Raw genomic sequence first — 47,678 nt, forward strand, 5'->3', positions numbered from 1 at the left:
CCGCAGCCCGGCGGTCTCCGCCACGGAGCCCGGGGGCACGCCCACCAGCGGCGGCTTGGCCAGCGGCAGCACGCCGATGAGGCCCCGCTCCACCGTGTCGATGGGCGACGTCTCCGTGTTCTTGATGGGCTTCACCGTCAACGTCACCGGCTGGCCATCGCGCTCCACGACGATGGGAATCGGCCGCTCGAAGCGCCCGACGAAGGTGTCCCGCATGTCGTCGAAGGTGCGCACCGACTCGCCCTCCACGGACAGCACCCGGTCTCCAGGGCGCATGCCGGCGGCGGCGGCGGGCATTCCGGGCTCCACGTAGCCCACCAGGGTGGACGTCGCCTGGTGCGGGCCGAGGAACACGAAGAAATAGACGATGACGGGAAAGATGAGGTTGAAGGCGGGCCCGGCCAGGACGATGAGGCCGCGCTTCCAGGGGGGCTGCGCCAGGAAGCCGCGCTTGGCTTCATCCGGGCTGAGCTCCTCGTGGGGCAGGTCCCCCGCCATCTTCACGAAGCCGCCCAGGGGCAGGATGGCGATTTGATACTCCGTCTCGCCCTTCACGAAGCCGATGAGCTTGGGCCCGAAGCCGATGGAGAACTTGAGGACCTTCACCCCGCAGGCTTTCGCCACGAGGAAATGGCCGAGCTCGTGCACTGTCACGAGCACGCCAAGCAGGAGGATGAAGAACCCCAGGTTCTGAAGTGAGGGCATGGCGGCAACAGTAATCGTGAGCCCCCGGACGGACAACGCACATCCGGGCCCGCCAGCCAGGCTGGCGAGCGAAATCTCACGATTCTATGGCAAGTAGCCGCGCACGAACTGCACGTAGACGAACACCAGGGGGGCGTTGAAGAGCAGCGCGTCGATGCGGTCCAACACCCCGCCGTGCCCGGGGATGAGGAATCCCGAGTCCTTCACGCCGTAGGCGCGCTTGAGCATGGACTCGCACAGGTCGCCCACCGGACCGAGCAGGCCGCCGGCGATTCCCAGGAGCACGCAGTCCCACACGGTGAAGACGGGGAAGAAGCCGCCCCGGGCGATGAACATGCCGCCCACCGAGCCGAGCATGCCGCCGAAGAAGCCCTCCCACGTCTTGTTCGGGCTCACCTCGGGGTACAGCTTGTGGCGCCCCAGGAAGCGGCCGAAGAAGTAGGCGGCGGTGTCGTTGGCCCACGTAATCACCAGCGCGCAGATGACCCACGCCAGGCCGTGGTCCGGGAGCAGCCGCAGCGCGGACAGGGCGGTGAGGCCCACGGCGCCGTACAGGAAGCCGTTGACCAGGTGGGCCGTGCGCGTGGGGGCCTCGGCGAGCGGGCCCTTGAACAGGTGGAAGATCCACGCGAAGAACGAGAAGACGACGGTGAGCCAGAAGGCCGTCTCTCCCGTGCGCGCGGCGTCCTTGAGCGGCAGGAACGGCATCACCGCGGCGAAGGCCATGCCCACCCAGGCGGCGGCGTTCAGCCGCTTCTGGACGATGAGGTAGTACTCCCCCACGCACGCGGCGGCGGCGAGGCCCAACAGGCCCGCGCTCCACACACCACCGAGGAAGAGCAGCAGCACCACGAGCGGCAGCAGCGTCAGCGCCGTCACGATGCGCACGACGAGGTTCTTGTTCTTGTCGTTCACGCCTTGGCCCGCTGGGGGGTGTCCTCCCGCTTGACTTGGGCGGAAGTGAGACCGAAGCGCCGCTCTCGCTGCTGGTACTGAGACACGCAGCGGAGAAACTCGTCGGTGCGGAAGTCCGGCCAGAGGGCGTCGGTGAAGCACAGTTCCGCGTACGCCATCTGCCAGAGCAGGAAGTTGGACACGCGCTGCTCGCCGCTGGTGCGCACCACCAGGTCCAGCGGGGGCAGCCCGTTCGTCCACAAGAAGGCTTCGAAGTCGGCCTGTTCCACCCGGTCCGCCAACAGCTCGCCCCGGGAGATGGCCTCCGCCATCCGGCTGGCGGCGTGGAGGATCTCCTCCCGGCCGCCGTAGGACAGCGCCAGCGACAGCACCATGCCGGTGTTGTGCGCCGAGTCGGTGATGAGCCTGTCCAGCGGATCGCGAACGAACCGGGGCAGGCGCCCCACGTCACCCACCGCGTTGAGGCGGATGCCGTTGTCGAGGATTTCGGCCCGCTCGCGCTCCAGGTAGTCGCGCAGGAGGTCCATCAGCCCGGCGACCTCCTCCGCGGGGCGGGCCCAGTTCTGTGAGGAAAAGGCGTAGAGAGTCAGAGCCTGGATGCCCACGCGGCGGGCGGTGCGGGTCACCTCGCGCACACTGGAGCTGCCCTCGCGGTGACCTTCCAGCCGGTCCAGACCCCGCGACTCCGCCCACCGACCGTTGCCATCCATGATGATGCCCACGTGGCGCGGCACGGGCCGGGCCTTGACCTGATTTTCGAGGGCGGAAACCACTAGGGGGCGTTCCATTCGAGCCGCGCACCCTACCGGCGGCGCCGCGCCGCGTCCACGAGCGCGTGGCCCAACCGTCGCCCGAGCCCCCTGGTCGGTCGCCTGCCCGGGGCGAGCGGCCCGGGACACCCAGGCCATGTAGGCCCGGGTAGGTTTTCCCCTGGGTGCGGGGCGAGGTGGCTCAGTCGAGGGGCCAGTTGGGGCGGACGATGTCGATGGGGCTGTGGTGCCACGAGGCGTAGGCGGCGGCGTCGGCGACGCGGTAGGGCGTGCGGTAGGTGCGCTCGAAGTGGTCGGCCCAGTGGGGCTGGGAGCCGTCCAGGTCGGTGAAGCCGTACTCGCGGGCCAGGGCCCAGGAGCTGTGGACGGCGCCGGCCTTGGCGGCGACGTTCGGGTCGGCGGCGAGCGCGGCGATGGCGCGGCCGACATATGCCGGGGATTCGGAGGCGATGAAGTCCGGCTCGACTTTGGCGCCGTCGCGCCAGTTCACCTCGGTGACGCCGAAGCTCTCCAGCATCTCCTCGGAGCGCAGGAAGCCGGGCGTCACGGCGAGCGCGGTGACGCGGGTGCGGCGCAGGTCCCGCGACATGGCGAAGGCCAGCCGGATGACGCTCATCTTCACGACGTCGTAGGTGAGGCTGCCCCGGTAGCCGAAGTGGTCGCCGTCGGTGATTTCGACGACGAGGCCTCGCTCCTGCTGGAGCATGAGGGGCACGGCGTGGCGGCTGGTGATGATGTGGGTGAGCACGGCGCGCTCCAGCATGGTGCGCGCGTGGTCGGGGGACTGCTTCCAGAAGGGCACGCCGAACTCGGAGATGCCGTCGCAGCCCCAGATGTCGTTCACCAGGATGTCGAGCCTCCCCTGCTCCTTCTGGATGCGCTCGCACAGGGCGGCGACCTCCTCCGTGACAGTGTGGTCGCACCGGATGGCGATGCCCTGCCCGCCCAGCGCGGTGACCTGCTCGGCGGTTTCTTCCAGGGTCTCCGGCCGCTGGGGACCGGAGGCGGGACGGCCGCGCACGCTGCGGCCCGTGCAGTACACGGTGGCGCCGGCCTCGCCGAGCCTCGTCGCGATGCCCCTCCCCGCGCCGCGCGTGGCCCCGGCGACCAGGGCGATGCGTCCTTCGAGTGGCTTCTTCATGGTGTCTCTCCTCGGACCGGCGGAGGTGGGGTGGTTGCTTGCCGGTGATGGGAACACCCTACGGAGGCAATCATGACATCTGTTGTCATGATGGCCCGCGTACAGTGCGCGGTGGGGTTTTCGACATGCGCGCCGACCGACTCGTCAGCCTGATGATGTTGTTGCAGACCCGTCCGAAGCGGACGGCGGGCGAGCTCGCCCGCGAGCTCCAGGTCTCCGAGCGGACCATCCACCGGGACCTCGACGCGCTGTCCGCCTCGGGCGTGCCGGTGTACGCGACGCGAGGCTCGGCGGGAGGCGTCGCGCTCCTCGACGGGTGGAAGACGCAGCTCACGGGACTGACGCGCGCGGAGCTGCAGGCGCTGGCCGCGATGAGCGCGACGCCCGGAAGACTGAGCGACCTGGGGCTGTCCGCGCCGCTGAGCAGCGGGCTGGTGAAGCTGGCGGCGGCGCTGCCCGTGTTGCAGCAGCCCGCGCTGGAGTACGCGCGGCAGCGGCTGCACGTGGATGCGTCCGGCTGGTTCACGGAGCGGGAGGCGGTGCCCTATCTGGAGGTGCTGCGTGAGGCGGCGTGGCTGAACCGGAAGGTGTCGTTGACGTATCGGGACTTCGACGGGAAGCGCGGCCGGCGCGAAGTGGACCCGTATGCGCTCGTGCTCAAGGCGGACCGCTGGTACCTGGTCGCGGGAACGGAGAAGGGAGAGCGCGTGTACCGGGGCTCGCGAATCGAAGGCGCGAGGCAACGCGCGGAGACCTTCGAGCGGCCCGCGCGCTTCGACCTCCCCGCGTTCTGGCGCGAGTGGTGCGCGCGCTTCGCGGAGAAGCGGGCCATGTATGAAGTGACGCTGCGAATCACGGTGGACGCGGAGGCTGCCTTGCGACGGATTCGCCCTCCCACGGACGCGCCACGGTTCGACGCGGGGCCAGTGGAGGACGGGCGAAAGACTGTCGTCGTGGACTTCGAGCGGGAGTCCATCGCGCTGGGTCAGCTGTGTGAGGTGGGAAGTGGCTTCGAGGTGGTGGAGCCCGTGCCGCTGCGAACCCGCATGGTGAGCCTGGCAACGACGATTCTCGCGGCGCATCCGCGAACGTAGACAGACGCGCCTGCAATCTTCCGCCGACGGTCCTCGCAAGGCCTTCCGTCGACACAGTCATCTCGAAGGAAGACATGCTAGCGTGGTCAAGCATGAACAAGCCCGTATTCCCGAGGCTCATCGGTGTCCTGACACTGATGAGTCTCACACTTGTCCTCGTCGGAGGAGAGGCCACAGCGCAGCCCGTCGGCGCGCGGGCGACGCGGATTGCCACCGCGTCCGATGCCTTTCAGGGGCGACTGCGCGACGCGGCCCGGCTCTACGAGGAGCTGGAATACGAACAGGCATTGCTCGCGCTCGCGGATGCCAAGGTCCTGGCGAGGACCGAGGACGAACGCGCCGACGCGTTGATCTACGAAGGCCTGGTGCTGGCGGACCTGGGCCAGCGCCCCAAGGCCCTCGTGGCCTTCCGTCAGGGATTGACGCTGCGCCCCCTGGCCTCGCTTCCCGTGAAGGTGTCCCCCAAGGTGCAACGCGACTTCGAGAACGTGCGCCGGGAGGTGGCGCGGGCCCGTGCGCGAACCACGCCCGGGAGCGAGAGCGGCACTGCTTCCGTCGCGACGCCGGAGACGGAGACGGAGGCTCCTCTCTCGGACCGCCCGGCGCGTCCCACCCAGGAAGTCCCCGAGCTGACCCTGGTGCCAGTCCATGCAACTGATGAAGCAGCGGGGTTGCGCGCGGAGCCTACGAGCGGACGGCGGTCTCGGCTCCGCCCCATCTCGATGGTCCTCGCGGGGGCGGGACTCGCGGCGGGCGGACTCGGGAGCTACTTCGGACTTCGCTCCCAGGGAAACATCCAGGATGCCCGCAAGGCCTCCGTGGTCGACGCACAGCGCGAGCATCTGGACTCGGCTCGGGGCCAGGCCCTCGTCGCCAATGTCCTGTTCGGCGTCGCGGTCACCTCGGTCGCGGGCGCGGTCATCACCTATTTCACCGGCTCCACGCCCGAGAACGAGGAAGTGCATCCATGATGCGCCCTGCCCTCTTGTGTCTGTTGTTCACCACGGCCTGCACCGTACCGAGCCTCGATGAGCTGTACGCCTGCGATGAGCGGCCCAACCTCAACGCGGTGTTCGAGGGACGGCCCGCTGATGCCGTGCTCGGCGACAACTTCGCCTGTCGACACGTCAACCTCACCCTGTCCTTCGAAGGCTTCACCCCCGGCTGTGTTCGCGTCAGTGCGCGGAATGGCTCGAGCGATGAGGCCCTCTCGATGGAGTTCTCGCGGGAAGCCCTCCCAGCAAGCAGTGGCGCCACCCTTCGGGTGGCCGTGTTTCCCTCCAAGGGCTGGGGGCCTGACCTTCAAGTGGAGTCCCGTGCCTTCGCGGGGAGCTGCACGGGGAACCTCCTCGGCGTCATCATCGAGAATGTCACCGTGACCTACGAGGAGGTGGTCCCCGTCACGCTCCGCATGCAGGGCGTGGATGCGGACCAGGATGGGTACATCGCCGTGAGCGCGGGTGGCACGGATTGTCGCGATGACCTGCCCGCTATCAACCCCGGCGCGGCGGAGCTGTGCAACGAGGTGGACGACAACTGTGACGGCATTGGTGACACGGCCCACTTCCAGTTGGGACAGGACTGCTCGACGTCGACGGGCTGCACGGGCGTCTTTCGCTGTAACCTGGCGGACCGCATCCAGTACTGCGACACCCCCTCCAGCAGGAACGTGTATCGGGATGACGACCGGGACGGCCACGGGAAGTCGGGCTCTACTCCCCTCGCCGTCTGCGGCATCACCCCCGACGGCTACACCAACGGCGCTCCGGATGACTGCGACGACACGAACTCCAACATCCGCCCAGGGAACCCCGACCTCTGCGATGGCGTGGACAACAACTGCGACGGGGTGATGGACGAGAGCTTCCCCACGCTCAACACGGCGTGCACGGATGCGTTCCAGTGCCAGGGAACGATCCAGTGCGACGGCTCCAGGACAGCGGTGAAGTGCATGGCGTCATCGGTGGCCGCCCTCTGGTATCCAGACGGGGATGGTGACGGCTTCGGTCGCGAGAATAGCGTCGTCCAGTCCTGCGTGAAACCCGAGGGCGCGTACGTCGCCAACAGCTCGGATTGCAACGATGGGAACCCCTTCACCCATCCTGGCGCGCCGGAGCTGTGTGACGACCTCGACAACAACTGCGACGGACAGAAGGAGCCCCAGAGCGTCTGCCCTGGAGGCGTTGCTCCCTCATGGGCTGGAAACACGGTGGGCACCAGTTCCCAGCGGTGGCTCTCCGCCTCTTCCTGGGCTCGGGGTGGCGTCTGGGTTGGCGGCAGCGACAACACCCTGGCGCGTCTAAACCCCGGGCTGGGGACGTTCGCGGTCTTCTCGAGCGTCGTGTGTGGCGCGGCGGAGTCCTTGTGGACCAGCGTCTGGGCAGACCCGAACTCGGGTCGTGCGTGGCTCGGCTCCATCGATGGGAGGAAAGCCCGGCAAGACGCCGCGGCGACGACCTGTGTCCTGCAATATCACGACGGTCTGTGGGTCCACGGCATGGTGGGAGTGCGGCACAACAGCAGCCTCTCGCTCTATGGCGCGACCGACAGCATGTCCTCGAATGAAGGCGCGGCGTTCGCGTGGAACGAAGTCGGAGCTCCGACGTACAACCCCGTCGATAACAACATCCACTATGTCTACGACGTGCATGGAGCGACGGTGGACACCCTCTTCCTCGCTGGAGGCCCAGCGACGGGCGCGCGCATCTATCGCCGCGACCCGGGCAGCGGCTGGTGGCTGACCGAAGCCGTGGAGGACGTCGCCCCCGACCTCGACACACTCCGAGGAATCTGGGTGGCGAACAGCCAGGTGGCCTTCGCCGTGGGGGATTCCGGCACCGTCTTGCAATGGTCCCTGGGGAGTTGGTTCAAGTTGCAGTTCCCCAACGCGCACGACCTGACCTCGGTCATCGCCTTTGGCGCGGCGTCCGCCTATGCGACCTGCGCGAGCGGACACATCTATCGTTACACGGGCGCCTCCTGGCAGCAGATCCACTCCACGGGCGGAACACGCCTCAACGACATCACAGGCACGGGCCCCGATGACCTCTGGGTCGTGGGCAACAGTGGGCGCATCCTCCACTGGCCCTCCTGGCCCCAGTGAACCCCGAGGCGCCCACTACGCCAAGACCAACCATCCCGGCACGCCTCGTGGCACGCACAAAGAGAGAGTCGCTATACCAGTGCAGTGGAGTGGGCCTTATTGCCTCACCAGCAGAACGTCCATCGCGCGCCGATGCCGGCCATGCGCTCGCGGGCGCTGGCCTCGGCGACCCCGAAGAGGCTCAGGCACAGCCCGCCCTTCGGGTCCACCGGGAGCCGGAGCGGCTCACGGCCACAGACGAGCAGCGCCCCCTGCGTCACTCCGAATCCTGGCTCGCGTGCAGCCCGTACTTCTTGAGCAGCTTGCGCACATAGAGCCGCGCGAGGCCCGCTTCACGTGAGGCCCGTGAGATGTTGCCCCCGCAGCGCTCCAGCAGGTTCTTGAGGTAGTCGCGCTCGAAGCCATCGATGAGGCGCTCCTTGGCCTCCTTGAAGGGCATCTCCAGCTCGGCGCTGGTGAAGCGCGCCCCCTCCGAGGCAGACATCTCCGGCAGCGCCTGCTCTCCCAGGTTCACCACGCGCTGGACCACGTTGCGCAGCTCGCGCACGTTGCCGGGCCACGGGTACTGCTCCAGCAAGGCCCGCGTCTGCTCGGACAGCGCGCTGGGCGGCCGGCCCAGCCGCTCCAGCATCGTGTCCACCAGCAGCGGGATGTCCTCGGGGCGCTCGCGCAGCGGCGGCAGCGTCACCCGCAGCACCGCGAGCCGGTGGAACAGATCCTCGCGGAACCGGCCCTCCTTGACGTCCGCCTCCAGATCCCTGTGCGTCGCCGCCACCACCCGCACGTTCACGGTGCGGTACTCGTTGGCGCCCACCCGCTTCACCTGGCGCCCCTCCAGCACTCGCAGCAGGCGCGGCTGGATCTCCAGCGGCAGCTCCCCCACCTCGTCCAGGAAGACAGTGCCTCCATCCGCCTGCTCGAAGGCCCCAGGCCGCTCCGAGTGGGCTCCGGTGAACGCGCCCTTCACGTGGCCGAAGAGCTCGGACTCCACCAGCGACGGGGTGATGCCCGCGACATCCACGATGCTGAACGGCCCCCGGCTGCGCGGGCTGGCCGCGTGGATGCCCGCCGCGCACAGCTCCTTGCCCGTCCCCGTCTCTCCTTGGATGAGGACGTCCGCGTCCCCCGCCGCCAGCCGCTGCAGCAGCGTGAAGACCTCGCGCATCCTCCGGCTGCCCCCCACCAGCCCCCCGAACCGGGTGTCCGACGAGAGCGGGATGATGTGCTCGCGCACCTCCTTGGGGACGACCTTCAGCTCGGTGGCGCCCAGCCTGACGATGGCGCCCATGCGCAGCTCCAGCTCCCGGAAGCGCATGCGCTCGCAGAACGAGCCGTTGCGAGACCCCAGGTCCCGCGCCAGCACCCGATCCTCTCTCACCTCCAGAGACAAGTGCTGCCGGGAGACGGTCCGGTCGTTCAGGACGATGTCACACGCCGGATCCGTCCCCAGCCGGTAGCTCCGGACCTGGAGCGGGAAGCTGCGGCCGGCGTCGCTCCCCGACAGGATGACGAGCTTCCTTCGAAGCATGGGCAGCAGGACCTCCGGATCGGGGGTCGTGCTCATCATCGACGACGGGCTCTTGTCATCCGGGGCCGGCACCACTGGTAGTGGGGGACGCTACCACCCGGAGCCGACCCAAGAAAACATCCTCCAAGCTGAAATCCCAGTTTTGCGAGGGTCGTCTCCTGGCTCGCTCGACGGCGCGGCGAGCCAGGAGCCCCTCCGTCGGAGCCTCAGGGACTGACCAGGCCGACGCCACCTCCCCCGGGGAAGGTGATGCTCCCATCACCTGGGAGGTTCGTCACGAGCACCGGCGTCGGGCGCTGGGTGGTCGTCCCGTCGCCGAGCTGGCCGGTGGCGTTGTAGCCGCAGGCCCGGACGAAGGCGTCCTTGCGCAGCCCCATCATGTGGCTGCCGCCCGAGGAGAGGTCCACGACAGAGCTCAGGAGCGTCGCGGTGGGTGAGCTGCGCGAGGTCGTCGTCCCATCTCCGAGCTGGCCGTTGTAGTTGTAGCCAAAGGCCCACACCGTGCCGTCCCGCTTCAACACCGCCGTGGAGTAACCACCCGCGGCGAGCGCGATGACATTGTTGAGGCCGGGGACCTGCACCGGCGAGTTGCGCTGGGTGGTCGTCGCATCGCCGATCTGGCCGGAGGAGTTGTAACCCCAGGTCCACACCTGGCCGCTCGCCAGCAGCGCCACCGTGTGGTAGCCGCCCGCGGCGATGGCGAGGACATGACCGAGTCCGGAGACCTGCACCGGCACGGAGCGGTTGGTGGTCGTCCCGAGGCCCAACTGCCCTAGGGGGCCGTAGCCCCAGACCCACAGGGTGCCATCCGCCTTCACCGCCACCGTGTGGAAGTGGCCCGCGGCGATGGAGACGACATTCTCGAGGAACGGCACCTGCACCGGCGAGGAGCGATGGGTGAAGGTCCCGTCTCCGAGCTGGCCGTAGAGGTTGGAGCCCCAGGCCCACACGGTGCCGTCCGCCTTCAGCGCCACCGTGTGCGTGGAGCCCGCGGCGATGGCGGTGACGCCGTCCAGCTCCGGCACGGACTGCGGTGTGAGCTGGTTGGCGTTCGTCCCGTTGCCGATTTGGCCATAGGAATTGGAGCCCCAGGCGGCCACGGTGCCTTCCGAGCTCAGCGCCACCGTGTGGTTGACCCCCGCCGCCACATCGATGACCCCGCTCAGGACCGGGAGCTGCGTGGGCGTGACGACGGAGGTGGTCGTCCCGTTGCCCAACTGGCCATAGCCATTGGAGCCCCAGGTCCATACCGCTCCACCGCGCCCCAGGGCCACCGAGTGAGCATTGCCGCCAGCGGTCTTCACGATCCCGCTGACCACGACGGCCGTGGGGGAGGAGCGCTGGGTGGTGGTCCCATCACCGAGCTCGCCATTGGCGTTGTAGCCCCACGCAAACAGGGTGTGCACCTGGGTGATGATCACCTTCTTCCGCTCGGCCACGGAGGAGTAATAGCCCGCACCGAACGTGCGCACCCCCGCGAGCGGGACCTGCACCGGCACGGAGCTGCTGGTGGTGTTCCCGGTGCCCAGCGCGCCGTAGAAGTTGTCGCCCCAGGCAAACAAGGTGCCATCCTGCCGCTTGGCCAGGTTGTGATAACCGCCCGCGTCAATCTCGACGGCTTGGGTGAGCACTGCCACCTGCACCGGGAGGGAGCTGTTGGTGGTCGTCCCGTTGCCCAACTGACCGGCGCTGTTGTAGCCCCAGCTCCACGCCGTGCCGTCCCACTTCAGGGCGACCGTGTGGACGACGCCTCCGGAGAGCGCGCGGACGCCGCTGAGGCTCGCCACCAGCACGGGCCTCAACCTGTTGAGGGCGGTCCCGTCCCCGAGCTGTCCGTAGGCGTTGTTCCCCCAGCTCCAGGCGCTTCCGTCCTTCTTCACCGCCAACGTGTGCCACAAGCCCGCGGCGATGCTGGTGACACCGCTGAGGTTGGGCACCTGGATGGGAGACAAGCTGTTGGTGGTGGTCCCATTCCCGAGCTCTCCCGAGGAGTTGATCCCCCAGGTCCACACGGTCCCATCCGCCTTCAGCGCCACCGTCCGCGAGCCGGCGGCTGCCACCGCGACGACGTCGCTCAGCTCCGGCACCTGCACAGGCACCGCGCGCATCGTGGTGGTGCCGTCTCCGAGCTGGCCGTAATAGTTGGAGCCCCACGTCCACACGCTCCCGTCCTCTGTCACCGCCACCGAGTGTTCCGCTCCGGCCGAAGCGGAGACGACATGGCTCAAGCCCCTCACCCGCGTCGGCGCGTTACGCTGGGTCCGCTGCCCATTGCCCAGTTGGCCAGAGTAGTTGTAGCCCCAGGCCCACACGTTGCCGTCCGACTTCACCTCCAGCGTGTGGGAGACGCCCGGGCTCACGCTCTGGCAGAACTGGACGAAGTTGCGGAGCACCTCCCGGGAGATGCCGCATTTGGAGCGGTTGCCATTGCTGTCGATGACCATGGGGGAGGCCTTCACCACGAAGGAATGCACCCCACAGCCGAGTCCGGCCGCGGCCTCGCTGAAGAACCACTCCCCCTGCTCTCCCACGCGCTCATCGAAGCCGTGGTCCGCGCCGTCCACGGTGTACTCCAGGTACACCGCGTTGGCGCCGTTGCCCACCACCCAGGAGCCTGCTCCCGCCAGCTCTCCCCCGAAGGAACTCATCCCCTCCACCTCGAGCGAGTCGAAGCTCACCCCCACGCACAGCGCCGACTCCTGGGTGGCCAGCGTCACGTCCGACACGCTCACGTCCTCGCCGGCGGGAACACCACACGCCACCACGAGTGCAAGGGTCGACATCCACAACACGTTCCAGCTCTTCATCGCTTGGGTCCTCATCAGTACTGGCCCTTCAAGGTGGTGGTGTAGGTGGAGAAGGCTCCCAGTTGGATGAGCCAGGTGCCCCCCGCGGGGTTGTTCACCACGCAGGTCTCGTTGTTGCCCTTGCGCAGCGGACGGCACTGGTAGGCGTGCAGCTCCGGGAACTGGCCGTGGCGGATGTAGAGGTCCGCGTCCCCGGTGCCCCCGGAGATGGAGAACGTCACCGAGGGCCGGCCCGCGGGGACGTCCAGCTTGAAGTTCCGCCGGCCGCCCGTGACGTCGGACACGCTCACGCCCGCGCCGTTGACAAGGGGCGTGGCGTGAGGGCGCTTGTACAACAACCGGTTGGGTGAGCTCGTGTCACCGAAGTCCAGCTCCACCTGCCCCACGCTCGCGTCGTTGATCAGTCGCGCGGGGATGTCGGCGGGAGCGACGCCGTTGGCCAGCAGGACGGCCGCCACGCCGCTCACGTGTGGCGCGGCGAAGGAGGTCCCCTCGAGCGGGAAGAAGGTCGAGTCCGTGTCACTGGTCGAGCTCACGGAGCGGAGGTTCGCGCCCGGAGCCCAGAGGTCCAGACACCCTCCCTTGTTGGACGCGTTGGTGACGCCCACCCAGCGCGCCTGGCTCTCGTCGATCGCGCCCACCGTGATGATGCGCGTCCGGAAGGGGTGGACCGCATCCGGCTCGAGGCGGGCCGGCGAACAGCCGCAGGCGTCGATGTTCGCGTTGCCCGCCGCGATCACCACGACGAGCCCGGGGTTCATCGCGACGACATCCACGGCGGCATCGATCGCCGGGATCTCGCTCGCGGCGGTGAAGCTCAGGTTGACGATGGCCGGCGTGACGGCGTTGTTCGCCACCCACTCCAGCGCCGTCACCAGGCGATCCACGGTCGTCCCGAACTCGTTGAACGCTTTCACCGCGCGAAGGTTGACCTTCTTGGCGACGCCATGCGTCTTGCCACCGATGATCCCCGCGACGGCGGTGCCATGCCCGGTGACGTCATCCCCGGTCTGGTTGGGGACGGCGTTGAACACGACCTGGGCGCGCCCCTCGAACTCCAGGTGTGACGCCCGGATGCCCGAGTCGATGACGTAGACGTTGACGCCCGTCGCGTCCTCGGCCAGGTAGCTGTTGTCCAGCGGGCGGGCCTCCTGGTCTATCCGATCCAGGTTCCAGTCCGCGGGGCTCTGGACGCCCGAGGGCTGGACGATGCCATTCTCCAGGACGTAGTCCACCCGAGGATCCTCGGTGAGCGCCTGGGCCTGCTCCTCGCTGGCGGAGACGAGGAAGCCACGGAAGGCGGTCTCGTGGGTGGTGAGGACGCGCGCACCGTACTGCCTGGCCAGCGCGCCCGCCTTCGCCGCCATGCTCGACAGACCGCGCCCGGGCTTCTCCTTCAGCACCACCAGGTACTCGCCCGTCACGGGGTTGTCGGCCCGCATCAACCGGCCCGGCCCTGACTTCTGAGGCGGCGCGGCGAGCACCCCCACCGAGGCCAGGACGAGGCCCAGGGTGATAAACCTGCTCAAGCTCTTCACGCTTCGCATCTGCTCTCCCTTTCAACCGATGAGTTGGCGGCGCGGCCCATCAGGGCGTCACGCCACGGCGCGCCTGTGCTTGAACGCTCAGCTCCCGCTCCTTCACGAGTCGACGCTGGTTGCGCGCGGCGAAGTGCCGCACCAGCTTCTCGAGCGGCGTCCCCTTCGCGGCCGCGACCAGGGCACCCGCTCTCTCGGGCTCTTGAGCCGCGAAGATTTCGAAGAGCTCCATCCGGGTCGCGGCCATCGAGCGACTGGCGCCCGGCGACAGCTCCGCGGTGAACGAGTCCTCCAGGATGATGCGCTCGACCGTGGACACCAGCTGCGCGCGCGCCGGGTTCTGCCTCCAGGCCAGCGCCTCGCGCAGGTAGTCGATCCGCATCAGGCGCTTGAAGCTGGACTCCAGCGTCTCCTCGGCCTCCGTCGAGGCGCTCAGCGCCCGGCGCAACTGCTCATACATCCGCGTGTCGGCGAGCAGCGCCTCGTAGTCCTCGCGGCCGTTGGAGTCGAGGAGGACATGCTCGCGGAAGGAGTCGAACCGAGCCAGCTCCGGCTCCGTCTTGAAGATCTCCGCCTTGACCCGGTCGGTGGTGGTGGTGAACTCGCCGGGCTCCCCGTCGTCTCCCGGAGCTGCCGCCGGTGCCGCGGACAGGGGGGACGGGCGAGGCGCGGGGGTGGGCTCCGGCGCCGTGTCACGAGCCAGCGGGGTTGGCGCGGGAGAGACCTGCGCCAAAGCCGCCGTCACGGGGGCAGCGTCCTCCGCGCCGTCGAGCGCCGAGGCGATGATGAGCACCAGCCCCGCGAGCCCTGCGATGACGAACGGGTAGAGCGGGCGCTTCATGGGCTCTCCACCTGGGGGAGCACGTCGGCGGGAATGCTCCGGTAGAGGATGATGCGGTTGAGGTAGCCCACCTCGTCGTTCTGGAACCGCACGGAGCCCACCAGGTAGCCCTGGGCCACGAGGATGTTGGACACCCGATCTGTCGTCACCGGCGCGAGGTTGTAGACCTTGCCGAAGAAGGTGGCCTTCTGGATGTCCACGATGGGATCCAGGGTGCCGTCGGCCTTCACCAGCGCGTCGCCCACCTTGAGGGTCTGCGCCTGCACGATGCGGCCCTCGCCGGTGATGACCGGGTGCTCGAGGGTGAGGCGGAGCTGACCGCCAGACCGGGCGGTGATGACGGAGAGCGTGTGCTCCGCGTCCCGGAGCTCTCGCGTGTAGCTGTAGGTGAGGTTCGGCTGGAGCTGGAGAGCATCGAACGTGGAGTCCGGCGTCAGCGTGATCAGATCCTCACGCAGCGCCTCCATCGCCTCACGGATGGGGAGGTCGCCGTCGGCGAAGAGGATCTTCTGCTCGGCGGTGTAGCAGGCCGACTCGCAGTAGCCGTTCACATGGAAGGCGGTGAAGGCCGGCTGGGTGCTCTCCTTGTCGAAGTAGAGCCTGCAGTTCGCCAGCTCCTTGTGAGGGAAGAGCTGGAGGTTGTCCCCATCGGCGATGTCGGGCGTCGTGCCGAAGGTGGGGTAGAGCGGGCGTCCCTTCCTCCGCCACGAGTCGCGTGACCACTGCAGGTAGCCGTCGGTGTCCAGCGCCTGGTAGGTGGGGCCCGCGTTATAGAGAGCGAACATGGCCGCGTTGTTCACCTGGAAGTTCGAGCCCGCGAACGAGCCCTCCCCCGCCGGGTTCCGATTCAGGTCCGAGTCCAGATAGTCCTTCAGCGTCCCACCGCTCGCGGAGCTCAGGCCCGTGTTGAACGCGGCCGCCGGGTGCCCGACGTTCTGGTTCAGCGCGCACTTGCGAGCCCACTCGACTCGCAGCTTCGCCGCGTCACTCGTCGACACGTTGTCGACGGTGCATCGGCCCAGCAGGAGCGGCTGCGCCTGCACCTGTGCTGGCAACACCATCGCCACCACCACCAGGGCCATGGCCCCCCAGATCTTTCGCGACATCGGGATGTCCTTGCTTGTTCATGCCGCGCCATGCGGCGCGGGAAGCCGGTGAGTGTTCGTTACGGCGAGGCGAGCGGAGTGGAGTTGCTCGTCGTGGGCGTGTTGACGAAGACCGCGGCCGCCCGCCGGAGGTCCGGGTTCGCGTCGTGCTGGCTGGCCCAGGCCAACAAGGGCAGGGCCTCGGGCACCAGGGCCCGCTGATCTCCCAGCAGGTGGATCACCTCGTTCCTCACCCCGTCCGCGGGGTCCATGCGCAGCGCCTGCGCCAGGGCGGGCAGCAGGGGCGCCAGGGGCCGGAAGTTGCTGGCGAAGACGGCGGCCTGGCGGACCTCCGGGGCCGGATCCTTGAGCAGGTGCCTGGCGAGGAGCTGGTCAGCGCGAGGATCCTGGATGATGCGCAGCGCATTGAGCGCGGCCTGGCGCACCCGGGGATCCTGCGACCCGAGCGCGTCCTCCAGCGTGGCGAGCGCGCTCGGCGAGCGGGTGTTGCCCAGGCTGTTGAGCGCCCCCGCCCGCGCCTCCGCGGTGGAGGCGGAGCGGTAGTCGCGGGTGAGCTCGCCGACCAGGTCCTCCGCGCCCTTGGGGTCGGTGTCGGTCAGCTGGGCCGCGGCGTTGCCGAGCGCCAGCCTGGCCGTGTCGCGCAGCATCCCGTCCTCTTCGCCCGCCACGCCGCGAAGGGCCTCGAGGCCCTCCGCCGTGGGATCCTTCGCCACGCCCAGCGCGGCCACCGAGTCCATGCGGATGTCATGGGGGATGGAGCGATCCCCCGTGACCTCCGCCAGGGCCTGAATGGCCTCGCGGGTGCTGGCCGCGGAGAGCGCGCCGAGCATGGGGCTGGCCGCGAGCGGATCCATGCCCGCGCGGATGATGTCGGGGACCTTCGCGGCCTCGGAGGGGTGGAGCATGAAGAGCGCGCGCAGCCGCTCCAGGGCAATGGAGCGCGCCTCGTCACGAGCCGTGGGCTCCCCCGGGAGCGCGCGCAGCTCCTTGACCAGCGTGTCGAAGTCCTTGCCGCCCAGCACCTGGCGGTACTGATCCATCGGGTCCTGCTCCATGCCCTGGAAGGCGGACATGGCGGCGGAGCTCAGCCAGGCCCGGCGCGCCACGAATGCGCCAATCAACGTCGGGTCCACGCGGCGCTCCAGCAGGCTCAGGCTCAGAGAGGACTCATAGGTGGTGGGGGGCATGGTCTGGCCCGCCTCCACCTCCACCCGCTCCTGGGCATCGAGCGAGCTCGTCCAGAGATCCTGCGCCAGCGCGAAGGTGCTTCGGGCGCTCACGTCGATGCGGACCTGCCCGCCCAGCGGCTCGATCCCCTGAGGGAAAGCCACGTGGGAGTAGGACAGCTTGCGCTTCTCGAAGCGGCTCGGCTCCAGGCGCTGGTACCCGGCGCTGTACCGCCCCGTGGTGTCAAACTCCTCCGCCTTCCAGGTGGCGCCCGGCGCTCCGACCACGACGAACTGGGAGCTCGCCACGATGGACCGGAGGATGCCTCGCACGAGCGGGTCGGCCACCTGCTCGAAGTGCGTGAGCGTCACCCGACCGCTCTTGTCGTGCGTGAGGAAGAAGGGGACCTGCAACGCCGTGGCAAGGTTTTGCTGGACGTCGGGGGCGACAGGGCCATTGTCGCCGACCTCCACCGTCAGCGAGGAGAGCTGCAGGCTCACCCGCGCGTCGACGCGCTCGGCCTCCGCGGAGACGATCCCCACGGTCCACTCGCCCCGGAGGATGAACCTCATGCCGGGCAGCACCTGCGCGCCAGGCTGGGCGGGGCGGAAGGAGATCTTCTGCTCGGCGTTCAGGGCGTAGCGGTAGAGCACCCCGGGGATCCACGCCCGCGTCCCCGCTGGGTGCCCGGGAGACACGCCCTGGGACTGCGTCGACAAGCCCGCCACCGCGGGAGCGGCCTGGGGGGACCGAGACGTCTCCGAGGGGGCCACCGCTGCGGACCGGGAAGCCCCCGCCCAGAGCCCCAGCAGGCTCACGAGGAGGAGGGGGAGCCCCACCCCGAGGACCTTGCTGAAGGGCTTGCCGCCCACGTTCACCGACTTCCCCGACTTCCGCATGGGAAACTCCCGAGTCAGCGGCCCTGGCCGCTTCAGTTCTGGTTGGAAGGGCGGGCACGGTCTCCTCGGCCGATTTCTCAGCCGAGGAGCCAGCGCCCGGTCACCCCGCCCCGCGCGCGGCCAGCGCCTCCGGGGCGCGGCGGCGCGGTGGCGGGGTCAGCCCGGCTAGCAGCCCGAGGCCGAGATGGAGCCGGAGGCGTTGTACAGGACGACGCTCCTCACGATGCCGGACCAGTTCGCGATGGTGACGTTCCAGGTCTTCTTGAAGAACAGGAGCTTGATCTTCACGAACCCCGTCAGCGTGCCCGAGAGCGCGTTCAGGTTGAGGGTCGCCTTGAGCTTCCAGGAAGCCATGCAGAAGTTCCAGTCGAGGCTGGCCAGGGCTTCCACCGTGGCGTTGATCAGCCGCAGGGTGCCGGTCACGCCAAAGCTGGCGATGGCGACGTTCACCGCGGCGGAGGCCACCACGTTGGCGAAGCCGCCCGCGGCGCCGGTGAGCGCGGCGACCAGGGGGTTCACCTGGCCATTCACGCGCATCGTCACGCCGCCCGTCAGCGAGGCCTTCACGGTGAGCGGGACGGGGCCGACCATGAACGTCTTGGACACGGAGAAGAAGGACCGGCTCCAGTTGATCGGGGTCGGCGCGAAGTTGCCGGCGAGGCTGGTGCTCCAGATCATCGCGCTCATGGCGTACAGCGCCGCGTTGCCGCTGTTGCAGCCGCCCTGCTGCCCGCAAACGGTGGCGCGACCGCGCACCAGCTCCTTCTGGATGTTGAAGGCGGTGCCGTGGACCCGGCCCTCGGTGAGCGCCTCCTGCTTCTTCGCCGCGGTGCCGGTGGCGGGCGTCGCGGTGATGGCCGCGCTGACGTTGTAGCCAGCGCCGAAGATGTTGTTACCGAACTGCTCGGTGCGCTGGTAGCTCTTGGTGACGGGCCCGGTGAGCGCCGCCCCCTGCTCCGCGGAGCGCAGCCCGGACAGCTCCTGCGGCGGCACCGTCTCCGTCGGCGGCGGCACGTTCTGCGTGGCGGCCTCCGGAATGGTGGCCTGGCCGTACTGCAGGTGCCTCATGCCGTCATTCATGTCGAGATAGACGGGCGCGTTGAGCAGCACCGACTCGCCCTGGACGACGGCGTCCTGCTCCGGCGGCGTATAGGTGCTGCTCGGGTTGAACGGGAGGACCGGCGTCTCCCACGGAGTCTTGTCGTCCAGCTGGGTGTTGGACGGATAGAGCGTGTACGGGTACTTCGCCGAGTCGACGACATACGGCGTGGTGTCCTGGTAATCCTGCGCGGACGCGAAGGTGGACGCAGTGAGCGCCAGGATTGCCAGGGCCTTGGATGCTGCCTTCATCATGGTGAGCCTCTCCAGCGAATGGTTACGGCGCGCGGCCCTTGTGCACGCAGCGCGCCACCCTCGCTGGGATGGCTCTATTTCCGCAGAGCCCTTTGATTTCCTGGGGTTGGCTTCTTCCAGAGCCCTGGTAACGATTGTTATCACTGATAACGCGTGTGCCCAGGGAGGGCCCTCGGCGTGATCACACCCGTTTCCAGCGCCTCGACACACCAGCGGCCCTGAACGCGGCGGACGCGTGGATGAGCCCCCGTGGAGCGCGCTCCAGGCACGGGTCTCTCGCGTGTCAAAGCCGCGCCCTGGTAACACCGGTTACCACCCGTCATCGGTCCCTGCGCCTGGATCCAGTAGTATCCGCGCCACGCCGCCGACCGGGCTGGAGGGGGCAGCATGTACGGGGAGAGGCGGCAATGAGGAGCGAGCATTGGGAGAAGGAGAAGGCCTCTGACGGCGGGCATGCCGAGGAGGTCCCTTCCCGCGACGGGGAGCCGCTGCCCAGGCTCGAGGACGGGGGGCCCACCACCTGGCCTTATGAAGGGGAGCCCACGAAGGCTCCACCCCTCGAGCCCGGCTACACGCTGCTGGGTCGCTATACGGTGCTGGGCACGCTGGGCCAGGGCAGCATGGGAGTCGTCCTGAGCGTGTATGACGCGCGGCTGGATCGGCGCGTGGCGCTCAAGCTGCTGCGACCCTGGAGCGGAGGAGAGAGCCGCCGCGACGAAGAGCAGGCCCGGTTCGTGCGCGAGGCGCAGGCGATGGCCCGCCTGAGCCACCCCCAGGTGGTGGCGGTGTACGACGCGGGGACCCTGGAGGACGGCGCGCTCTTCATCGCCATGGAATACGTGGAGGGGCAGACGCTGCGCCGCTGGCAGCAGGGGCGCTCGTGGGCCGAGGTGCTGGCGCAGTACCTGGCAGCAGGACAGGGGCTGGCCGCCGCCCACGAAGCGGGCCTCATCCACCATGACTTCAAGCCGGACAATGTGCTGGTGGGCCAGGACGGGCGGGCACGGGTGACGGACTTCGGCCTGGCCTGGCTCGAGTCCGCCTCGGTGGACGAGCCGCGCGAAGTCCCCGCGCAACTCCTCCCCGCGCAGCCGGCCGTGGCGCTGACCACGCGCTCGAGCCAGTGGATGGGGACGCCGAGCTACATGGCGGACGAGCAGTTCCGAGGCCAACGGGGAGACGCGCGCAGCGACCTGTATGCCTTCTGCGTGTCCCTCTATGAGGGGCTGTACGGCCAGCTCCCCTTCCAGGGCAACACCGTGGCGGAACTGCGCGCGGCTCAGCGCGCGGACAGGGTGGAGCCGCCGGAGGACTCCCAGGTCCCCGCGTGGGTGACGCGCACGCTCCTCCAGGGGCTGAGCACCGATTCGGCGAAGCGTCCCTCCTCCATGAAGGCGCTGCTGCACGCGCTGGCGGACGACCCGGAGAAGAAGCGGCGGGCGAGGCCCTCGCGCTGGGCCCTGGTCGGCGCGGTGGGGGCGGCGGCGGGGCTGGCCTTGTGGGTGTGGGCTCGCCCGCAGGAGCAGGTGTGCGGTCGCATGGAGCTGCGGCTGAGCGGAGTCTGGGATGCGGCGGTCAGGGCCCGGCTGGAGCAGGGGCTGGTCGCCACGGGGGCACCCTACGCTCGGGCCACCGCCGAGCGGGTGGTGCAGGGGCTGGAGGCCTATGCGGGAGCCTGGGTGAGGCAGCGCACCGCGCTGTGCCTGAGCGCGAGCCAGGAGGGGCGCCCGAAGAACTCGGGGCTGCTGATGCTGGAGGAGGCCTGCCTGGAGCGCAGGCGCGGCCAGCTGCGCGCGCTCACCGAGCTGTTGTCCCAGAGTCCAGACACACCCCTGGTGAGCAAGGCGGTGGAGGCGGTGCAGGCCCTGCCGCCGCTGGAGTACTGCGAGGACGCCAAGGCGCTCACCGCCGCGGTGCCGCCGCCGGAGGACCCGGTGGTGCGCGGGAAGGTGGAGGCGCTCCAGCAGCAGGTCGACTCCTTGCGGGTGCTGCTGGATACCCACCGCGTCCAGGAGGGGCTCGCGCTGGCGGACTCCCTGCTCCCTCAGGTGAAGGCGGCAGGCCACGCTTCGCTGGAGGCTCAGATCCTCTACCTCGTGGCCTGGATGAGAGAAGGGACAGGCGACTACCGAGCCACCGTGGAAGGCCTGCGCGAGTCCATGGAGGTGGCGGCCCGTGGCAGGGACGCCTATACGCTGGCCCAGGCCTCGAACTCCCTGGTCTGGGTGACGGGCAACCGCCTGAGGCGGCCGCACGACGCGCTGCAGATGGTGCCCATGGCGCAGAGCATGGTGGAGCTGGCGGACGATGACCGCATCCGCGCCTTTGCCTCCAACAGCGAGGGCACCATCCTCATGGCCGTTGGCAAGCACGAGCAGGCACGGCAGGCGTTCGAGCACGCCCTGGCGCTGAGGAAGAAGGTGTGGGGCCCCGAGCACTGGGAGGTGGCCTCCACGCTCCACAACCTGGGCCTGCTGTTCCAGAGCATGGGCCGGGTGGACGAGGCGCTCGAGGCCCATACCCTCTCGCTGGAGCTGCGGAAGAAGGTATTGGGCCCGGAGCACCCACGGGTGGCCGAGTCCCTCAGAGACCTTGGCACCACGCTCCAGGAGATGGGCCGGTTCGAGGAGGCGCTCGAGGCCCAGGCGCGCGCCCTGGCGCTGAAGCAGAAGGTGCTGGGCTCCGAGCATCCGTCCGTGGCCGACTCGATCGGCGCGCGAGGCCACGTGCTCCGCGACATGGGGAGAGCCGAGGAGGCGCTCGAGGCCTACACGCGCGTGCTGGAGCTGAACCTGAAGCTGCTGGGCCCCGAGAGCCCGCTCGTCGCCTGGGCGCTCACTGACCAAGGCGAGGCGCTGGTGGAGCTGGGTCGCCACGCGGAGGCACGGGAGAAGTTCACGCGCGCCATGGCCTTTCAGGACAAGGTCCTGGCGCCGGACGATCTGGGGCGCCTGTGGCCCCTCTTGGGGATGGGCCGGCTCTGTCTGGCCGAGGGCAAGCCCGCAGAGGCCGTGCCTTTCCTCGAGGACGCCCTGAAGCTGACCTTGATCAATGAGAGGGCGCGGGTTCAATTCCCGCTGGCACGCGCGCTCTGGGACTCCCACGGAGACAGGGCGCGCGCCATCGAGCTGGCCACCCAGGCCCGCGACTACTGGAGCCGCGTGGACCGAAAGGCGGACGCGGAGCGGGCCTCCCAGTGGCTGAAGCAGCACGCCACGTTCAAGCCCTGAGCGACGGTCGCGGACCTCTGCGATGGCGTGGACACCCTTGCTCCCTGCTGGGACATGAGTCGGCAACCGGATGACCGTGGCACCGGCCTCGGTCAAGGTGCTGCGCGACCGCCGATCTCCGGGAAGCGCTCATAGGCCCGAAGGAGTGCAGCCAGGTGGTCGGTGTCCCTGCTCAAAGCCGCTCTCCGAGTCGGTGCCTGCTCCAGCCCCCGGCACGGCCGCTCTCCGTCACGTGCCCCTGAAACTGTCTACCGCAGAACATCTACCGCATCCCAGACACCATGGGACCACTCAATGACGTGTCATACGAACCCGTGCAATCTCGCACAGCTCATCCGAGGTCGTGAATGACAGCAAAAGCCTTCATTGGTGGCGCGCTCATGATGGTTGGGACGCTTTGTCTGGGATGTGGTGTCGGTCCTGAAGAGGAAGCAGAAAGTCTCCATCAGACCGAGCAGTCGATAGCGTCCTGCCCGGCCGGCTACTCATCGAGCTACATCTGGTACTGTGAGCCCGGATGCTCCTGGACGGTCAACGTTCAGTATCTGACCTGCCAGAGAACCTCGCCCCCGTATGACAGCTACAAGGCTGAAGAGCTCGCACGACAGTGTGGCGAGTGCTTTTGAGTGAATCGCTACCACGTGGAGCAGGAGGACTGCTCGGTCAGTTCGGCCGCGCTCCGAGGAGCACTTCTCCTCGGAGTTCCGCACGACCCCATTCCCGGCCACTTCTCGTGGATGACTGGCTCCAGCCCTGAGCAGCGAGCAGGAGCGCCTCGGCTCACTCCGCGTGGAAGTTGAACTTGAAGGTGTTGTTCTGCCCGGCCTTCACTTCGAACGTGCGCGTCTCTTCCCTGCCCAGCTCGGGGTTGATGAGCTTGAGGGTGTGCTTGCCTTCAGGCACCTCGACGGCGGCCATCGGCGTCTGGCCGATCTCCTTCCCGTCCAGCAGGACCTTCGCATAGGGGCGGATGCGGAACTCCAACATGCCCGTGGCCACCACCTTCGCGGGTGCACGCGGACGCGGAGCAGCCACGGCCTTCGCGACAGGCTTCACCTCCCGAGGCACAGCAGGCGCGGCCTGAGCATCGGCGGCCGGCGGAGCCTTCTCCACGAACTTCTCGGCCACGACCTGCGGCGTCGGCACGGGCGCGGTAGCCGAAGGATCCGCCTTCTTCACCTCCACCACCGGGGGCACCCGTGCCACCGCCGGTGCCTCCCCGCCCGCGACCCGCTCTGGCGAAGGGGCAGGCTTCGACGGCTCGACCCGCTCCATCGTCGGCGGGCGCTTCGCGTCGGCCTTCTTCGCCAGGGGAAGCGAAGGCGGCACCACGACAATGGGCTGCTCGCCCCGGAGGGACACGAGCGCCACGCCGCCCAGCGCCAGCACCACACCTCCCACCAGCACCGCGACAAGCCTCCCCGAGCCCTTGCGCCCCTTCGGCGCATGCACCTGCGCTCCCGTGGCGATGGCGTCCTCGTCGGACCCACCCCCATTCGTCGGGACACGCTCCTCCGCATCCCGCTCGGACTCCCGTGACGGCACCGTGGGCGCCTGCACCTCGGCGATGCGCGACGGGTTCCAGCCCGTGCCTCGCGCCTCGGCCGCCACTCCAGCTTGCGCGGGCAACATCGGACGCGGTGCCGGCTTGCGCCTCGCTCCCGCCGCCTTCGCCGCACGCTCCGGTGCCTCCGCGCCCTTGCTTCCTTCATTCGCCGGAGCCCGGGGACCCGCCGCCCCCATCACCCCTCGCACCGAGATCGGCATCGGCGTCGTGGGCGAAGTCGAGTCCACGGGAGGAGGCGGAGGCCCCTTCACCTCACGGGGCGCCGCCATGGACTTCGGCGTGCCCCCAGGCTTCACGGGCGTCGCCCCCGCCACCGGCGCCGGCGAAGGCACCACCGGCCCCGACACGCCCTCCGCCCCCAGCTTCGCCACGAACTGCGAGAGCTGGTACGCCCCCACGGACTCGCCGGACGTCAGCAGGAAGCGCTCCAGGTCCGATTGCAGCGCGCGGCAGTCCGGGTAGCGCCTGTCGCGCTCCTTCGCCAGCGCCAGGTCCAGAATCTTCTGGAGCGCCACCGGCACGTCCGGCCTGCGCTCCACCACCGGGACGAACGGCTCGAACAGGATGGCCTGCATCGTGCTCGCCTCGGTCGTCGCGTCGAAGGGACGCTTCCCCGTCAGCAGCTCGTACAGCACCACCCCCAGCGCGTACACATCCACCCGCTTGTCCACCGACAGCGCCCGGAGCTGCTCCGGAGGCATGTACGCGACCTTCCCCTTCACCATGCCCGTCTGCGTGCGGTGCCCCTGCCCCGCGACCTTCGCCACCCCGAAGTCCACCACCTTCACCGCGCCCTGCCGCGACACCAGGATGTTGTCCGGACTCACGTCGCGGTGGATGAGCCCCAGGGGCACCCCCGTCGTCGCGTCAGAGAAGTCGTGGGCGAACGCCAGGCCCTCCGCCGCGAGCGACACCAGCTTCGCGCACATCATCGGCGGCAACGGCTGCTCCACCGCGTACTTCACCAGCCGCCGCAGCGTGGGCCCGTCGATGAACTCCATCGCCAGGAAGTAGCTGCCGTCCGCCTCGCCGAAGTCGAAGATCTGGACGATGTTCGGGTGCTCGAGCTGCGCGGCCAGCCGCGCCTCCCCCAGGAACATCTCCACGAACGCCGGGTCTTCCGCCAGGTGCGGAAGGATCCGCTTCAGCACGAGCGTCTTCTCGAACCCCATGGGGCCCGCGGCCTTGGCGAGGAACACCTCCGCCATGCCCCCCGAGGCAAGCTTCCGGACGAGTTGATACTTCCCGACTTGCATTTGATGAAGGGTTCTCCCAGGTTTCCCCGGAAAAGTGAAATGGCCGTGCGAGTGTCCTGCCCCGGACCATGCAACCAGGCATCATCCAGTTTGACCGTGACGCGACGGGGTCCGTAGGATCCGCGCACGCATGCCCCCGAAGGTCATCGGTCCCTACCGCGTCCTGGAGACGCTCGGCAGCGGCGGGGCCGGCACCGTGTACCGGGCCCTGGACCGCCGCAGCAACGACGAAGTCGCGCTCAAGCTGCTCTCCTCCGGCCCCGCGCTGGACGAGCGGGCGGCGCGACGACTCGCGCGCGAATTCGAGACGCTGGCGGACCTGTCCCATCCCAACGTGGTGAAGGTCTTCGAGGCGGGGGTCCACCAGGGTTGGCCCTACCTGGCCATGGAGCTCATCGAAGGGCTCACGCTGCGCCACTACCTGGACATCCGGGGTGACGACATGATGTCGCCCATCAGCGGCACCACGCCGCGCAGCCTGCTGACGGTGCGGCGCACGGCGGACGAGGACTTCGGCCCTGGCAGTGACAGCATCTCCAACGCGGACGCGCTGGGTGATTCCCGCCCCGCCGCGGAGGGGCTGTTCAGCATGAACGCCTTCAACGAGGAGCCGCCCAGCGAGGACCTGGACGCCTATGGCGCGGCGCAGGGCGACGACGAGGCGGGCTCGGGCTCCGGCTCGGACGACTCTTTCGAGGGGTTCGATGCGCCCCTGCCCTCGCCTCGCAAGCCGGTGGAGGACGGCCGGGCGCCTCGGGAGGAGGACCTCAACCGTCCGGAGCGCATGGGGCGGCTGAAGGACACCATGCTCCAGCTGTGTGAAGCGCTGGCCTACATCCACGGGCATGGGCTGGTGCACCGCGACCTCAAGCCATCCAACGTCATGGTGGACGAGGACCGGCAGGTGCGGCTGATGGACTTCGGGCTGGCCAAGTTCCTCGCGGACGACGTGGCGATTACGGAGGCGGGGAAGCTGGTCGGCACGTACCGCTACATGGCGCCCGAGCAGATTCTCGGGGAGCCGTTGGATGGGCGCTCGGACCTGTACAGTCTGGGCGTCATCCTCTATGAGCTGCTCAGCGGGCGGCCCCCCTTCGATGCGAAGACGCCGCACGAGCTGTGGCGGCAGGTGTTGGAGACGGAGCCTCCGCCGGTGCTGGCGCTGAACCTTCATGGGGACCCGCAGTTCGCACGCGTGGCCCACCGCCTCATCCGCAAGGAGCCGGACGACCGGTTCCAGACGGCCGAGGAAGTCTACGAGGCTCTTTCCGAGTGAATCCCTCCAAGCTGCACACCTTCACCGTGGACGCCGACAAGGCGGGCCAGCGGGTGGACCTCTTCGTGGGCGAGGCGCTGGGCCTGTCGCGCGCGCGCCTCAAGCGACTCTTCGATGCGGGCGCGGTGAAGGTGAACCACCGGGCGGCGAAGAAGGGCCTCACGCTGGTGGCGGGGCAGCAGATCTCCGTGGTGGTGGAAGAAGAGACGCGCGAGGCGGTGCCGGACGAGGAGTTTCCGCTCGTGGTGTTGCACGAGGACTCCGCGCTGGTGTTCGTGGACAAGCCCGCTGGGAGGCCCTCGCATCCGCTCCAGTCGGGGGAGACGGGCACGGTGGCCAACGCGCTGGTGGCGCGCTACCCCGAGTGCGCGCAGGCGTCAGTGGATCCGCGTGAAGGTGGGCTGTGCCACCGGCTGGACGTGGAGACGTCGGGCGTGGTGGTGGCCGCGCGCTCGCGCCCCGCGTGGGATGCCGTGCGTGCGGCCTTCGGAGAGCGCGCGGTGGACAAGCGCTACCTCGCGCTGGTGACGGGGCCGCTGGTGGACCAGGGCGACATCGAGCTGCCGCTGCGTCATCACCCGCGTCACCCGGACCGGGTGGAGCCCGCGCCGCACGGAGCCGAGGACGCGCGCGAGGCGGTGTCGCGCTTCCGAGTGCTGGGGCGCACGGGAGAGCACAGCCTGGTGGAGGTGCGCATCCTCACGGGCGTGTTGCATCAGGTGCGCGCGCACATGGCGGGCATTGGAGCGCCCATCGTCGGAGACACGCTCTATGGAGGGCGCGAGGCGCCGGAGCTGGGGCGCTTCTTCCTGCATGCCCGGGCGCTCGGGCTGACGCATCCGGAGACGAAGAAGCCGATGCACGTGACGAGCCCCCTGCCCCAGGAACTGCGCGTGGAGCTGGAGCGGCTGGGGTTGCAGTTGCCGCGCGGCGAGGGCGAGAGCCCGGCGAGCTGATGGGGCGGGTTAATTCCCCATCGACTTGAGCATCGCCCGAGCCGCGTTGGAGGCCCCGCCCGTGGGGACCAGCAGGAGGTACTTCTTGAGGGCCTCCGCTGCTTGGTTCTTTTCTTCCAGGGAGTGGTAGGCCATGCCCATCGACAGCCAGACAGGGGCATCGTTGCCATCCATCCGAACGACGTCCTGGAGCAGGCCCACGCCCTCACGCAAGGCTGCTTTGGACTCGAAGCCACTCACCAGCAAGAGCCCTAGTTCCCTCTTCGCGGCATGAGCGGCGGGTTTGAGCGCAAGCGCTTTCCTGTAGCTGATGATCGCAGCCTTGCTACGCCCCGCGTTCTCCGCGGCCAGCCCCGCCTTCACATGCGCGGCGTACTCATCCTCGGGCGAGAGCCGCTTGACGGCACCCGCACTTCCCCCCGCTGGAGGACGTGGAGCCGAAAGCACGGCGCCTGATTTCGGAGCTTCGACGGAGACACTCGAGGACGCGTTCACGAGTGCGACAGGTGGCGCGGACAAGCTCTTCCGCGAGGCGACCGCGTCCCTCGCGGGAGGAGCCGGCTCGCTCACGCCCACCGGAACAGTCCTGGGGGACGGAGGCACTGTCGGCGACCGTGCCACCTGGGTCTCCTCAGAAGGAGTCGGGCTGACGACCACCGGAACAACCACAGGTGACGGAAGGACCGTCAGCACATCCTCCACCTTCAGTTCCTCGGGAGATGGCTTCTGGCTGGCGACCGCTGGAACGACCACGAAAGAAGGCGGCGCCGTCGGCGCTTGGACTGCCCTTGTCTCGTCAGGAGGCTTCTCGCCAGCCACCTCCGACTTTGTCGTGGGCAACGACGGGACCGCGGCAACCCGTTCAATCCTCGCGAAGGGGGCTGGTGTCTCGGTGCCCGTCTTCTTGAGTGCCTTCCAAGTCACGACGCCCAGCCCGGCGGCGAACAGGAGCGCCGCGCCGAGCCCCACACCGAGGCTACGGCGATAGGAGGCCCATCGGTGGGTCGAGACCTGCGTCACCACGGCCACTTCGTTCCTTGTAGCGACGGAGCGAGTCTCGGCGGCGCGCGCCAGCTCCTCTCGAAAGGGCGTGGGCACCTGGGGCTCGCGGCCCTCTTCGCGCAGCTCCATGGTGAACAGAGTCTGGACGAGCCACGCCACCGACATCGGTGAGAACCGAGGCGTGGTCGCGTAGAGAAAGCCGGAGAGCGCCTCCGCGAAGGCATGCGCGGACTCGAAACGCTCCTCCTTCTTCACGGCCAGCGCCTTCTGGACGATGTCATCCAGCTCCACGGGCAGCTCCGGCCGCAGCGTTCGCGGCGAAGGAAAGCGGCCCTCCTGCAACTGGTGCATCACCACATACTGGGGGCCCTGCAAAGGCAGACGTCCGCACAGCATCTGGTAGAGCACCACGCCCGCCGCCCACACATCCGTGCGTGCGTCGACGTCCTCTCCCCGCGCCTGCTCCGGCGAGAAGAAAAGGTACTTGCCCTTTACCACACCGGGCTCGGTGCTGAACCCTCGCAGCTCGCGCGCCTTGGCGATGCCGAAGTCGACGACCTTGACCTGCCCCTCGTAGCTGACCAGGACATTCTCCGGAGAGATGTCGCGGTGCACGATGCCCAGCGGAACACCCCGGCTGTCCTTGCGCGTGTGCGCGTAGTGCAGTCCCCGGCAGATCTCCATGGCGATGAAGACAGCCTGCGCCACCGGCACCGCGCTCAACCCATGCTGGAGCGCACGCTTGATGATTCGATGGAGCGGCGGCCCATCCACCAGTTCCATCGCCAGGAAGTGCTCGCCCTCCGTCCGACCGAAGTCGAAGACCTGGGCGATGTTGCCGTGCGACAGCGACGCGGAGATGCGCGCCTCGCTGATGAACATCTGGATGAAGCGCTCATCCTGCGCGTACTCCGGCAGCACCTTCTTGATGAGCACTGGCTTCGTCACGCCGGCCTCGCCCATCAGTCGCGCACGCCATGCCTCGGCCATGCCGCCTTTGCCAAGCCTGGACACCAACGAATAGCGACCAAAGGGCTTGGAGGGAGCGGAATCCATGAGGCGCGCAATGTAGCGCCAGGAATCGCCACGGCCCAGATCAACCCCACGGACGGAAAAACCTCCATGTGGTCATTCAGACCCTCCCTGGGTCGCAATTGAAGAGCCCACCGCTACTCGCCAGGACGCCGCTACTCGCCCATCACTTTCACGACGGATGCACTGAGAGCGAGCGCCTTGAACTGACGATGCGGGGTCAGTTCCCCAGGGTCTTGAGCATCGTGCGGACTGAGTCCGCCGAGGCGCCCGATGGCTCCAGCATGAGGTACTGATTGTAGGCGCCGACGGCCTGGGGATTCTTCCCAACGGACTGGTAGGCCATGCCCAGCGACAGCCACGCGCGAGCATTTCGTGCATCCTCGCGCACAACATCTGAGAGCAGACGCGCGGCCTCGCGAAAGGCCGACTCGGACTCGAAGCCGTTGACCAGGGCGACTCCCAGTCCCACTTTCGCTTCCATTGAACCGGGCTGCAAAGCCAGGGCCTTGCGGTAGTAGCCGGCCGCCGACTTGTAGCGAGAGCCCACGGTGGCGGACCGGGCTTGCTTGATAAGTCCGGCGTACTCGGCTTCGGCGTCAATCTGCGCCACCAACACGGTGTCGGCGGGCGGAGCTGGAATGGCCTGCACAGGCGCTGGACTCAGCGCGCCGCCAGCGTCGGCGACCGGGGATTCGTTCTCGGGAGCAGATACCGCCTCCGCGTCCACTCCTCCAGCAGGCTCCTGGCTAGGGACAACCAGCGCCTTCGCGGGCGCTGACGGAACAGCGGGCACCTCGGAAACCTCAGTCACACGCGGCGGCAGCGATTCAACGACAGGCCTTTCACGCAGTTTCCACGTCACGACGCCGAGTCCCGCGGCGAGCAGGAACGCCGCCCCGAGCCCCGTCCCCATGCCACGTCGATAAGACACCCACTTGCGGGTGGAGGGCTCCGTCGCCATCGGCGACTCATGCATCGTGGCGACAGCGCGAGTCTCGGCGGCGCGTGCCAGTTCCTCCCGAAACGGCGTGGGCACCTGAGGCTCGCGACCCTCTTCTCGCAGCTCCATGGTGAACAGCGTCTGAACGAGCCACGCCACCGACATCGGTGAGAACCGAGGCGTGGTCGCGTAGAGAAAGCCGGAGAGCGCTTCCGCCAAGGCAAGGGCGGACTCGAAGCGCTCTTCCTTCTTCACGGCCAGCGCCTTCTGGACGATGTCATCCAGTTCCGCGGGCAGCTCTGGGCGCAGCGATCGCGCCGACGGGAAGCGGCCCTCCTGCAACTGGTGCATCACTACATACTCCGGGCCCTGCAAGGGCAGACGCCCGCACAGCATCTGGTAGAGCACCACGCCCGCCGCCCACACATCCGTGCGCGCGTCGACGTCCTCTCCCCTCGCCTGCTCCGGCGAGAAGAAGAGGTACTTGCCCTTCACCACACCGGGCTCTGTATTGAACCCTCGCAGCTCGCGCGCCTTGGCGATGCCGAAGTCGACGACCTTGACCTGCCCCTCGTAGCTGACCAGGACATTCTCCGGAGAGATGTCCCGATGGACGATGCCCAGCGGAACACCCCGGCTGTCCTTGCGCGTATGCGCATAATGCAGGCCCCGACAGATCTCCATGGCGATGAAGACGGCCTGGGCCACCGGCACGGCACTGAGCCCATGCTGGAGCGCGCGCTTGATGATGCGATGGAGCGGCGGTCCATCCACCAACTCCATCGCCAGGAAGTGCTCCCCGTCCGTCCGGCCGAAGTCGAAGACCTGGGCGATGTTGCCGTGTGAAAGCGACGCGGAGATGCGCGCCTCGCTGATGAACATCTGGATGAAGCGCTCATCCTGCGCATACTCCGGCAGCACCTTCTTGATGAGCACCGGCTTCGTCACGCCGGCCTCACCTACCAGTCGCGCACGCCACGCCTCAGCCATGCCGCCCTTGCCCAACCTGGACACCAACGAATAGCGGCCAAAGGGTTTGGGGGGAACGGAATCCATGGGGTGCGCAATGTAGCGCCAGGAATCGCCCTGGCCCAGATCATCCCACGAACAGACATTCCGTGAAGAGGCCCAAGGACAAACGGGCCGGCACACCTCATCCTGTGCACCGGCCCGTGTGGTCATTCAGACCCTCCCTGGGTCAAGGATCCTCGGGCTCCGAGGGCTCCTGCTCCTCGGTCGCCTCGCAGTCCTCGATGGGAATGGGGCCACCCACACCCAACGGAGCGAGGACGCTCACCCCGCCATCACAGCGCTTCACTCCCGCGTCAGCGATTCCCGCGTCGAAGACACCCGCATCGAAGACGCCCGCATCGAAGACGCCCGCATCAGCAACGCCCGCGTCGAAGATGCCCGCATCGATCCCCGCGTCGTGCACGCCGCCATCCCAGCCGGCGTCACTCAGACCTCCGTCGTATCCGGCATCCCCCCCGCGTCCGTGCCGGCATCCACCCCCGCGTCCGTGCCAGCATCCACTCCCGCATCGGGGGCCCGACAGACATCCGTGCGCTGGTAGAGCGCCTGACAATGAAAGCTCTCCGGGTCGCCCTCATACGTCACCTCGGGCACCTCGGGGTCTGTTCCAAACCAGTGGCGGCTGCCCTTCGTGCGGAACTGACACGTGGTACTGCCGCCGTCGGCACAGGGGCAGTTCTCCGAGACCTGCCACCCGACGAACTCGAGCAGGTCATGGTTGTCCGCGAAGGCATAGCGCTGCGGCGTGGAGAGCGTCACCAGGTCGCCCGGCTCCACGTTGAGGAATGACTCGTGCGACCCGGGATAGGGAGACTGCGGATGACTGGCACACGCCATCAACGGGGTCCCGTTGGGCCCCTCGGTAAGCGTTGTGGTGTTGCCCTCCAGGTCGGTGCGCTCGATGGAGAAGCTGGCGCAGAGCGGCGATGACAGCGAGGCGGTGCAGGAGCTCTCTCCAGCGCCTCGCGCGGCGACGACGATGGGAGCGATGCTGACCCCGAGCGCCACCACTCCCGTCGTTCCATCCACGCACTTCTGCGCACCGGGCATGAACCCCGCCGCGCCCGTTCCCTGGCGCTTCTTCGTCAGGTCCGTCAGGTCCGTGAAGGTGGAGCAGCCCAGCTTCCACGGCGTGGAGCAGCAGCACTCAAGCGCCTTGATGTGGTTGTCATAGAGCGTGTGGAACTCCGCCTTCGTCGCGGGCAGGACTTCCGGCATCCAGTGACTCTTCGGCCACACGCCATTCGCCGCGTTGCGCCCGGGAATGGGCGTCTTGTCGACGGACTTGCGGAGCCAGTCCGCGCACGTGTTCTTCGTTCCAATGCGGTGACAGGCGGTGCACTCCTGATTGCGGACATCCCCAGCACCGTCCTTCACCTTGGCGGTGGTGACCGTCTCCGGCTTGGGCCAGCCACTCCCTCCATTCGTGAGATAGGCCTCTTCGACGAGCTTGTACTTCCCCTTCTTGAAGCCCGTGGGCAGCCCATCCACGGTTCCCGCCAGCTGATCGATGTAGGGCGAGTGCATCCAGGGGTCACTGTCATGGCACTTCGAACAGTGCAGGGAGGGGCTGTCCCGGAGCCCTTGAGGGCTGATGTAGTACGTCTTGGCCGCGGTGGCCGCGGTGCGCTCCGCCGCATTCACGGAGGCCGGGTCCGCCATCGGGTTGGGCACATTCTTCCCATTGAGGTCCGGGCCCGAGCCACTCAGCGCCTGGAAGTAGCACGTCGCCCCCGACGTCTTGTTGGCGACGACGATGGCGACGTCTTGAAAGCCCTCCGACGTGTCCGGCCCTGCCTTGTAGCGGCGGCAGATGACCCGCGCCTCCGTGTCCGGATTGCTCGTCTTCAGCTTCAACAGGCGCGCGTTGTCGACGCAGTACTTCCCGCTGAGGTTCAGCCACACCGGCTTGTCACAGGTCGCGCCGTCGGGCGTGTTGGTGATGCGCAGCAGCGTCCCGTCCCGGCAGTTGAACGTGGCGTCCGTCAACCGCCCCAGCTCCGCGCGACACGATGCGGCGTACTCCGTGATGTTGCTGCCATCCACCAAGCCCTGGCCCTGTCGCGCCAGGACGGCGCCATCGAGCGGCTCGGGGGGCTCCTCTGCCTCTCCTCCCGTGCAGCTCAGGAACACGGAGGAGAGGACGAACAACACACCGGCAACGGCAGACGTCGCTGAACGACACATTCGCATGGTGGCTCCCAGGGGTGAGAGCCGAATCCAATCAGAAAGCAGGAGCGCGCCGCCCGCACCGCGGCCCCCCGCGTAACCGGACTGTCAGCGACAAGACCCGCCGCGCCGCGTCGAAACGAAGCTACTCGCCCATCACCTTCACGATGACGCGCTTGCGACGCTGCCCGTCAAACTCCGCGTAGAACACCTGCTGCCACGGCCCCAGGTCCAGCTTCCCCGCGGTGATGGGGATGATGACCTGGTGGTGGACCAGCATCGACTTGAGGTGCGCGTCACCGTTGTCCTCGCCGGTGCCATGGTGGCGGTAGTCCGGTCCGAACGGCGCGAGCTTCTGGAGCCATTCCCAGATGTCTTCATGAAGCCCGGACTCGTCATCGTTGACGAAGACACCCGCGGTGATGTGCATGGCGGAAACCAGGGCCATCCCCTCCTGGATGCCACTCTTGCGGACCAGCGAGGCCACGGTGTCGGTGAGGCGGACCAGCTCCCGCCGCTCTTTCGTCTCGAACCACAGGTACTCGGTCAAGGTCTTCATACCCCGCAGGATAGACACCTGCGGGCCCGACAGCCCAGCCCACTCGCCCGCAGTCGCCATTCCTCTCAAGCGATACAACCGTGAATACACATCCAGTTGCACAACCCTCGTGGCACCTCCATGATTCACACAACAACCCTCTCCGCTTGAACCATGTCTCAGCACGGCACTCGCGACACACGAGCCCGCCTGGCGGCATATGTTCATGCGAACTTCAGCCGAGGGCTGTTGGAGGCGCATCGTGCTCGAGAACCTCTCCGCCCAGCTGGAGCAACTCCGAATCCCCACCATCACCTTCCCCTGGTCTGGCGAGTGCTCACCCGACGTCGAGCCCGTGGAGCAGGAAGCCAGGCACTGGGCCGCGAGACACGGCCTCATCCCCTCCGAGCAGTACCTGGCGCGCGTCACGCGGACGAAGTACGGCTGGCTCGCGGCGCGCTGCTACCCGCACGCGGACCGGGAGCTGCTCCAAATCATCGCGGATTACTTCATCTGGTTCTTCGTCACGGATGACCTCTTCGTGGACCGGGTGGAGACCATCAGTCGCGAGACACTCCCCAACCTCGCGGCGATGCTGGATGTCCTGGACCTCAACCGCCTGGGTGCCTCACCCGTCTTCGGCGAGACCGCGTGGATGGATGTCTGCCAGCGCCTGCGGGGCCGGCTCTCCGTGGAGCACTTCGAGCGCTTCGCCCACGGCATGCGGATGTGGGCCTCCACCGCGGGCCTCCAGATCGTGAGTCACCTCGCGGAGGAGTCCTCCTCGGCCATCCGGCCCTATGAGGCGATTCGCCGCCACACCAGCGGAATGAACCCCTGTCTCGACCTGATTGACGCCGCCAACGCCGGGCCCCTCCCCTCCGACGAGTTCCACCGGCCCGATGTGCTCCGCCTGCGCCTGCACACCAACAACGTCGTCAGCTGGAGCAACGACATGCAGAGCCTGCCCATTGAAGCGAGGCAGCCGGGTCAGCAGCAGAACATGGTCATCCTCCACGCGGCCCAGGGCCACACGCGCCAGGAGGGCACCGACTACACCGCGAGCAGGGTCCAGGCGGAGGTCGACGCGTTCCAGCGGGAAGCAAGCCTGATGGAGCCACGTGCCAGCAAGGAACTCCGAGGCTTCATCGCTGGCATGCGCGACTGGATGCGGGGCTATCAGGACTGGGTGGTCCTCGACACGCAGCGCTATCTCACCACGCACGCGGAGCAGGACGCCAACGACAGCGGAGTGCTCCGAACGCCGGGGTGAGGGGAATTATCGGCGGGCTTCGTTGGGGAGACATGACGCCACGCAACCCCTGGTCCTGGCCGCTGCTCTCCGCCGTGCTCCTCTCCGCCTGTGGCGGTCCACCCGAGGCCTCGCCACCCTCTCCAGAGGGCACCCAGGAGCAACCCGCCCTGGTGAGCGACATCGCGGACGCCTGCGTGACTCCGGACACCACGGGCCCGGAGTCCCTCTCCACGGCCCCAGGGGGTGCGCTGGAGGAGTGGCGCGAGGCCATCAACGCCCTGCCCGCCTCCGCGCTGCGCACCGACCTCCAGGGGCGGCTCCTGACGCACCTGCGCGGCCCCTCCACCGCGTTCCCCATCGCCGCGGACGCCCAGACGTTCCTTCGCGGCATCCGCGCGCCCCTGCCGCTGCGGCTGCCCTTCTCCTCGAACTCGCCGGTCATCTCCGGCACCGAGGTCCGGCTGGGCCACGGCTGGCGGTACAACGGCGGAGGCATCCATCGCGGCCTCGACATCAGCCGGGCGAACACCCCTTCGGACAAGGACTCCAGCTTCGACGTGCTGGCCATCGCCGAGGGCAAGGTCATCGGCATCTACTTCGACGGTCCTCCGGGCGGTGGCGGCAACACCATCGTCATCGAGCACACCGGCGCCAACGGCAAGAAGCTCTACAGCTTCTACATGCACCTGCGGGACGGCCGCGCCCATGACGTGGCCGCCGTCAAGGCGATGACGTGCCCCTCCGGGGACGACGAGTGCGCGCGCTACCAGTTGATGGCGCACAACTACCCCAACCATCCCTCCTGGGGCACGGAGGCGGATGCCATTCCCGTCACCCTGGGCCAGTGGGTCTCCAGCGGACAGAAGATCGCGAAGTCCGGCAACACGCTCACGCCCGGCTCGCTCGCCGCGGACGGCAAGCCCGCCAGCAATCACTCCAACAATCACTTGCATGTCTACATCGGCATGCCCATGCCGACCCAGCCGCTGGTGGCCGTGGAGGTGGACCCCTTCGGTGTCTACGAGAAGGTCTCCACCGGCTGCTACACCGGCTTCCAGGACACGTTCTACCCGCGCCTGTGGATGCCCCACTACCCTGACTTCCACGGCGCCACCTGGGAGACCTTCACCGAGCAGCCCGAGTACTACCGGGGCATGAGCTACCGCCCGGAGACGCTGACCTTCTACGAGCAGGACTCCGTGCTGCGCGTCGCGGGCTCCTACCAGTACTCCACCGCCACCGCCTTCGGCGTGCAGGCGGGCCTGGACAGCGCCGGGTTCAACACGCAGGTCGACCTGTGGCGGCAATCCAACTACGTGCCTCGGGAGACGCGCATCCGCATCAACTCCTCCGGGCAGGCTCGCTACAACACCACCTACGGCAAGCTGCGCGCGGGCGAGCAGGCCCACTTCGAGCATCGGCTGACGCAGGCGAGCCTGGACTCGTTCTACCAGACGTATGTGCTGAACCTGGGCTGGCGCGTGGAGGACTTCTTCCCCTACCGGGAGAATGGCGTGCAGTACTACGCCGTCCTCTTCAGCAGCCATGACCTGGACGTGCGGTACCTGCGCTACGGGCTGTCGGAGGCCCAGGCGGTGTCGGAGCTGGCGGCGCTACCGGGACAGGGAATGCACGTGGAGAACCTGGTCGCCGACCCGACGCACAACCCGCCGCGCTTCGCGTACACCGCCAACAACGCCAGCGGTTGCCTGACTCATGCCTACGTGGACGCCGCCATGTCCCAGTACCAGACGCTCCATGGGAGTGAATCGGCCCAGGGATACCGGCTGAAGAAGCTCCAGATCTACAACAACGGCGCTTCCTTCACCGCGGTGTTCGGCAAGAACTGTCCTTAAGCTTCGAGTGTCCGGGACACCGGGCCGATGGAAGACCGACGGCCCGCGGAGTCACTGCTCCGCGGGCCGCGCGCTGTCTCAGTAGGCGTAGTAGACGGGCGGCGTGGTGCTGGTGAAGTAGTTGTAATACGTGGCCACGTAGTTGCTGCCGCTCCCCGTCTCACCCGGGAGGGGGCCCGTCTTCGTGCCGTAGGCGACCAGCGTGGCGCCGGCGTCCGTCTTGTCCAGGTTGCAGACCGGGACGTTGCCCGCGCCGAAGTTCACCACGATGGTGTCGTCCCGCACCTTCGCGAGCGTGGCCGGGTCGATGTGGCTAACCTTGCACTGCGTGTTGGCGCTGCCGCTCGGGGAATGCTTCGTCGAGAAGGCCGTCGCCAGCCCCACGCCCGTCCCCAGCACGGCGATGTGCGGCGTGCTGTAGGAGCGGCCCAGCTCCACGCTGCCCGCGGCATACGGACACGTGCCCGAGGCGGCGCGCGTCAGGGTGATGGCGTAGCGCGGGGGGAGTTCCCCGGGAATCACCGCCGAGGAGATGGTGAACGAACAGCCCCCGAAGGAGCTGGTGAGCAGCGCGGCCTGCTGCTCGTCCAGCGTGTCCTGGGGCGCGGAGCCCTCGGGAAGACCTCCACCACAGGCGGAGAGGGACACAGCGGCGCAAGCCCAGGCAAAACGCTTGAAGACAGTCATGAGGTGAGACTCCAATGGAAGGAGGGCCGTGACTCTATCGCCCTCCCGCAACGGCTCACAACACAGATCACCCGAAGCAGAATGCAACACACCGGCGCCATAATTTGCCAGCGCCGGCTCTCGCCTCCCAGTCATCGAGAAGCAACAGGTGTCTCGTTTGACTGCTGCGAGGACTCACGGGTCAGGAGCGCTCCAGTCCCGCGCCAGAGCGCGTCATGCGCTGCTCAAGTCCGGTGGCAGGTCGTCGGACTCCACATGCGGCGCCCCTGAAAACCCAGACAGGCTTCATGTCGACACGCCTGTCACCGAGCGCCAAAGAAAGACCTGGAGGTCCGCCCGTCTCCAGCGCCGGCTGAACGTCGTCAGCGTGAGTCCCACCGCGCACGCTCCGAACTCCGAGCCTGTGTCTTCCGCCGACGCACTCCCGGAACACACTTCGGACTCCGAGCCCGCGTCCTCCGCCGCCACACCCACGCCGCACGCTCCAGACGCCGCGTGCACGTCCTCCGTCGCCACGCCCGCGCCCCCCTTCCCGTTCTAACACTACTGCGTTAGGGGTATGTGGGGGAGCGAGCAACTGAGGGGTGCGCGCCCTTGGCGACCATTGCGTTGTGCGTCCGGCGACCTACTCATGAAGTAGGTATGGATTCCTTCATGAATGCCGCCGCGGTGCAGCGACTTGAGAGGCACTTCCAGCAAATCGGCGACGTGCTCGGCGAGGAGAGTCGGCGGGGCTCGTTCGCCCTCTACGCCATGGGCCTTCTGAGCGACGGGGAGCGCAAGAGCGGCTACTGGTGGGCCTTCCGTCTTTCTGGGTGACGCGCGCGGGAGCAGACCCCACTGGCACCACGGGCTGCCCACAAGTTTTCGGTCTCCCCCGACTCCACTCCAGCTCACAGCGGGCCCTACCTCCTCGGCTCACGCTCTGGCGCTGTGCTGACCTGGACGACGAGAACGAGAACGTAGGAACGCAGGTCCATCCATGACCCGATTCCCGCGCTTCTTGGAGACCATCAACAGCGGGTGAAGGAGTTGGAGCGGGAGTTGCGCCGCAAGGAGAAGGCGCTGGCGGAGACGGCGGCGCTGCTGGTGCTCGAAAAAAACTTCAGGCGACGGGCTGGGACGAGCGGCACCTGGACGACGAGGACGACACAGCGGACGAGAAGTACGAGAAATGACGCTCGCCCACGTAGAGGAGTCCCTCCAGCAGGGCGTGCGGCTGGAAGCCGTCTGCGAGCGGCTCGGGGTAGCCCCTCGCACCATTCAACGTTGGAGGAAGCCGGCCACCGCAGTTCGCGCATGCAGCATGAGCCGGTGAACGATTACCTTTTCAGCAGCCCGGCCCAGTCCAAACGGGGTGTGCGCCCCTTCCTCCGCTCCTCCACCGTCGCGGCAAAGGCGGGGGCTCTCTTCTTCCAGCCCCGGCTCCGCCCCTGCGTGAGGGAGCGACAACGCCGCTGACACTGGGGGCCTTATCCATGCCGGACCGGACCGGCGTCGCGCCGGCCCGGTCCGAGCGGCTCAGGTAAAGACAATATCCCAGAAGCCATAGGTTGGAGTGGACGGGACCTGGCTCGGCGCTGCCTGTGTCGCCATATTGAAGCAATAGATGCCGTCGTTGCCCTGCGTCGTCAGGTACAGCATCTGATCCTTCATGGCGAGGCCGAGGAATCCAAAGCCAGCAGTGTTCGCGAATTGAGTCGGCGCCGCGCCCGTGGAAAGGTTGAACTGCCAGATACCGTCGCTGCCGCCTTGCGCCGTCAGGTAGAGAATGTCGCCGCCCGCCAGCAAGCCATTGAAACCCAGATCGCCGGTGTTGGCGAGCTGGCTGGGCGGCGACTTACGGGTGACGTCAAATGACCAGATGCCGTCGTCGCCCTGCGTCGTCAGATAGAGCGTGTTGCCGATCGCGATGACGCTTCGGAAGCCGAGGCCATCGGTCCCGGCGATCTGGGTCGGCGGCAGCTCCGGCGACTGAGTGTCGAAGCAGTAGATGCCGTTGGAACCCTGCGTCGTCAAATAGAGCGTGGTGCCGATCACGGCGAGGTCACGGAAGCCCAGGCCTGTGCTCGACGCAATCATGACCGGCGTCGCTCTGGATTGAAGATCGAAGGTCCAGAGGCCGCCCCCTTCGAACAAGCCATTCTGCGCCGCCAGGAAGAGGGTGTTGCCAAGCTTGACGACGCCACCGAAACCGAATCCGTCAGTGCAGGGGATCTGGACCGGCCAGGCCTGATAGGCCGGATCGAAGGTGTAGAGGCCGTTGCTTCCGTGCGTCGTCAGGTAGGCCGGCGGGGGCTGCGGGGCGGTCATCGTGACCGGAGTCCGGACCCATGCCTCAGACGTCATGTTCATCAGCGATTGCCGGTCGACGATGCCGATCGAGTTCCAGGTGAACATCGCATAGCAAAGGCCCGAAGGCATTCCTTCTACGATGTTGAGAGGCACGCCACGCTGCTGGAACAACAGTATGAGCTCCGCGAGCGTGCCGTAGCCGCAGAGGCTGACGCAGTGATATTCCGACAGTTTGGCCGGATAGCCGCACATGCTCCACCCGCTCGTGCCCGGGGTGACCTTGCCGGTGGCTCCGTCCTCAAACAGTTCGGCGGCCACGCCGATCTTCACCGGGCCGTTGTTGAAGATGGCGCTCTGCAGCGCCGCGTCGTTGGTCCAATTGACGCTCAAGGGGAAGGGGTCATTGTACAGGGTGAAATTCGAAGGAAAGCCGTGTGTCCGCATCGTCGACATGACGTCCACCAGAATTGCGCCGTTGAGATAGCCGTGGCTCTGCGCCCAGTTGATCACTTCGTCGTCGGGAAAATATTTCTGGGGAGCGGCGGTGGCCTTGGCGAAGGCCTCTTCGGCAGTGACGCAGTCGCCATTGTGGTCGTTGCCCCACATCGACATTTGCACCGGCCACATCAGAAAGCCTGACGGTGCAGGCGCGGCCAAATCCGGATCGAACGGCTTCGCCCCCGCGAGGACGTGGCGCGGTGACGGATACGCGCCGCGCGGCATCTGCTTCGTCAGATCAACTTTGTCAGCCATGGAATGGTCTCCGAAGAAGGGGTTTCGCCCGCACGTTCTCGTGAGAAGCAAGGACCCTGGATTGTTGGGACCCGTTCACGGGTACGTGTTTGTTTTGGGGCTCCCTGACTTCGCTTGGGCGCCCCGGTTCAAGGCATGAGCACGTGGCATGCCAAGCTGCTGCCTGCTCCACACCCTGCGCGCGAGGCTGGAGACAGGCCTGCCACCGAAGCAGAACCGCTACCCCTTCGCCCACAGGGACGCCTGGGAGCACATCCGCCGGAAGGCGGAGGCCACGCTCCCTACGAGCGTGGAGGTGTAGGGCACTGCGGGCTCCTGGTGTTCCGGCAAGAAGCTGCCGGCCAGGAGTTGCCGGGCCAGGCCTCTCGGCAAGAACTTGCCGGGTAACTTCCAGCCGGAGGATTTGCCGGGCCATGCCCGCCGTCTTCTTCTCCTGCTTGCACGCCATCACCCACAACCAGGCCCGGGCAGCCCGTCCCGCCCCCTTAACGCTACTGCGTTAACGGTGTCCCTTCGGGCATCGTGCTGGGGGACACCGGCTACGGCGGTTCCAGCCAGTTCAGAGCGCACCTGCGCGCCCTGGGCTTGCACTACGCGGTGGCGGTGGACCCCAAACCACTGTCTGCCGGCTGGATGAAATGGGAAGCCCCCGACGGGACGCGCGGAGCGTTTCGGACCTGGCCCTGCGCCTTCATGAGCGGGGAGGCTTCCGTCGGTGCACCTGGCGCCAGGGCACCCAGGAGGATTTGTCGGCATGCTTTGCCCTGCGTCGAGTCATCGCCGCGGGCGTGCCCCAGCGCGAGCAGGAGCCGCTGTTGCTGCTCATCGAGTGGCGGGACGATGAGCCCGAGCCCGCCAATTACTTCCTCGTTTCCCTGCCGGGGGTTCAGAACGAAGAAGCAGCTCATCCGTCTGGTGATGCAGCGCTGGAGAACCGAGCGCGTCTACGAGGACCTCAAGGGCGAGCTGGGGCTGGACCATTACGAAGGCCGCCGCTTCCCCGGCTGGCATCACCACGTCTCGGTGGCCCTGTGCTGCTACGCGTTCCTCGTGGCCGAACGCGCGCGGCGTTTTCCCCCCTCGGCCCGAGGGGCGGTTGAAGCCCACACGCAACCGCTCCCGGCCTGAGCGACACTTCCACGACAGCTTCATCACCGTACGGCTCGCCATGGCGCGCGTGATTGCCATCTGGCTGCCTCGCTGTCCCACCTGCCACCGCTCCAACCACCGACGCGCCTCACGCACCCTGCCCGGTCTCCCCGTGCACCCCGCGGGCCCCTGACGCAGTAGTGCTAACGGGGCCCCGTGGTCCTCCCCCACCCACGGCACGCGGGACTCACCCTCCGTGAGCCCCATCGGCCCCAACTCGCACTGTGGGCTTGACCGGCGGCCTCGGTTCACGGTACTGATCCTGATATTGATAGTGATTATCAATTTCAACTGAGCTCGACAGCATCGAGCCGGATACGGAGGTACGAGACGTGGCACGTGATCTGGGACCGAGGGGCAAGATGTGCCGGCGACTGGGGATTCCGCTCTCGCGAATCACCGCGAAGGACCCGGACAAGGACCCGGTGCTGCGGCGTCCCTACCCGCCCGGCCAGCACGGCGCCACCGCGCGCATGGGCAACAGCGACTTCTCCCGGCGCCTGCGGGAGAAGCAGAAGCTGAAGCTGTACTACGGCCTGCTGGAGAAGCAGTGCCGCCGCGCGTTCATGGAAGCGCGTCGCTCGCCGGGCAACACGGGCACGGTGCTGTTGCAGCTGCTGGAGAGCCGCCTGGACGCGCTGGTGCTGCGCGCGGGGCTGGCCACGAGCATCCGCCAGGCCCGCCAGTTCGTCCGCCACGGGTACTTCCAGGTGAACGGCGCCGCCACGGACATCCCCAGCTTCCGCGTCAAGCCGGGCAGCGAGATTCGCTACCTCCCCGCCCACCTGAAGCTGCTCATCGTCCGCGAGTCGTTCGAGCGGATGAAGGGCCGAAACGTGCCGCCGTACGTGCAGGTGCTCGGCGACGGCGAGGGGCTGCGCTTCGTGCGCACCCCGGAGCGTGAGGAGATCCCCGTCGACGTGAACGAGCCGTTCATCGTCGAGTACTACGCGCAGCGCAGCTAGACCGAAAAGCCCCTCCAAGGCATTCCGCGAATGGGTCCAGCCTCCGGGCCACCCATTCGCGGTGTCGTGCTCAGGGCAGCAGCACCGAGCGCAGCTCCGCCACGGAGTGGAACAAGTGAGTGGGAGTGTGCCGCGCCAGCGCCTCCGGCAGCGTGTAGCCCCACCCCACCGCGCCCGAGGGAAGGTGAGCCTCCCGCGCCGCCTCGAGGTCGCGAATCTCGTCGCCCACCGACAAAGCCTCGCCCGCCAGCACCTTCGTGCGCTTCAGCATCCGACGGAACTTGGCGGCCTTGCCGAAGATGGCGGCGCCGCAGTCGAAGTGCTCCACGGAGGCCGCGAGAGGCCCCAGCACCGCCCGCACCGACACCTCGCTGTCCGAGCTGACGATGGCCACCGTGACGCCAGCGTCCTTCAGCGCCCCGAGCAGCTCTGGCACTCCTGGGAACAAGGGCGTGGTGGCGGCGGCGGACAGCTTCTCCTTGCGCATGTGGCTGACGATGGCGGGCAGCCGCCACATGGGCACCTTCGTGAGCGCCATGATTTCGCGCCCGGACATGCCGCGCATCGCCTCGAACTCCGTCGGCGTCAGCCGCGAGAAGCCGAAGCGGTCGGCCATGTCATTGAAGACGGACCGGAACCACGGCAGCGAGTCCGCCAGGGTGCCGTCGAAGTCGAAGATGACCAGGCGATAGGGAGGCATGAGGCAACGCCGAGTCATACCAGAAACGCCGCACCTCACAGGCGCCGCGTCAGGGAGACCACCGCCTCGCGGACGAAGCGGATGGCCTCGTCATCCTCGGAGGCGCTCCGCCAGAGCAGCTCCATGGGCGCGCCTCCCATCGCAAAGGGCGGCTTCATCCCCCGGAGGAACGGGCGCAGTGCCATCACGTCCCGAGCCACCATGCCCGGCACGGTGGCGACGAGCGTGCTGTCCTCCAGGATGGCGCCCAGGCCATGGAACGTGGGAATCGACACCCTCACCCGCCGCTGGTGGCCGTACAGGTCCTCGACGACGCCGCGCAGGTCTCCGTTGTACGAGACGATGACGTGCTCCTGCTCCAGGTAGCGCTCCAGCGTGAGCGTCTTTCCCAGGCGAAGCCGCCTCGCATCATGCAGACACATGAAGTGCTCGGTGAACAGCTCGCGCCGCTGCATGCCCGACGGCAGCTCATCCGCCACCGTCACCGCCAGGTCCACCGCCGATGCGCTCAACAGCGCCCCCACGGTGCGGAACTGCACCGGCAGCACGATGAGCCGCAGGCGCGGCGCCTCGCTCGCGAGCCACTGGAGCAATCTCGGCAGCAGCCAGGATTCACTCGCGTCCGAGAGGCCAATGCGCACCGTGCGCTCGCTCGTCCGGGGGTCGAACGCCGCGGGGGTGAGCGCGGCCTCGACCAGCGCCTCCAGGTGCGGCCTCGCGGACGCCAGCAATCGCTGCCCTCGTGCGCTCAAGGCAAGCCCTCGCCCATCCCGGACGAACAGCGGGGAGCCCACCGCCGAAGTGAGTCGCCGCAGGGCCGCGCTCACGGCCGGCTGCGTGAGGTAGAGACGAGCCGCCGCCGCCGTGACACTGCCCAGCTCCGCCACGACGACGAAGACGCGCAGCAGGTTCAGGTCCAGCGACTTCTCATAGATGGCGTTCATGTTCGGGATGCATCCTATTGATTGGATTTCAGGATGGCGATTCGCGAATTCTTGTCACGTCGACGAGGACAAAGGGAGACGCGATGAGCACGCACGAAGCAAGGCAGCAGCGGCACACGGTGAAGCTGGGCACCACGGGCCCCGAGGTCTTCCAGCTCGGCCTGGGCTGCATGGGCATGTCCGGCATGTACGGCGCCACCAACGACGAGGAGAGCCTGCGCACCCTGCACGCGGCCACCGAGCGCGGTGTCACGTTGCTCGACACGGGCGACTTCTACGGCATGGGGCACAACGAGCTGCTCGTGGGGCGCGCCATCTCAGGGCGCCGGGAGCAGGTCCAGCTCTCCGTGAAGTTCGGCGCGCTGCGGGGCCCGGATGGGAGCTGGCTCGGCATGGACCTGCGGCCCGCCGCCGTGAAGAACTTCGCCACGTACTCACTCAAGCGACTGGGCGTCGACGTCATCGACATCTACCGCCCCGCACGGCTGGACCCGAACGTCCCCATCGAGGAGACCATCGGCGCGATTTCGGACCTGGTGAAGGCAGGATACGTCCGCCACATCGGCCTCTCCGAGGTCGGCGCCGAGACCCTCCGCCGCGCCCACCGCGTCCACCCCATCGCCGACCTCCAAATCGAGTATTCCCTCGCGAGCCGCGGCCCCGAGTCGAGCATCTTCCCCACCCTCCGGGAGCTGGGCATCAGCGCGACGCTCTACGGCGTCCTTTCCCGAGGGCTGCTGACCGGGAGCAAGCCCACGGGCGCCGGTGACTTCCGCGCCCATATGCCCCGCTTCAGCGGCGAGCACCGCGAGAAGAACGAGGACGTGGTGGGTTCACTCCAGCGCTTCGCGCGCGAGCGGCAGCTGTCGCCCGCACAGCTCGCCATCGCCTGGGTCCTCGCCCGACAGCCCGGGTTCGTTCCCATCATCGGCGTGAAGAACATCGCCCAGCTCGACGACGCGCTGGGGGCCTGGAATCGGCCTCTGGCGAGCTCGGACGTCGCCGCGCTCGAGGCGCTCGCGACCTTCTCCGGTGAACGGTATGGGCCCGAGCAGATGCGCTTGCTGGACAGCGAGCGGCGGTAGCGCCCACGCCCATTTGGAGCCCCTGCAACGTCAGACAGAGCCGTTAGAGTGGTTGGTGCATGCGAGCCATCATCCACGTGGACATGGACGCCTTCTACGCGTCCGTGGAGCAGCGGGACAACCCAGCCCTGAAGGGCAAACCTGTCATCGTTGGCGGGCATGCCCAGCGGGGTGTCGTGGTCGCCGCTTCCTATGAAGTCAGACCCTTCGGCGTGCGCAGCGCCATGCCCATGGCGCGCGCGGTGAAGGCCGCGCCCCATGCCATCATCGTGAAGCCACGCTTCCCCGCATACGCGGAGGCCAGCGAGCAGGTCTTCGCCATCTTCGAGCGCTACACCCCGCTCATCGAGCCCCTGTCCCTGGATGAAGCCTTCCTGGACGTCACCGCCTCGGTGGGCCTGTTCGGCTCTCCCGCGGACATCGCGCGGCGCATCCGCAAGGACATCGCGGACGAGCTGAAGCTGCCGTCATCCGCGGGCATCTCCACGGTGAAGTTCGTGGCCAAGATTGCCTCGGACCTGGCCAAGCCCAACGGGCAGCGGGAGGTCCGCGCCGAGGAGACGATGGCCTTCCTCGCGGGCCTCCCGGTGTCACGCCTGTGGGGCGTGGGGCCGAAGACGGAGGAGGCCCTCCAGCGCTCGGGGCTGAAGACGATTGGCGATGTCGCGACGAAGGACGTGGAGTGGTTGGAGCAGCGGCTCGGCACCAGCGGTCGACACCTGTGGGAGCTGTCCCAGGGCATCGACATGCGCGAGGTGGTGCCGGACCGCGCGGCCAAGAGCGTGGGCGCCGAGGACACCTTCGAGGAGGACCTCGCGGGCATCGAGGCCCTCAAGCCCCACATCCATGCACAGGCGCTGCGCGTGGCGCGACGGCTGCGGCGCGCGGGGGTGAAGGGCCGCGTGGTGCAGCTCAAGTTGAAGCTCGCGGACTTCACGCTCCTCACCCGCCGCACCACGCTGCGCGAGGCGACGGATGATGGACAGACGCTCTATCGCACCGCGCTGGAGCTGCTGGAGCGCTCGCACGAGGGCAAGCCCATCCGCCTCACCGGAGTGAGCGTGCAGCTGGACGAGGTGCCTCCCCAGCTCGGCCTCTTCCCCGCCGCGCCGCCCCGGACGGCGAAGCTGAACGCCGCGCTGGACAGAATCGCGGACCGCTTCGGCAGCAAGGCCATCACCACCGCGGACATCGCGGGCAGCGACGCCCCAGGCGGCGACGAGCACCGCTCCGAGCGGCCCGTGGACAAGGACAAGCCCAAGCGCTGAGCCAGGCTCAGTCCGCGGCGGGCACCATGTCCGGAGGTGGCGGCTGACGCGCGGCCTCGTCCCGGGACATCACCAGCACGCCCACCAGCGCCAGGCCTCCGCCCACCAACTGCACCCAGTCCGGCTTCTCTCCCAGCAGCGGCACGGCCCACAGCGTGGACAGCACGGGCTCGCCGAGCGAGGCCACCGCGACGAAGGGCGCGGAGAGGTGACGCACGGAGGCGTTGAGCAGCGAGTGGCCGATGAGCTGCGGTACCAGGGCCAGCCCCACCAGCACCATCCAGGTGCGCGGCGTGAAGCCCGTCAGCGGGGAGTCGACGAAGCCGTGCGCCAGCATCAGCGCCACCGCCGCCACGGAGTAGACGATGCCCACGTACGTGCCCAGCGACATGGACTCGCGCACGCGGCGGCCCACGACAAAGTACACGCCCGCCATGACGGCGCCGGCCACCGCGAGCAAGTCACCCCAGAGCGCCGTGCCTCCGGCCGCGAAGTCCCGCGCGCCGATGAGGACACTGCCCGCCAGACACAACACGAGCGCGGCGATTCCCCGGGCGCCCACGCGCTCACCCAGGGCGAGCCACGCGAACAGCGTCACCCACACCGGCTGCGTGGTGACGAGCGCCACCGAGCTGGCCACGGTGGTGTACTGGAGCGACGCAATCCACGTCGCGAAGTGCAGCGCCAGCGCGAGGCCGGACAGCACCAGCCAGCCCCAGGTCCGCAGGGAGAGGGACGTCAGCTCCGAGCGGC

Annotated in this window: 38 protein-coding genes and 1 pseudogene; 15 read left to right on the forward strand and 24 right to left on the reverse strand. The window is 68.0% G+C overall.

Features of this window, described 5'->3' with window-relative positions; all coding sequences use genetic code 11:
- The 4 genes from rseP to ACN469_RS23395 form a co-directional block, all read right to left on the reverse strand.
- On the reverse strand, positions 1–705 hold a 705-nt coding region (rseP, locus tag ACN469_RS23380), incomplete at its 3' end, for an RIP metalloprotease RseP (protein ID WP_498770960.1).
- Positions 706–789: 84 nt separating this feature from the next.
- Positions 790–1,620, reverse strand: coding sequence for a phosphatidate cytidylyltransferase (locus ACN469_RS23385; RefSeq protein ID WP_498770961.1), 831 nt, complete (start codon positions 1,618–1,620; stop codon positions 790–792).
- Positions 1,617–2,408: a polyprenyl diphosphate synthase gene (gene uppS, locus ACN469_RS23390; protein ID WP_498770962.1), complete on the reverse strand. Its 792-nt coding sequence runs from the start codon at positions 2,406–2,408 to the stop codon at positions 1,617–1,619. Before uppS ends, ACN469_RS23385 begins: the two co-directional genes overlap by 4 nt.
- A gap of 163 nt (positions 2,409–2,571) precedes the next feature.
- Positions 2,572–3,531 carry an SDR family oxidoreductase gene (locus ACN469_RS23395; RefSeq protein WP_498770963.1) on the reverse strand — a complete coding sequence of 320 codons (960 nt, stop codon included), beginning with the start codon at positions 3,529–3,531 and terminating at the stop codon, positions 2,572–2,574.
- Positions 3,532–3,656: 125 nt separating this feature from the next.
- Between ACN469_RS23395 and ACN469_RS23400 the strand changes: the two genes are divergently transcribed.
- From ACN469_RS23400 to ACN469_RS23410, 3 genes are all read left to right on the forward strand, one after another.
- On the forward strand, positions 3,657–4,625 hold the full coding sequence (locus ACN469_RS23400; protein WP_498770964.1) for a helix-turn-helix transcriptional regulator: 969 nt from the start codon (positions 3,657–3,659) through the stop codon (positions 4,623–4,625).
- A 137-nt stretch (positions 4,626–4,762) separates the two neighbouring features.
- The gene (locus tag ACN469_RS23405; RefSeq protein WP_498770965.1) at positions 4,763–5,596 is read left to right on the forward strand and encodes a tetratricopeptide repeat protein; all 834 of its coding nucleotides are present in this window, start codon (positions 4,763–4,765) and stop codon (positions 5,594–5,596) included.
- The gene (locus ACN469_RS23410; RefSeq protein ID WP_498770966.1) at positions 5,593–7,728 is read left to right on the forward strand and encodes a MopE-related protein; all 2,136 of its coding nucleotides are present in this window, start codon (positions 5,593–5,595) and stop codon (positions 7,726–7,728) included. The genes ACN469_RS23405 and ACN469_RS23410 overlap by 4 nt, the downstream gene beginning before the upstream one ends.
- A gap of 104 nt (positions 7,729–7,832) precedes the next feature.
- On the opposite strand, the gene ACN469_RS23415 is transcribed toward ACN469_RS23410, so the two are convergent.
- The 8 genes from ACN469_RS23415 to ACN469_RS23450 form a co-directional block, all read right to left on the reverse strand.
- A complete protein-coding gene (locus tag ACN469_RS23415; RefSeq protein WP_498770967.1) occupies positions 7,833–7,988 on the reverse strand; it encodes a hypothetical protein in 156 nt (51 codons plus the stop codon).
- Entirely contained in the window at positions 7,985–9,292 is a 1,308-nt protein-coding gene (locus tag ACN469_RS23420) for a sigma 54-interacting transcriptional regulator (RefSeq protein WP_498770996.1), read from the reverse strand. The genes ACN469_RS23415 and ACN469_RS23420 overlap by 4 nt, the downstream gene beginning before the upstream one ends.
- Positions 9,293–9,462: 170 nt before the next feature.
- Positions 9,463–12,039, reverse strand: a complete 2,577-nt coding sequence (locus tag ACN469_RS23425; RefSeq protein WP_498770968.1) for an RCC1 domain-containing protein — start codon at positions 12,037–12,039, stop codon at positions 9,463–9,465.
- Between the two features lie 38 nt (positions 12,040–12,077).
- Positions 12,078–13,610 (reverse strand): S8 family serine peptidase, encoded by a 1,533-nt coding sequence (locus tag ACN469_RS23430; protein ID WP_498770969.1) that lies wholly within the window; start codon positions 13,608–13,610, stop codon positions 12,078–12,080.
- A gap of 40 nt (positions 13,611–13,650) precedes the next feature.
- A complete protein-coding gene (locus ACN469_RS23435; protein WP_498770970.1) occupies positions 13,651–14,442 on the reverse strand; it encodes a hypothetical protein in 792 nt (263 codons plus the stop codon).
- A complete protein-coding gene (locus ACN469_RS23440; RefSeq protein ID WP_498770971.1) occupies positions 14,439–15,548 on the reverse strand; it encodes a Hint domain-containing protein in 1,110 nt (369 codons plus the stop codon). The genes ACN469_RS23435 and ACN469_RS23440 overlap by 4 nt, the downstream gene beginning before the upstream one ends.
- Positions 15,549–15,607: 59 nt before the next feature.
- Positions 15,608–17,614 (reverse strand): HEAT repeat domain-containing protein, encoded by a 2,007-nt coding sequence (locus ACN469_RS23445; protein WP_498770972.1) that lies wholly within the window; start codon positions 17,612–17,614, stop codon positions 15,608–15,610.
- Between the two features lie 165 nt (positions 17,615–17,779).
- Positions 17,780–18,967: a hypothetical protein gene (locus ACN469_RS23450; RefSeq protein WP_498770973.1), complete on the reverse strand. Its 1,188-nt coding sequence runs from the start codon at positions 18,965–18,967 to the stop codon at positions 17,780–17,782.
- A 407-nt stretch (positions 18,968–19,374) separates the two neighbouring features.
- Here ACN469_RS23450 and ACN469_RS23455 point away from each other — a divergent pair, with 407 nt between their 5' ends.
- The gene (locus ACN469_RS23455) at positions 19,375–22,197 is read left to right on the forward strand and encodes a tetratricopeptide repeat protein (RefSeq protein WP_498770974.1); all 2,823 of its coding nucleotides are present in this window, start codon (positions 19,375–19,377) and stop codon (positions 22,195–22,197) included.
- 92 nt (positions 22,198–22,289) lie between these two features.
- Here the strand turns inward: ACN469_RS23455 and ACN469_RS23460 are convergent, their stop codons facing one another.
- Together ACN469_RS23460 and ACN469_RS23465 are read right to left on the reverse strand one after the other, a co-directional pair.
- Entirely contained in the window at positions 22,290–22,373 is an 84-nt protein-coding gene (locus ACN469_RS23460; RefSeq protein ID WP_498770997.1) for a DUF5953 family protein, read from the reverse strand.
- 604 nt (positions 22,374–22,977) lie between these two features.
- Positions 22,978–25,020 carry a protein kinase domain-containing protein gene (locus ACN469_RS23465; protein ID WP_498770975.1) on the reverse strand — a complete coding sequence of 681 codons (2,043 nt, stop codon included), beginning with the start codon at positions 25,018–25,020 and terminating at the stop codon, positions 22,978–22,980.
- Between the two features lie 130 nt (positions 25,021–25,150).
- Here ACN469_RS23465 and ACN469_RS23470 point away from each other — a divergent pair, with 130 nt between their 5' ends.
- Together ACN469_RS23470 and ACN469_RS23475 are read left to right on the forward strand one after the other, a co-directional pair.
- Complete coding sequence (locus tag ACN469_RS23470; protein ID WP_498770976.1) at positions 25,151–26,296, forward strand: serine/threonine-protein kinase; 1,146 nt, start codon at positions 25,151–25,153, stop codon at positions 26,294–26,296.
- Positions 26,293–27,252 (forward strand): RluA family pseudouridine synthase, encoded by a 960-nt coding sequence (locus tag ACN469_RS23475; RefSeq protein ID WP_498770977.1) that lies wholly within the window; start codon positions 26,293–26,295, stop codon positions 27,250–27,252. The genes ACN469_RS23470 and ACN469_RS23475 overlap by 4 nt, the downstream gene beginning before the upstream one ends.
- A gap of 9 nt (positions 27,253–27,261) precedes the next feature.
- Here ACN469_RS23475 and ACN469_RS23480 read toward each other — a convergent pair whose 3' ends face one another.
- The 5 genes from ACN469_RS23480 to ACN469_RS23500 form a co-directional block, all read right to left on the reverse strand.
- Positions 27,262–29,310, reverse strand: a complete 2,049-nt coding sequence (locus ACN469_RS23480; protein WP_498770978.1) for a protein kinase domain-containing protein — start codon at positions 29,308–29,310, stop codon at positions 27,262–27,264.
- Between the two features lie 196 nt (positions 29,311–29,506).
- The gene (locus tag ACN469_RS23485) at positions 29,507–31,285 is read right to left on the reverse strand and encodes a protein kinase domain-containing protein (RefSeq protein WP_498770979.1); all 1,779 of its coding nucleotides are present in this window, start codon (positions 31,283–31,285) and stop codon (positions 29,507–29,509) included.
- A gap of 142 nt (positions 31,286–31,427) precedes the next feature.
- Positions 31,428–31,664 carry a hypothetical protein gene (locus ACN469_RS23490; protein ID WP_498770980.1) on the reverse strand — a complete coding sequence of 79 codons (237 nt, stop codon included), beginning with the start codon at positions 31,662–31,664 and terminating at the stop codon, positions 31,428–31,430.
- Positions 31,665–31,687: 23 nt separating this feature from the next.
- The gene (locus tag ACN469_RS23495) at positions 31,688–33,454 is read right to left on the reverse strand and encodes a hypothetical protein (protein ID WP_498770981.1); all 1,767 of its coding nucleotides are present in this window, start codon (positions 33,452–33,454) and stop codon (positions 31,688–31,690) included.
- Positions 33,455–33,575: 121 nt separating this feature from the next.
- Positions 33,576–33,989, reverse strand: a complete 414-nt coding sequence (locus tag ACN469_RS23500) for a secondary thiamine-phosphate synthase enzyme YjbQ (RefSeq protein WP_498770982.1) — start codon at positions 33,987–33,989, stop codon at positions 33,576–33,578.
- Positions 33,990–34,230: 241 nt separating this feature from the next.
- Between ACN469_RS23500 and ACN469_RS23505 the strand changes: the two genes are divergently transcribed.
- Both ACN469_RS23505 and ACN469_RS23510 read left to right on the forward strand, forming a co-directional pair.
- Positions 34,231–35,241: a terpene synthase family protein gene (locus ACN469_RS23505; RefSeq protein ID WP_498770983.1), complete on the forward strand. Its 1,011-nt coding sequence runs from the start codon at positions 34,231–34,233 to the stop codon at positions 35,239–35,241.
- A 32-nt stretch (positions 35,242–35,273) separates the two neighbouring features.
- Positions 35,274–37,079 carry a M23 family metallopeptidase gene (locus tag ACN469_RS23510; protein WP_498770984.1) on the forward strand — a complete coding sequence of 602 codons (1,806 nt, stop codon included), beginning with the start codon at positions 35,274–35,276 and terminating at the stop codon, positions 37,077–37,079.
- Between the two features lie 78 nt (positions 37,080–37,157).
- On the opposite strand, the gene ACN469_RS23515 is transcribed toward ACN469_RS23510, so the two are convergent.
- Positions 37,158–37,766, reverse strand: coding sequence for a hypothetical protein (locus tag ACN469_RS23515; RefSeq protein ID WP_498770985.1), 609 nt, complete (start codon positions 37,764–37,766; stop codon positions 37,158–37,160).
- Between the two features lie 654 nt (positions 37,767–38,420).
- Between ACN469_RS23515 and ACN469_RS23520 the strand changes: the two are divergent.
- Positions 38,421–38,552, forward strand: a pseudogene (locus tag ACN469_RS23520) (IS701 family transposase); the annotation flags it as partial.
- Positions 38,553–38,940: 388 nt separating this feature from the next.
- A complete protein-coding gene (locus ACN469_RS23525; protein ID WP_498770986.1) occupies positions 38,941–39,084 on the forward strand; it encodes a helix-turn-helix domain-containing protein in 144 nt (47 codons plus the stop codon).
- A 203-nt stretch (positions 39,085–39,287) separates the two neighbouring features.
- Here the strand turns inward: ACN469_RS23525 and ACN469_RS23530 are convergent, their stop codons facing one another.
- Positions 39,288–40,814, reverse strand: a complete 1,527-nt coding sequence (locus tag ACN469_RS23530; RefSeq protein WP_498770987.1) for an LVIVD repeat-containing protein — start codon at positions 40,812–40,814, stop codon at positions 39,288–39,290.
- Positions 40,815–40,962: 148 nt separating this feature from the next.
- Here ACN469_RS23530 and ACN469_RS23535 point away from each other — a divergent pair, with 148 nt between their 5' ends.
- The 3 genes from ACN469_RS23535 to rpsD all read left to right on the forward strand — a co-directional run bounded on the left by ACN469_RS23535 (position 40,963) and on the right by rpsD (position 42,928).
- The gene (locus tag ACN469_RS23535) at positions 40,963–41,115 is read left to right on the forward strand and encodes a hypothetical protein (protein ID WP_498770988.1); all 153 of its coding nucleotides are present in this window, start codon (positions 40,963–40,965) and stop codon (positions 41,113–41,115) included.
- 221 nt (positions 41,116–41,336) lie between these two features.
- Positions 41,337–41,942 (forward strand): transposase, encoded by a 606-nt coding sequence (locus ACN469_RS23540; RefSeq protein WP_498770989.1) that lies wholly within the window; start codon positions 41,337–41,339, stop codon positions 41,940–41,942.
- 353 nt (positions 41,943–42,295) lie between these two features.
- A complete protein-coding gene (rpsD, locus tag ACN469_RS23545) occupies positions 42,296–42,928 on the forward strand; it encodes a 30S ribosomal protein S4 (protein ID WP_498770990.1) in 633 nt (210 codons plus the stop codon).
- A gap of 70 nt (positions 42,929–42,998) precedes the next feature.
- Here rpsD and ACN469_RS23550 read toward each other — a convergent pair whose 3' ends face one another.
- A complete protein-coding gene (locus ACN469_RS23550; protein WP_498770991.1) occupies positions 42,999–43,628 on the reverse strand; it encodes an HAD hydrolase-like protein in 630 nt (209 codons plus the stop codon).
- A 35-nt stretch (positions 43,629–43,663) separates the two neighbouring features.
- Complete coding sequence (locus ACN469_RS23555; RefSeq protein WP_498770992.1) at positions 43,664–44,572, reverse strand: LysR family transcriptional regulator; 909 nt, start codon at positions 44,570–44,572, stop codon at positions 43,664–43,666.
- Positions 44,573–44,655: 83 nt separating this feature from the next.
- Between ACN469_RS23555 and ACN469_RS23560 the strand changes: the two genes are divergently transcribed.
- Positions 44,656–45,657 (forward strand): aldo/keto reductase, encoded by a 1,002-nt coding sequence (locus ACN469_RS23560; RefSeq protein ID WP_498770993.1) that lies wholly within the window; start codon positions 44,656–44,658, stop codon positions 45,655–45,657.
- 59 nt (positions 45,658–45,716) lie between these two features.
- Positions 45,717–46,925 carry a DNA polymerase IV gene (dinB, locus tag ACN469_RS23565; RefSeq protein ID WP_498770994.1) on the forward strand — a complete coding sequence of 403 codons (1,209 nt, stop codon included), beginning with the start codon at positions 45,717–45,719 and terminating at the stop codon, positions 46,923–46,925.
- Between the two features lie 7 nt (positions 46,926–46,932).
- On the opposite strand, the gene ACN469_RS23570 is transcribed toward dinB, so the two are convergent.
- Positions 46,933–47,678, reverse strand: a 746-nt coding sequence (locus tag ACN469_RS23570) for a DMT family transporter (RefSeq protein ID WP_498770995.1), incomplete at its 5' end; no start/stop codon positions are given.

This window comes from Corallococcus terminator (genome assembly GCF_049194865.1).
Classification (GTDB): Bacteria; Myxococcota; Myxococcia; order Myxococcales; family Myxococcaceae; genus Myxococcus; species Myxococcus terminator_A.

Excerpts from the sequence above, each read along its gene's own strand:
- ACN469_RS23485 (WP_498770979.1), bottom strand. The coding sequence starts at position 31,285 with ATGGATTCCGTTCCCCCCAAACCCTTTGGCCGCTATTCGTTGGTGTCC.
- ACN469_RS23480 (WP_498770978.1), bottom strand. The coding sequence starts at position 29,310 with ATGGATTCCGCTCCCTCCAAGCCCTTTGGTCGCTATTCGTTGGTGTCC.
- uppS (WP_498770962.1), bottom strand. The coding sequence starts at position 2,408 with ATGGAACGCCCCCTAGTGGTTTCCGCCCTCGAAAATCAGGTCAAGGCC.
- ACN469_RS23500 (WP_498770982.1), bottom strand. The coding sequence starts at position 33,989 with ATGAAGACCTTGACCGAGTACCTGTGGTTCGAGACGAAAGAGCGGCGG.
- ACN469_RS23450 (WP_498770973.1), bottom strand. The coding sequence starts at position 18,967 with ATGATGAAGGCAGCATCCAAGGCCCTGGCAATCCTGGCGCTCACTGCG.
- ACN469_RS23410 (WP_498770966.1), top strand. The coding sequence starts at position 5,593 with ATGATGCGCCCTGCCCTCTTGTGTCTGTTGTTCACCACGGCCTGCACC.
- ACN469_RS23440 (WP_498770971.1), bottom strand. The coding sequence starts at position 15,548 with ATGTCGCGAAAGATCTGGGGGGCCATGGCCCTGGTGGTGGTGGCGATG.
- ACN469_RS23525 (WP_498770986.1), top strand. The coding sequence starts at position 38,941 with ATGACGCTCGCCCACGTAGAGGAGTCCCTCCAGCAGGGCGTGCGGCTG.
- ACN469_RS23560 (WP_498770993.1), top strand. The coding sequence starts at position 44,656 with ATGAGCACGCACGAAGCAAGGCAGCAGCGGCACACGGTGAAGCTGGGC.
- ACN469_RS23495 (WP_498770981.1), bottom strand. The coding sequence starts at position 33,454 with ATGCGAATGTGTCGTTCAGCGACGTCTGCCGTTGCCGGTGTGTTGTTC.
- ACN469_RS23425 (WP_498770968.1), bottom strand. The coding sequence starts at position 12,039 with ATGTCGACCCTTGCACTCGTGGTGGCGTGTGGTGTTCCCGCCGGCGAG.
- ACN469_RS23400 (WP_498770964.1), top strand. The coding sequence starts at position 3,657 with ATGCGCGCCGACCGACTCGTCAGCCTGATGATGTTGTTGCAGACCCGT.
- ACN469_RS23530 (WP_498770987.1), bottom strand. The coding sequence starts at position 40,814 with ATGGCTGACAAAGTTGATCTGACGAAGCAGATGCCGCGCGGCGCGTAT.
- ACN469_RS23470 (WP_498770976.1), top strand. The coding sequence starts at position 25,151 with ATGCCCCCGAAGGTCATCGGTCCCTACCGCGTCCTGGAGACGCTCGGC.
- ACN469_RS23515 (WP_498770985.1), bottom strand. The coding sequence starts at position 37,766 with ATGACTGTCTTCAAGCGTTTTGCCTGGGCTTGCGCCGCTGTGTCCCTC.
- dinB (WP_498770994.1), top strand. The coding sequence starts at position 45,717 with ATGCGAGCCATCATCCACGTGGACATGGACGCCTTCTACGCGTCCGTG.
- ACN469_RS23435 (WP_498770970.1), bottom strand. The coding sequence starts at position 14,442 with ATGAAGCGCCCGCTCTACCCGTTCGTCATCGCAGGGCTCGCGGGGCTG.
- ACN469_RS23455 (WP_498770974.1), top strand. The coding sequence starts at position 19,375 with ATGAGGAGCGAGCATTGGGAGAAGGAGAAGGCCTCTGACGGCGGGCAT.
- ACN469_RS23405 (WP_498770965.1), top strand. The coding sequence starts at position 4,763 with ATGAGTCTCACACTTGTCCTCGTCGGAGGAGAGGCCACAGCGCAGCCC.
- ACN469_RS23550 (WP_498770991.1), bottom strand. The coding sequence starts at position 43,628 with ATGCCTCCCTATCGCCTGGTCATCTTCGACTTCGACGGCACCCTGGCG.
- ACN469_RS23445 (WP_498770972.1), bottom strand. The coding sequence starts at position 17,614 with ATGCGGAAGTCGGGGAAGTCGGTGAACGTGGGCGGCAAGCCCTTCAGC.
- ACN469_RS23420 (WP_498770996.1), bottom strand. The coding sequence starts at position 9,292 with ATGAGCACGACCCCCGATCCGGAGGTCCTGCTGCCCATGCTTCGAAGG.
- ACN469_RS23535 (WP_498770988.1), top strand. The coding sequence starts at position 40,963 with ATGCCAAGCTGCTGCCTGCTCCACACCCTGCGCGCGAGGCTGGAGACA.
- ACN469_RS23430 (WP_498770969.1), bottom strand. The coding sequence starts at position 13,610 with ATGCGAAGCGTGAAGAGCTTGAGCAGGTTTATCACCCTGGGCCTCGTC.
- ACN469_RS23510 (WP_498770984.1), top strand. The coding sequence starts at position 35,274 with ATGACGCCACGCAACCCCTGGTCCTGGCCGCTGCTCTCCGCCGTGCTC.
- ACN469_RS23395 (WP_498770963.1), bottom strand. The coding sequence starts at position 3,531 with ATGAAGAAGCCACTCGAAGGACGCATCGCCCTGGTCGCCGGGGCCACG.
- ACN469_RS23465 (WP_498770975.1), bottom strand. The coding sequence starts at position 25,020 with ATGCAAGTCGGGAAGTATCAACTCGTCCGGAAGCTTGCCTCGGGGGGC.
- ACN469_RS23555 (WP_498770992.1), bottom strand. The coding sequence starts at position 44,572 with ATGAACGCCATCTATGAGAAGTCGCTGGACCTGAACCTGCTGCGCGTC.